The sequence below is a fragment of the Mycobacterium sp. E787 genome (assembly GCF_001668725.1).
Lineage (GTDB): Bacteria > Actinomycetota > Actinomycetes > Mycobacteriales > Mycobacteriaceae > Mycobacterium.
This window is the reverse complement of the sequence record NZ_LZKL01000033.1, coordinates 282358-332683: the sequence shown is the minus strand read 5'-3', so window position 1 is coordinate 332683 and position 50326 is coordinate 282358. Positions and strand designations below refer to the sequence as shown.

Annotated in this window: 49 protein-coding genes and 1 pseudogene (1 of these 50 cut by a window edge); 25 read left to right on the top strand and 25 right to left on the bottom strand. The window is 71.0% G+C overall.

Going from position 1 to position 50326, the window contains the following annotated elements:
- The 4 genes from A5705_RS07245 to rimP all read right to left on the bottom strand — a co-directional run.
- Positions 1-345 (bottom strand): translation initiation factor IF-2 N-terminal domain-containing protein (locus A5705_RS07245; RefSeq protein ID WP_197521241.1); only part of this gene is annotated, 345 nt, incomplete at its 3' end.
- 94 nt (positions 346-439) lie between these two features.
- Positions 440-772 (bottom strand): YlxR family protein, encoded by a 333-nt coding sequence (locus A5705_RS27010; protein WP_197516986.1) that lies wholly within the window; start codon positions 770-772, stop codon positions 440-442.
- Positions 773-836: 64 nt separating this feature from the next.
- A complete protein-coding gene (gene nusA / locus A5705_RS07240) occupies positions 837-1880 on the bottom strand; it encodes a transcription termination factor NusA (protein WP_067880554.1) in 1044 nt (347 codons plus the stop codon).
- The gene (gene rimP / locus A5705_RS07235) at positions 1877-2416 is read right to left on the bottom strand and encodes a ribosome maturation factor RimP (protein WP_067880552.1); all 540 of its coding nucleotides are present in this window, start codon (positions 2414-2416) and stop codon (positions 1877-1879) included. Before rimP ends, nusA begins: the two co-directional genes overlap by 4 nt.
- A 194-nt stretch (positions 2417-2610) precedes the next feature.
- Here rimP and A5705_RS07230 point away from each other — a divergent pair, with 194 nt between their 5' ends.
- Positions 2611-3144, top strand: a complete 534-nt coding sequence (locus A5705_RS07230; protein ID WP_068276461.1) for a hypothetical protein — start codon at positions 2611-2613, stop codon at positions 3142-3144.
- 13 nt (positions 3145-3157) lie between these two features.
- On the top strand, positions 3158-3604 hold the full coding sequence (locus A5705_RS07225) for a ferritin-like domain-containing protein (protein ID WP_067880546.1): 447 nt from the start codon (positions 3158-3160) through the stop codon (positions 3602-3604).
- Between the two features lie 5 nt (positions 3605-3609).
- Here A5705_RS07225 and A5705_RS07220 read toward each other — a convergent pair whose 3' ends face one another.
- The 8 genes from A5705_RS07220 to mqo all read right to left on the bottom strand — a co-directional run bounded on the left by A5705_RS07220 (position 3610) and on the right by mqo (position 14279).
- Positions 3610-5358, bottom strand: coding sequence for a proline--tRNA ligase (locus tag A5705_RS07220; RefSeq protein ID WP_067880543.1), 1749 nt, complete (start codon positions 5356-5358; stop codon positions 3610-3612).
- Positions 5359-5481: 123 nt separating this feature from the next.
- On the bottom strand, positions 5482-7074 hold the full coding sequence (locus tag A5705_RS07215; protein WP_067880540.1) for an MFS transporter: 1593 nt from the start codon (positions 7072-7074) through the stop codon (positions 5482-5484).
- 22 nt (positions 7075-7096) lie between these two features.
- Positions 7097-8323, bottom strand: coding sequence for a uroporphyrinogen-III C-methyltransferase (cobA, locus tag A5705_RS07210; RefSeq protein WP_067880537.1), 1227 nt, complete (start codon positions 8321-8323; stop codon positions 7097-7099).
- Positions 8324-8404: 81 nt separating this feature from the next.
- On the bottom strand, positions 8405-9775 hold the full coding sequence (locus A5705_RS07205; RefSeq protein ID WP_068276459.1) for a cobyrinate a,c-diamide synthase: 1371 nt from the start codon (positions 9773-9775) through the stop codon (positions 8405-8407).
- The gene (cobO, locus tag A5705_RS07200; RefSeq protein WP_067880531.1) at positions 9772-10386 is read right to left on the bottom strand and encodes a cob(I)yrinic acid a,c-diamide adenosyltransferase; all 615 of its coding nucleotides are present in this window, start codon (positions 10384-10386) and stop codon (positions 9772-9774) included. Before cobO ends, A5705_RS07205 begins: the two co-directional genes overlap by 4 nt.
- Positions 10387-10397: 11 nt before the next feature.
- Positions 10398-12221: a magnesium chelatase subunit D family protein gene (locus tag A5705_RS07195; RefSeq protein ID WP_068276456.1), complete on the bottom strand. Its 1824-nt coding sequence runs from the start codon at positions 12219-12221 to the stop codon at positions 10398-10400.
- A complete protein-coding gene (locus A5705_RS07190; RefSeq protein WP_067880525.1) occupies positions 12218-12742 on the bottom strand; it encodes a GNAT family N-acetyltransferase in 525 nt (174 codons plus the stop codon). Before A5705_RS07190 ends, A5705_RS07195 begins: the two co-directional genes overlap by 4 nt.
- 58 nt (positions 12743-12800) lie before the next feature.
- Positions 12801-14279, bottom strand: a complete 1479-nt coding sequence (gene mqo, locus A5705_RS07185; protein ID WP_067880626.1) for a malate dehydrogenase (quinone) — start codon at positions 14277-14279, stop codon at positions 12801-12803.
- 90 nt (positions 14280-14369) lie between these two features.
- Here mqo and A5705_RS07180 point away from each other — a divergent pair, with 90 nt between their 5' ends.
- Both A5705_RS07180 and mtr read left to right on the top strand, forming a co-directional pair.
- Positions 14370-15419, top strand: a complete 1050-nt coding sequence (locus tag A5705_RS07180) for an alpha/beta hydrolase (protein WP_231964341.1) — start codon at positions 14370-14372, stop codon at positions 15417-15419.
- A 10-nt stretch (positions 15420-15429) separates the two neighbouring features.
- Positions 15430-16809, top strand: a complete 1380-nt coding sequence (gene mtr / locus A5705_RS07175; RefSeq protein WP_067880519.1) for a mycothione reductase — start codon at positions 15430-15432, stop codon at positions 16807-16809.
- Positions 16810-16914: 105 nt separating this feature from the next.
- Here mtr and A5705_RS07170 read toward each other — a convergent pair whose 3' ends face one another.
- Positions 16915-17325 carry a Fur family transcriptional regulator gene (locus tag A5705_RS07170; protein ID WP_067880623.1) on the bottom strand — a complete coding sequence of 137 codons (411 nt, stop codon included), beginning with the start codon at positions 17323-17325 and terminating at the stop codon, positions 16915-16917.
- Between the two features lie 161 nt (positions 17326-17486).
- Between A5705_RS07170 and A5705_RS07165 the strand changes: the two genes are divergently transcribed.
- From A5705_RS07165 to A5705_RS07065, 21 genes and pseudogenes are all read left to right on the top strand, one after another.
- The gene (locus A5705_RS07165) at positions 17487-18572 is read left to right on the top strand and encodes a HoxN/HupN/NixA family nickel/cobalt transporter (RefSeq protein WP_067880515.1); all 1086 of its coding nucleotides are present in this window, start codon (positions 17487-17489) and stop codon (positions 18570-18572) included.
- A gap of 43 nt (positions 18573-18615) precedes the next feature.
- Positions 18616-18951, top strand: coding sequence for a hydrogenase maturation nickel metallochaperone HypA (locus tag A5705_RS07160; RefSeq protein ID WP_068276449.1), 336 nt, complete (start codon positions 18616-18618; stop codon positions 18949-18951).
- A 164-nt stretch (positions 18952-19115) separates the two neighbouring features.
- Positions 19116-19886: a hydrogenase nickel incorporation protein HypB gene (gene hypB, locus A5705_RS07155; RefSeq protein WP_068276443.1), complete on the top strand. Its 771-nt coding sequence runs from the start codon at positions 19116-19118 to the stop codon at positions 19884-19886.
- 310 nt (positions 19887-20196) lie between these two features.
- Positions 20197-21252, top strand: coding sequence for a hydrogenase expression protein HypE (locus A5705_RS07150; RefSeq protein ID WP_067880507.1), 1056 nt, complete (start codon positions 20197-20199; stop codon positions 21250-21252).
- Positions 21253-21307: 55 nt separating this feature from the next.
- Complete coding sequence (locus A5705_RS07145; protein WP_067880504.1) at positions 21308-23107, top strand: nickel-dependent hydrogenase large subunit; 1800 nt, start codon at positions 21308-21310, stop codon at positions 23105-23107.
- A gap of 113 nt (positions 23108-23220) precedes the next feature.
- On the top strand, positions 23221-24099 hold the full coding sequence (locus tag A5705_RS07140; RefSeq protein ID WP_067880501.1) for a NifU family protein: 879 nt from the start codon (positions 23221-23223) through the stop codon (positions 24097-24099).
- Positions 24096-24731 carry a DUF5947 family protein gene (locus A5705_RS07135; protein WP_067880498.1) on the top strand — a complete coding sequence of 212 codons (636 nt, stop codon included), beginning with the start codon at positions 24096-24098 and terminating at the stop codon, positions 24729-24731. The genes A5705_RS07140 and A5705_RS07135 overlap by 4 nt, the downstream gene beginning before the upstream one ends.
- A complete protein-coding gene (locus tag A5705_RS07130; protein WP_067880495.1) occupies positions 24728-25381 on the top strand; it encodes a DUF6084 family protein in 654 nt (217 codons plus the stop codon). The genes A5705_RS07135 and A5705_RS07130 overlap by 4 nt, the downstream gene beginning before the upstream one ends.
- Positions 25378-26722: pseudogene (locus A5705_RS07125) on the top strand (hypothetical protein); the annotation flags it as partial. The gene A5705_RS07130 and the pseudogene A5705_RS07125, both read left to right, overlap by 4 nt.
- 126 nt (positions 26723-26848) lie before the next feature.
- Complete coding sequence (locus tag A5705_RS07120; protein WP_067880487.1) at positions 26849-27334, top strand: hydrogenase maturation protease; 486 nt, start codon at positions 26849-26851, stop codon at positions 27332-27334.
- The gene (locus A5705_RS07115; RefSeq protein ID WP_067880484.1) at positions 27334-27600 is read left to right on the top strand and encodes a HypC/HybG/HupF family hydrogenase formation chaperone; all 267 of its coding nucleotides are present in this window, start codon (positions 27334-27336) and stop codon (positions 27598-27600) included. The genes A5705_RS07120 and A5705_RS07115 overlap by 1 nt, the downstream gene beginning before the upstream one ends.
- Position 27601: 1 nt before the next feature.
- The gene (locus A5705_RS07110) at positions 27602-30016 is read left to right on the top strand and encodes a carbamoyltransferase HypF (protein ID WP_067880481.1); all 2415 of its coding nucleotides are present in this window, start codon (positions 27602-27604) and stop codon (positions 30014-30016) included.
- Positions 30013-30726 carry a HypC/HybG/HupF family hydrogenase formation chaperone gene (locus A5705_RS07105; protein WP_067880478.1) on the top strand — a complete coding sequence of 238 codons (714 nt, stop codon included), beginning with the start codon at positions 30013-30015 and terminating at the stop codon, positions 30724-30726. Before A5705_RS07110 ends, A5705_RS07105 begins: the two co-directional genes overlap by 4 nt.
- Complete coding sequence (locus A5705_RS07100) at positions 30726-31394, top strand: SIS domain-containing protein (protein ID WP_067880474.1); 669 nt, start codon at positions 30726-30728, stop codon at positions 31392-31394. Before A5705_RS07105 ends, A5705_RS07100 begins: the two co-directional genes overlap by 1 nt.
- Positions 31391-32503, top strand: coding sequence for a hydrogenase expression/formation protein HypE (gene hypE / locus A5705_RS07095; protein WP_082956333.1), 1113 nt, complete (start codon positions 31391-31393; stop codon positions 32501-32503). Before A5705_RS07100 ends, hypE begins: the two co-directional genes overlap by 4 nt.
- Positions 32504-32519: 16 nt before the next feature.
- Positions 32520-32792, top strand: a complete 273-nt coding sequence (locus tag A5705_RS07090; protein WP_067880471.1) for a HypC/HybG/HupF family hydrogenase formation chaperone — start codon at positions 32520-32522, stop codon at positions 32790-32792.
- Between the two features lie 12 nt (positions 32793-32804).
- Positions 32805-33935: a hydrogenase formation protein HypD gene (gene hypD / locus A5705_RS07085; protein WP_067880468.1), complete on the top strand. Its 1131-nt coding sequence runs from the start codon at positions 32805-32807 to the stop codon at positions 33933-33935.
- On the top strand, positions 33932-34666 hold the full coding sequence (locus tag A5705_RS07080; RefSeq protein ID WP_255400240.1) for a DUF6390 family protein: 735 nt from the start codon (positions 33932-33934) through the stop codon (positions 34664-34666). The genes hypD and A5705_RS07080 overlap by 4 nt, the downstream gene beginning before the upstream one ends.
- A gap of 10 nt (positions 34667-34676) precedes the next feature.
- Entirely contained in the window at positions 34677-35789 is a 1113-nt protein-coding gene (locus A5705_RS07075) for an alkaline phosphatase family protein (protein WP_068276437.1), read from the top strand.
- A 615-nt stretch (positions 35790-36404) separates the two neighbouring features.
- Positions 36405-36800: a hypothetical protein gene (locus A5705_RS07070; RefSeq protein ID WP_068276434.1), complete on the top strand. Its 396-nt coding sequence runs from the start codon at positions 36405-36407 to the stop codon at positions 36798-36800.
- 72 nt (positions 36801-36872) lie between these two features.
- Positions 36873-37727 (top strand): PPE family protein, encoded by an 855-nt coding sequence (locus A5705_RS07065; RefSeq protein WP_068276430.1) that lies wholly within the window; start codon positions 36873-36875, stop codon positions 37725-37727.
- On the opposite strand, the gene A5705_RS07060 is transcribed toward A5705_RS07065, so the two are convergent.
- From A5705_RS07060 to A5705_RS07005, 12 genes are all read right to left on the bottom strand, one after another.
- A complete protein-coding gene (locus tag A5705_RS07060) occupies positions 37728-38504 on the bottom strand; it encodes a 3-oxoacyl-ACP reductase (RefSeq protein WP_156763053.1) in 777 nt (258 codons plus the stop codon).
- Positions 38505-39869 carry an aldehyde dehydrogenase gene (locus A5705_RS07055; protein ID WP_068276428.1) on the bottom strand — a complete coding sequence of 455 codons (1365 nt, stop codon included), beginning with the start codon at positions 39867-39869 and terminating at the stop codon, positions 38505-38507.
- On the bottom strand, positions 39866-40690 hold the full coding sequence (locus A5705_RS07050) for a gamma-glutamyl-gamma-aminobutyrate hydrolase family protein (RefSeq protein WP_156763052.1): 825 nt from the start codon (positions 40688-40690) through the stop codon (positions 39866-39868). Before A5705_RS07050 ends, A5705_RS07055 begins: the two co-directional genes overlap by 4 nt.
- Complete coding sequence (locus tag A5705_RS07045; RefSeq protein WP_068276506.1) at positions 40641-41993, bottom strand: glutamine synthetase family protein; 1353 nt, start codon at positions 41991-41993, stop codon at positions 40641-40643. The genes A5705_RS07050 and A5705_RS07045 overlap by 50 nt, the downstream gene beginning before the upstream one ends.
- Before the next feature lie 35 nt (positions 41994-42028).
- Positions 42029-42580 carry an alpha/beta hydrolase gene (locus A5705_RS07040; protein ID WP_067880450.1) on the bottom strand — a complete coding sequence of 184 codons (552 nt, stop codon included), beginning with the start codon at positions 42578-42580 and terminating at the stop codon, positions 42029-42031.
- A 49-nt stretch (positions 42581-42629) separates the two neighbouring features.
- On the bottom strand, positions 42630-44129 hold the full coding sequence (locus tag A5705_RS07035) for a cobyric acid synthase (RefSeq protein WP_068276504.1): 1500 nt from the start codon (positions 44127-44129) through the stop codon (positions 42630-42632).
- 70 nt (positions 44130-44199) lie between these two features.
- A complete protein-coding gene (map, locus tag A5705_RS07030) occupies positions 44200-45057 on the bottom strand; it encodes a type I methionyl aminopeptidase (RefSeq protein ID WP_067880447.1) in 858 nt (285 codons plus the stop codon).
- 9 nt (positions 45058-45066) lie between these two features.
- On the bottom strand, positions 45067-45660 hold the full coding sequence (locus A5705_RS07025; RefSeq protein ID WP_067880444.1) for a DUF1707 domain-containing protein: 594 nt from the start codon (positions 45658-45660) through the stop codon (positions 45067-45069).
- Positions 45661-45694: 34 nt separating this feature from the next.
- Positions 45695-47512, bottom strand: coding sequence for a penicillin-binding transpeptidase domain-containing protein (locus tag A5705_RS07020; protein WP_067880441.1), 1818 nt, complete (start codon positions 47510-47512; stop codon positions 45695-45697).
- 124 nt (positions 47513-47636) lie between these two features.
- A complete protein-coding gene (locus A5705_RS07015; protein WP_068276422.1) occupies positions 47637-48491 on the bottom strand; it encodes a GNAT family N-acetyltransferase in 855 nt (284 codons plus the stop codon).
- 56 nt (positions 48492-48547) lie between these two features.
- Positions 48548-49717: a flavodoxin-dependent (E)-4-hydroxy-3-methylbut-2-enyl-diphosphate synthase gene (gene ispG, locus A5705_RS07010; RefSeq protein ID WP_156763051.1), complete on the bottom strand. Its 1170-nt coding sequence runs from the start codon at positions 49715-49717 to the stop codon at positions 48548-48550.
- Positions 49714-50326 carry the 3' portion of an RIP metalloprotease gene (locus A5705_RS07005; RefSeq protein WP_067880433.1) on the bottom strand. The gene runs 605 nt beyond the window's last position, so only the last 613 of its 1218 coding nucleotides appear in the window; its start codon lies beyond the right edge, outside the window; it ends in the stop codon at positions 49714-49716. The genes ispG and A5705_RS07005 overlap by 4 nt, the downstream gene beginning before the upstream one ends.

Genomic DNA, 50326 nt, shown 5'->3' with positions numbered 1-50326 from the left:
GGAGGTTTCCGGGGCCGTCCGGGCGGCGGCGGCGGCGGCCACGCCACCGGCGGCGGGCTTGGCCGGCGCGGCGGCCGGGGACGCGGCCGCGCCGTTGCCGGCGGGCTTGCTGATCGCCTTGTCGAGCGCCCTGTCCAGGGCTTTGTCCGGGGCCTTGGCGGCCGCCTTGGCGGGGGCCGGCTTGCCGCCCCCGAAGGACTCGCGTAGCCGGCGAGCCACCGGCGCCTCTACCGTCGACGATGCGGATTTGACGAATTCGCCCTGTTCGTTCAGTCGGGCGAGGACTTCCTTGCTGGTGACACCGAGTTCCTTGGCCAACTCGTGTACGCGGGCCTTACCTGCCACTACATCTCCTGTCTATGAGGCGACAGCGGCCGGCCGCGCCTCGGGTATTAGCTATGACGCATTGTCATCGGGACTTCACGGTGTGCTCATGTTCTTAGCTACCTGTTCTGTTGCCGGGCGAGCCGTGCACTCCCAAGTGCTCGGCCACCGCGGATGTGTCCAGTGGACCGGCGATGCGCAACGCTCGCGCGAAAGCCCGCCGCCGGATCGCCTGTTGCGCGCACTGCGGTGTGGGATGCAGCCAGGCACCCCGCCCCGGCAGGCTACTGCCCGTGTCAACGAGCACGGCATACTCGCCGTTCCCCGTCGACCCAGCCACCACTCGAAGCAGTTCGGCGGCCAGCTCTCGCTTCCGGCACCCCACACACGTCCGCACGGGTCCATCAGTGCTTCTGTGCGCCGGGGCCGAAAGTTCGCGCTGGATCACGGCTCAGTCTAGCGTCCGTTTTCCAGAGGTCAGAACCGCCCGAGGATGAGCCGCGGGAGGTCCGCTAGCGGTCGTGCGCCACCGGATGGCCGGCGCCGTGTTCGGACTGCGCCTCGCTTTGCCCGGGCGAATCGCCGCGGATGTCGATCCGCCACCCGGTGAGCCGTGCGGCCAACCGGGCGTTCTGGCCCTCCTTGCCGATGGCCAGCGACAACTGGAAGTCGGGTACCACCACGCGGGCGGCCCGGGCCGTCTGGTCGATGACCGACACGGAGACCACCTTGGCCGGCGACAGCGCGTTGGCGACGAAGCGGGCAGGATCCTCGTCGTAGTCGATGATGTCGATCTTCTCCCCGGAGAGCTCGCTCATCACGTTGCGGACCCGCTGCCCCATCGGGCCGATGCAGGCGCCCTTGGCGTTCAGGCCGGGAACGTTCGACCGCACGGCGATCTTGGAGCGGTGGCCGGCCTCGCGGGCCACCGCCACGATCTCCACCGACCCGTCGGCGATCTCGGGGACCTCGAGCGAGAACAGCTTTCGCACCAGGTTGGGATGGGTCCGCGAGAGCGTGATCAGCGGCTCGCGACTCCCGCGCGTCACACCGACGACATAGCAGCGGATCCGGTTGCCGTGCTCGTAGCTCTCACCGGGGACCTGCTCGGCGGCCGGGATCACGCCCTCGGACGCCTTGGTCTCGGTGCCCATCCGCACGACGACGAGCCCACGCGCGTTGGCCCGGCTGTCGCGCTGGATGACGCCCGCGACGATCTCGCCCTCACGGGTGGAGAACTCGCCGTACGTCCGCTCGTTCTCGGCGTCCCGGAACCGCTGCAGCATCACCTGGCGCGCGGTGGTGGCCGCGATGCGCCCGAAACCCTCGGGGGTGTCATCCCATTCGCTGATGACGTTGCCGTCCTCGTCGGTTTCGCAGGCGATCACGCGCACGACGCCGGTCTTGCGGTCGATCTCGATGCGGGCGTCCATCTGGTGGCCCTGGGTGTGCCGGTAGGCGGTCAGCAGCGCGGATTTGATGGTCTCGAGCAGTTCGGTGACCGAGATGCCCCGGTCCACCTCGATCGCGTGCAGAGCGCCCATGTCGATGTTCATGCTTCGGCCTCCGTCCTGTCCGGCCGACCCCGCACCGCCCCCGCCAGTTCGAGCTCCTCCGGTGCCGGTGGCGAAAACTCAACCTGCACAATGGCTTTCACGATTTCGTGGAGCGGGATGTGGCGTATGCTCCAGTCCCGGCCCGCGCGGAGCACCAGCGCGACCGTGTCGTCGCGGGTCTCGCCGAGCCGGCCGGTCAGCTGCGACCCGTCCGACAGCGCGATCTCGACCTTGCGGCCGCGGGCGCGGCGGAAGTGCTTCGCACTGGTCAGCGGGCGCTCCACGCCCGGGGAACTGACCTCGAGCACGTAACCGTCCGGGGCGCCGTCCAGGCCGTCCAGCAAAGCCGAGGCCGAACGCGACAGGCCGGCGACCGTGTCGAGGTCGAGGGGTTCGTCACCGTCGGCGATCACCGTGATCCGCGGCGGGCGCGCCCGGGCGTCGATGACCACGTCTTCGATTTCGTAACCGGCGCGCGCGAACTCTCCGCCGAGTAACTCGATCACCTGCGTCTGCGAAGGTAGCCCGGTGGTCACGGCGAGCTCCTCATCTTGAGTTGTCCGGTCGTCCGCCGGATGTCGCCACCCGGGCGGCTTCCGGGCGGCTCCGGTCTGCAGTCAGCTATCCACGATACGCCAGGAATCGCCGATGACGGCGTGATCGCGGCGCGGTCGCGGTCCCCGGACCTGCCCTCCGTCGTGACCGGGCCCGCCGATGGCAGGATGTTGCTGTGCCTAGCGCAGTACCCGTCACCAACAGGCGGGGTGTGCTCGCCGGTGCCGCGGCCCTTGCCGCGTTCGGGGTGGTCGCGTCCGCCTGCGGCGAGTCCCCGCCCAAGCCGCCCGCCGTCGAAAACCTGCTGGGGCCGTTGGACCAGGCCCGCAAGGACAGCGCTCTCGCCGGCGCCGCCGCCGCGGCCATCGGCGTCGCGCCGCAGATCGCGGCCGCGCTGACCGTGGTCGCCACCCAACGCGCCGCGCATGCCCGCGCCCTGTCCACGGAGATCTCCCGGGCCGCCGGCAAGCTCGCCACCTCGGCGAGCGAGACGACCAGCCCCAGCCCCAGCGCCGCCGAGCCGTCCGGCCCGCCGCCGCCGCCACCGCCGGTGTCCGACGTGATCAACTCGCTGCGGGCGTCGGCCGAGAGCGCCGGCCGCCTGGTGACCACCGAGTCGGGCTACCGCTCGGGCCTGCTGGCGTCCATCGCGGCTTCGTGCACGGCGTCCTACCAGGTGGCGCTGGTGCCCGGGGGGCCGTCCATATGACGTCCGGCCCGGTATGACGTCCGGGAAAGACGCCGACAACGCCGCGCTGTGCGACGCGCTGGCCGTCGAGCACTCGACGATCTACGGCTACGGCATCGTGTCGGCGCTCACGCCCCCCAGCGTCAACGGCATGGTGGTGGAGGCCCTGGGTCAGCACCGGCAGCGCCGCGACGACGTCATCGCGATGCTGGCCGCGCGCAAGGTCAACGCCCCGGTCGCCGCCCCCGGCTATCAGTTGCCGATGGTGGTGGGCAGCGCGGCCGACGCGGCGCGGCTGGCGGCGCGGATGGAGAACGACGGCGCGACGGCCTGGCGCGCGGTCATCGAGCGCGCGGAGACGGCCGACGACCGGGCGTTCGCGTCGACGGCCCTGACGCAGAGCGCCGTCATGGCCGCCCGCTGGAACCGGGTGCTGGGCGCCTGGCCCATCACGACGAGCTTCCCCGGCGGCAACGAGTAGTCCGGCTAGCGGTTCAGGGCGGCCACGACGTCGGCGGCCAGCGACTCGCCGACGGCGAGCTCGCGGGTCTGACCCGAGAAGCGGTCCCGCAGCTCGACCACCCCGTTTCCCCAGCCCCGGCCCACCACGACGATCCACGGCACGCCCAGGAGCTCGGCGTCCTTGAACTTGACGCCCGGCGACGCCTGGCGGTCGTCGAGCAGCACCTCGACCCCCAGCGCGTCCAGCTCGGCTGCCAGCGCGGTCGCCCCGGCGCGGGCCTCGGCGTCCTTGTTGGCGATCACCAGGTGCACGTCGAACGGCGCGACGGCCGGCGGCCAGCGCAGGCCCAGCTCGTCGTGGTGCTGCTCGGCGATCACGGCCACCATCCGCGACACCCCGAGGCCGTAGGAACCCATGGTCAGGCGCACCGGCTTGCCGTCCTCGCCGAGGACGTCGACGGTGAAGGCGTCGGTGTACTTGCGGCCGAGTGAGAAGATGTGGCCGATCTCGATGCCGCGCGCCGACACCAGCGGGCCGGCCCCGTCCGGCGACGGGTCGCCGTCGCGCACCTCGGCGGCCTCGATGGTGCCGTCGGCGGTGAAGTCCCGGCCGGCCACCAGCCCGACGACGTGCCGGCCGGACTCGTCGGCCCCGGTGATCCAGCTCGTGCCGTCGACCACGCGCGGGTCGACGAGGTAGCGAACCCCGTTGTCGCGCAAAGCTTTCGGGCCGATGTAGCCCTTCACCAGGAAGGGGTGGCGGGCGAAGTCGGCGTCGTCGAGCAACGCGTAGTCGGCGGGCTCGAGCGCCGCGCTCAGCCTCTTCTCGTCGACCTCGCGGTCGCCGGGCACCCCGATCGCCAGCAGCTCCCACTCGCCACCGGGCGGGCGCACCTTGAGCAGGACGTTCTTCAACGTGTCGGCGGCGGTGACGGTGCGGCCGAGGCCGGCCGTGTTGGCCCATGCGACCAGCGTGGCGATGGTCGGGGTGTCCCCCGTGTCGTGGACCACCGCCGCGGGCAGCCCCTCGATCGGGCGCGCCTCGGGGCGGGCGGTGACGACCGCCTCGACGTTGGCCGCGTAGCCGGACTCCAGACACCGCACGAAGGTGTCCTCGCCGACGGGGCTTTCGGCCAGGAACTCCTCGGACGCGCTGCCACCCATCGCCCCCGACACCGCGGAGACGATGACGTAGCGCACCTGCATGCGGGCGAAGATGCGCTGATAGGCCTCGCGATGCGCGTGGTAGGCGGCCTTGAGCCCGGCGTCGTCGACGTCGAACGAGTAGGAGTCCTTCATCAGGAACTCCCGGACGCGCAGGATGCCGGCCCGCGGCCGCGCCTCGTCGCGGTACTTGTTCTGGATCTGGAACAGCAGCAGCGGGAAGTCCTTGTAGGAGCTGTACTCGCCCTTGACGGTCAGCGCGAACAGCTCCTCGTGGGTCGGCCCCAGCAGGTAGTCGTTGCCACGGCGGTCCTGCAGGCGGAACACCCCGTCGCCGTACTCGGTCCACCGGTTGGTCGCCTCGTACGGCGCGCGCGGCAGCAGGGCGGGGAACAGGATCTCCTGGCCGCCGATCGCGTTCATCTCGTCACGGACGATCCGTTCGATCTTGCGCAGCACCCGCAATCCCAGGGGCAGCCAGCTGTACAGCCCGGGCGCGACGGGCCGGACGTAGCCGGCCCGGATGAGCAGCTTGTGGCTGGGCACCTCGGCGTCGGCGGGGTCGTCGCGCAGGGTGCGCAGGAACAGCTCGGACATCCGGGTGATCACAGCGGGCCAGCCTAACGTGCGGCAGGTGGTGGGACGGCAGCCGCCCGACGGCCGAAAGTGCAACCAGCGACGCGTTTCCCGGGTGGGACCGCCGGCAGCGGCACTCTCGAGACGGACGGCGAGCTACAGCTCGCCGGCGTCGATCGCTTCCTTGACCTCTTGCGCGTGGGCGACCTGCTCGGGGGTGTAGCCGATCAGCAGCGCCGCGGCGCCGACGATCACGGCCACGCCCGCGACCCACAGCAGGCCGTAGGTGTAACCGTGGTCCAGCGCGTGCAGTTGCAGGTCGTTCATGAACTTCACCGGGCCGTTGGTGCCGCCCAGGTACAGCGTGCGGGAGGTGATCACGGCCTGGATGACGGCCAGCACCAGCGGCCCGCCCAGGCTCTGCAGCATCAGCGCGATGGCCGATACCGGGCCGATCTGGTCGAAGCCGACGCCGGCGATCGCCGAGAGGGTCAGCGGGACCACGCAGATGCCGATCCCGATCCCGCCGACGACGATGGGCGCCACCAGGTTGGGGAAGTAGGGCACGCCGCGGTGCATGAAGAACGAGCCGTAGATCATCGCCCAGAACAGGAGAAGTCCGCCGCCGATCGTCAGTACCCGCGGTGAGAACCGCGACACCAGCTGCGAGGAGATGCCCAGCCCGATCCCCATCGCGATGACGAACGGGATGAAGCCGACGCCCGCGCGCAGCGCGCTGTAGCCCAGGACGTCCTGCACGTACAGGCCGATGCACACCGTCAGGCTGAACATCAGTCCGCCGGCCAGCAAAATCGCGGCGAACGTGACCAGCCGGTTGTGGTCGCGGAACAGCTTGAACGGCACGACGGGGTTCTCGGCGGTGCGCTCCACCACGATGAAGGCCAGCGCGGCCGCCGCCGCCACCGCGCCCGAGCCGATGGTGGTGACCGAGACCCAGCCCTTTTCCGGACCCATCGAGAAGGCGAAGACGGCGGCGGTGCAGGCCAGCGTGGCCAGCATGGCCCCGGCGGCGTCGAGCTTCATCCGCTCGCGGTTGGTCTCCCGCAGCGAGGTGCGGGCCAGGTAGATCATCACCAGCCCGATCGGCACGTTCACCAGGAACGCCATCCGCCAGGACACCTCGGTCAGCGCACCGCCGACCACCAGGCCCATCACCGAGCCGACCGCGGTCATCGCGGCGAACACGGCCGTCGCGGCGTTGCGCGCCGGGCCCTTCGGGAACGTGGTCGCCACCAGCGCCAGGCCCGTCGGCGACGCGATGGCCGATCCGATGCCCTGCAGCAGCCGGGCGATGACCAGGGTCGCCTCGTCCCAGGCGACCGCGCACAGCACGGAGGAGATGGTGAACAGCGCGACGCCGACGATGAAGGTCCGCTTGCGCCCGATGGTGTCGCCGAGCCGCCCGCCGAGCAGCATCAGGCCGCCGAACGTGAGCACGTAGGCGGTGATGACCCAGCTGCGGCCCGCGTCGGACAGGCTCAGCTCGTTCTGGATCCTGGGCAGCGCGACGATGGCGACGGTGCTGTCCATGGTCGCCAGCAGCTGCATGCCGCCGATCGCGATCACGGCCGCGATGAAGCGGCGCGAAGGCAGCCAGGTGGGGTAATACCTGCCGATCCGTGTTGAGGCGGTCTCCGCCGGGCGCGTGGCGCGCGCCGGGGCCGGACGATCGGGGCGCGCGGATGCCCAGTTCTGGGCCGCGCGCTCTGAGTCGTTGAGAGCCGTCATAACGGGTTACCTTACAGTAATCTTAAGAATCGTTTAAACGCCGAGCGTCGCCAAGGCTCACCACAGCCCCGATTACCACGATCGCGGGAGGTCGAATCCCGTCGGCGCGGATCCGCTCCGGCGTGTCGGCCAGCGTGGCCCGCAACGTGTGCTGGGCCGCCGTCGTCCCGTGCTGGACCACCAGCACCGGCGTATCCGCAGGTCGGCCGCCTTTGAGCAGGGCATCGACGAACAATTCGATGCGTTCGACCGCCATCAGCAAAACGATGGTGCCGCGCATGGCTGCCAATGCATCCCAATTCACTAACGATTCGGGGTGCCCCGGCGCAACGTGGCCGCTGACCACCACGAACTCGTGATTTATCGCCCGATGCGTGACCGGGACGCCGGCCAGCGCGGGAACGCCTATGGCACTCGTCACACCCGGCACCACGGACACCGGGATGCCGGCCTCGGCGCACGCCAGCACCTCCTCATACCCGCGCGCGAACACGAAGGGGTCCCCGCCCTTGAGGCGGACGACGAAGCTGCCGGCTCGGGCCCGCTCGATCATGACGTCGTTGATCGCGTCCTGGGCCATGGCCCGCCCGTAGGGGATCTTGGCGGCGTCGATGACCTCCACGTGCGGCGCCAACTCGGCGAGCAGTTCGGGCGGCGCGAGCCGGTCGGCGACCACGACGTCGGCCTGGGCGAGCAGGCGGCGGCCGCGCACCGTGATCAGTTCGGGGTCGCCGGGACCGCCACCGACGAGCGCCACCCCGCCGCGGACGGCCTCGGAACTCGCCGGGCCTTCCGGGGTGATGAGCCCCCGCTGCAGGGCCTCCCGGATCGCGGACCGGATCGCGGCCGAGCGGCGGTGTTCGCCGCCGGCCAGCACCCCCACGGACAACCCCGAGTAGCTGAACGTCGCCGGGGTCACCGCGGTCCCCTCGACGGCGACGTCGGCCCGCACGCAGAAGATCTGGCGGCGTTCGGCCTCGGCGACGACGGCGGCGTTGACCCGCGCGTCGTCGGTGGCGGCGATCGCATACCAGGCCCCGTCCAGGTCGCCGTCGCGGTATTCGCGTAGCGACAGCGCGATTCCCTCCATCGCCTCGACGGCGCGGGTGGCGCTGCGGGAGATGACGTGCACGTCCGCGCCGCTGGCGATCAGCAGCGGCAAGCGGCGCTGAGCGACGGTCCCCCCACCGACCACGACGACCTTCTTGCCGGCCAGCCGCAGTCCGGCCAGGTAGGCGTTCTCGGTCACCGGGCAAGCCTAGTGGTTGGCCGTGCGGGCGCCGCGAGCGTAACTGCACTGCGAATTGGCGCGCCGTTCTTGGCAGCGCGGTTACGTTCGCGCCTTGGCGGCGTGGGCGACGAAGCGCGCCACCGCCCCCGGCGTCGCGGCCGGGTGGGTGTGCAGGTAAGACGCGTGCACCCCGCCGCGCACCACGCCGTCCCGGACGGCGGCTTTCTCGTTCGCGTCGTCACCCCGGTACACCCAGGCCGGCTGGTAGGTGTCGGCGAAAGTGATTGCGGTGCGGTGGAATTCGTGTCCGGCCACCCGCTGGCCGGCGGAATACAGCGACGAATCGGCCACGGCGACGGCGTCGCGGTAGGCCAGCGTGAGGCGCGGTGTGAACCGCGCCGAGCCGGCCAGCACCCCGCACATCGGGTGGCCGTCGAGTTCGGAGGCCAGATAGATCAGCCCGGCGCATTCGGCGTGCACGGGGGCGCCGGCAGCGGCCAGGTCGCTGATCTGCCGCCGCACAACGTGATTGGCGGACAGCTCGGCGGTGAACTGCTCCGGGAAGCCGCCGGGCAGCAACACCGCGTCCGTGCCGTCGGGCAGCCCGTCGGAGAGCGGATCGAACTCGGCCACGTCGGCGCCGGCCGCGCGCAGCAGCTCCGCGTGCTCGGCATAGCCGAAGCTGAACGCCTTGCCGCTCGCCATGGCGACGGTGGCGCGCCCGCGCGGTGCCTGGCCCACCTCCGCGGCGGGGTCCCAGGGCCGGCCGGCCTGCCGGCACCGGGCGGACGCGACCACGGCGGCCAGATCGACGTGGCGGGCGACCAGCGCGGTCATCGCCTCCACCGCCTCGCGCGCGCGACGCCCGTACTCGACGGCGGTCACGAGCCCCAGATACCTTGTCGGCAGCTCCAATTCGGCGGTGCGCGGAATCGCGCCAAACACCGGGACGCCGGCCTGCTCGCAGGCCCGGCGCAGCACCTGCTCGTGCCTGGGCGAGCCGACGCGGTTGAGGATCACCGCGCCGACCCTGGTCGCGGGGTCGAAGGTGGAAAAGCCGTGCAGCAGGGCGGCGATGCTGTGGCTCTGGCCGCGCGCGTCGACCACCAGGATCACCGGGGCGCCCAGCAGGCCGGCGACGTGGGCGGTGGAGCCCGCCGCGGGGGCTGCCGTTCCGATCCGCCCGTCGAACAGTCCCATCACGCCCTCGACCACCGCCATGTCCGCCCCGCCGGCGCCGTGGGCGTAGAGCGGGCCGATGAGCCGCTCCCCCACCAGGACCGGATCGAGGTTGCGACCGGGACGGCCCGCGGCCAGGCCGTGGTAGCCGGGGTCGATGAAGTCGGGGCCGACCTTGAACGGCGCGACGGTGTGGCCCGCCCGGCGCAGCGCTCCGATCAAACCCGTTGCCACAGTGGTCTTTCCGCTGCCCGACGCGGGTGCGGCGATCACCACCGCCGGGACGCTCACCACTCGATGCCCTTCTGCCCCTTGCGCCCGGCGTCCATCGGGTGCTTGACCTTGGTCATCTCGGTCACCAGGTCGGCGGCCTCGACCAGCCGCGGCGGGGCGTCGCGCCCGGTGATCACCACGTGCTGGTGGCCGGGCCGGGCCCGCAGGGTGTCCACCACCTCGTCGACGTCGACCCAGCCCCACTTCAGCGGATAGGTGAATTCGTCGAGCACGTAGAAGTCGTGGCGGTGGGTGGCCAGCCGGCGGGAGATCTCGGCCCAGCCGTCGGCCGCGGCCGCCGCGTGATCGACGTCGCTGCCCGCCTTGCGCGACCAGGACCACCCGGCGCCCATCTTGTGCCACTCGACCTCTCCGCCGGCCCCGTCCCGGTCGTGGACCTCGCCGAGCCGGGCAAAGGCCGCCTCCTCGCCCACCTTCCACTTCGCGCTCTTGACGAACTGGAACACCGCCACGCGCAGCCCGGCGTTCCAGGCCCGCAACGCCATTCCGAACGCCGCCGTCGACTTGCCCTTGCCCGCGCCGGTATGCACCGCGAGCACGGGCGTGTTGCGCCGCGCCCGGGTGGTGAGGCCGTCGTCGGGCACTTCGAGTGGTTGTCCTTGTGGCATCGATGCTTACCTCAGGCCACGCTGCGCACGGCGTGCGTCAGGTGGTCGGCGCGCAACTGCTCCAGCCGCACCGCCGGCGCGCCGAGTTGCTCGGCGAGCCGGCCGGCCAAACCCAGCCGCACATACGACGTCTCGCAGTCGATGACCACCGCGGCGGCGCCCTCGGCGAGCAGGCGCGCCGCGGCGATCCGGCTGCGCCCCAACGGGTCCGGTCCGGCGGTGGCCCGGCCGTCGGTGAGCACGACGACCAGCGGGCGTCGCGCCGGGTCGCGGGCCCGCTCCCGGACGATCAGCTCACGCGCGGCCAGCAGGCCCTCGGCCAGCGGGGTCTTGCCGCCGGTGTCGAAGCGGGCCAGCCGGCGACCGGCGATGTGCGCCGACGACGTCGGCGGCAGCAGCAGCCGCGCGCCGCGCTGACGGAACGTGATCACGGCGACCTTGTCGCGGCGCTGATAGGCGTCGCGCAGCAGCGACAGGGTGGCGCCGCCGACCGCGGCCATCCGGTCCCGGGCGGCCATCGACCCCGACGCGTCGACCACGAAGATCACCAGGTTGCCCTCGCGCCCTTCGCGGATGGCCCGGCGGACGTCCGCCGGTTCCGGCCGCAGCGGCCCCGCCCCGGCGCGCTCGGCGGCCGACAGCAGCGTGGCGAACAGGTGCAGCCCGTGTCCGGTGGCGCCGGCGTCGGTGCCGTCTGTGGCCGCCACCACGCTGCCCGAGGCGTTGCGGGCCCGCGACCGCCGGCCCGGCGCGCCCTCGCCGACGCCCGGGACGGTCAGCGCCCGGGTGCGAAACGTCGCCGACGGCGGGGCGCTGGGTTTCGACGTGCTCGCGGGCGGGTGCGAATTTTGTTGTGGCGCAGGGTCATCAGCGGCCTGTCCGCCGCCGGGCGGCTCCGGATCGGGCTCGGGGTCTTCGGCGCCGGCCCGCCTCAGGGCCTCGTCCAGCTGGTCGCGGTCGATGCCGGGGTCGTCGAACGGGTCGCGGCGGCGCCGGTGCGGCAACGCCAGTTCGGCCGCCACCCGGACGTCTTGCTCCTCGACGGTGCCGGCCCCGCGCCACGCGGCGTGCGCGACGGCGGTGCGGGCCACCACCAGATCGGCCCGCATGCCGTCGACGTCGAACGCCGCGCACAGCGCCGCGATGCGCCGCAACTCCGCGTCCGGCAACGCCACGTCGTCGACGAGCGCGCGGGCCGTGCCGATCCGGCGGGCCAGTTCGGCGTCGGCGTCGGCGTAGCGCTCCGCGAACGCGTCCGGGTCGGCCTCGTAGGCCATGCGCTGCCGGACGACCTCCATGCGGACGTCGACGTCGCGCGACGCGTGCACGTCGACGGTCAGGCCGAACCGGTCCAGCAGCTGTGGGCGCAGCTCGCCCTCCTCCGGGTTCATAGTGCCGATCAGGACGAAACGCGCCTCGTGCGAATGCGAGATGCCGTCGCGCTCGACGTGCACCCGGCCCATCGCCGCGGCGTCGAGCAACACGTCGACCAGGTGGTCGTGCAGCAGGTTGACCTCGTCGACGTACAGCACGCCGCCGTGCGCGCGGGCCAGCAGGCCCGGGGCAAACGCGTGCTCGCCGTCGCGCAGCACCCGCTGCAGGTCCAGCGAGCCGATCACCCGGTCTTCGGTTGCGCCCAAAGGCATTTCGACGAGATCGCCCTCCCCGGTCGCCGCCGACAGCAACGCCGCCAGCCCGCGCACGGCGGTCGACTTCGCCGTGCCCTTCTCACCGCGGATCAGCGCCCCGCCGATCTCGGGCCGCACGGCGCACAACAGCAGGGCGAGCCGCAGTCGGTCGTGCCCGACGATCGCGCTGAACGGATACGGCTTCACGGCTGCTGCGCCGATCCCGAACCGGGCCCGCCCGCCGACGATGCAGGCCGGCCGTCGGCCTGAGGAGGCGGGCGCGAGGGCTTGAGCATGGGGACGTGCGGGATTCCGTCGTCGACGAAATCCTCGCCGTCGCGGACGAATCCGTGCTGGGCGTACATGTCGGCCAGGTAGGTCTGGGCGTCGATCCGGCACGGGTAGTCGCCGACCTCGGCCAGCGCGGCGCGCAGCAGCCGGGTGGTGTGGCCCTGGCCGCGCGCGCTGCGCTTGGTGCACAGCCGGCCGATGCGGAAGGCCTTCTCGCCCCCGGCGTGCTCCTCCATCAGCCGCAGCGTGCAGATCACCTCGCCGTCGGGCGTCTCGAGCCAGAAGTGGCGGGTCTCGGCGAGCAGGTCGCGCCCGTCGAGCTCGGGATACGGGCAGGCCTGCTCGACCACGAACACCTCCACCCGGAGCTTGAGCAGCTCGTAAAGCGTTGGGACGTCGAGGTCTTTGGACCACACGCGACGCAGCGCTTCGCTCATGCGCGCCACTCTCCCCCGCAAGCGGGTGGTGCCCCCACTGCATCGCCGCCGGCGCGACTCACGACGCCTCCAGCCGCAGCGCCTCGGTCCCCCAGGACCACACCTCCTCGAACAACCGTGGCTCGCGCGACAGCTGCACGCCCAGCGACGGCACCATCTCCTTGAGCGCGGGCAGCCACGAGTCGTAGCGGTCGGCGAAGCACCGCCGCAACACGTCGAGCATGGCCGGCACGGCGGTCGAGGCCCCCGGGGAGCCGCCCAGCAGCCCGGCGATGCTGCCGTCGGCGGCGCTGAGCACGGTGGTGTTGAAGTCGAGCACCCCGCCCTTGCGCCTGTCGCGGCGGATCACCTGGACCCGCTGGCCGGCCACCGTCGGCTCCCAATCGGAATCGCTTGCGCTGGGCGCGAATTCGCGCAGCGCGCGCACGCGGTCCGGTTCGGAGAGCCGCAGCTGGCCGATCAGGTAGTTGACCAGTGCCAGCTGGGTGGCCCCGACGCCGAGCATCGACAGCACGTTGTCGGGCTTGATCGAGCGGGGCAAATCGGTGAAGTGGCCGTGTTTCAAGAACTTCGGCGACCAGCCGGCGTACGGCCCGAACACCAGCCAGGACTTGCCGTTGACGAGCCGGAGGTCGAGGTGCAGCGCGCCGAGCGGCGGGGCCCCCGGCGCCGGTGCGCCGTACACCTTGGCGCGGTGCGCGGCGGTGAGCGCCGGGTTGTCGGCGCGCAGGAACCGCCCGCCGATCGGGAAGCCGGCGAAGCCCCTGACCTCCTTGATGCCCGACCGTTGCAGCAGCGGCAGCGCGTCCCCGCCGGCGCCGACGAAGACGAATTTGGCGTTCAGGCGGCGCTTTTCGCCGGTGCGGCGGTTGCGGACCAGCAGCGTCCAGCCGCCGTCGGATCGGCGGGCCAGGTCGCGCACCTCGTGGCCGAACAGCACCGTGGCGCCGCCCCGCACGCAGAAGCCGATCAGTTGCCGCGCCAGCGCCCCGAAGTCGACGTCGGTGCCGTCGGCCGCCCAGTTCAGCGCGACGGGTTCGGAGAAGTCGCGCCCGGCGGCCATGAACGGCAGCCGGCGCGCGAACTCGTCGGCGTCGTCGATAAACTCGGTGCGCGCGAACAGCGGGTTGCCCGCCAGCGCGCGCTGCCGCCGCCGCAGGTAGTCGACGCGCTGCGCCCCGCGCATGAAGCTGACGTGCGGGATCGTGTTGACGAAGCCGCGGTCGGTCAGGATGCCGTTCTCGACGGCGTACGCCCAGAACTGGCGGGTCACCTGGAACTGCTCGTTGATGCGAACCGCTTTGGTGATGTCGATCGAGCCGTCGGGGTTCTGCGGGGTGTAGTTCAGCTCGCACAGCGCGGAGTGCCCGGTGCCGGCGTTGTTCCAGGGGCTGCTGCTCTCGGCGGCGGCGGCGTCCAGGCGCTCGACGAAGGTGATCGACCAGTCGGGCTCCAGCCGACGCAGCAACGCGCCCAGCGTTGCGCTCATGATGCCCGCGCCCACCAGCACGACATCCGTGCGTGCGATTCCGGCCAGCCCTGACACCGTCCCAGGTTATCCCGACCCCCTCCGGGGACTGACGACGTGCGGCCCACCGGTGACCAGCAAAACCTCTAAGCTGGCCTGGTGACTGGCGGGGCGACTGGCTGGGTGCCCGACGTGCTGCCCGGCTATTGGCAGCGCACCATCCCGCTCGGGTCGGATCCCGCCGGCGAGGGCGACATCGTGGCGACGCTGATCCGGCGCGGCGAGCCCACCGGCGCCGATGAGCACGCGGTCCTGGCCGTGCACGGCTACACCGACTACTTCTTCCACACCGAGTTGGCCGATCATTTCGCCGACCGCGGCTTCGCCTTCTATGCGCTGGACCTCCAGAAATGCGGCCGGTCCCGGCGCGACGGCCAGACCCCGCACTTCATCACCGACCTGGCCCACTACGACGGCGAACTCGGCCACGCCCTGTCGGTCATCCGCGAGCCGGCCACCGGCGGTGCGGCACAGACCAAGGTGCTGGTGTACGGCCATTCCTCCGGCGGGCTGATCGTCTCGCTATGGCTGGACCGGCTGCGGCGGCGGGATCCCGCCGCGCACTCCGGCGTCCGCGGCCTGGTGCTCAACAGCCCGTTCCTGGATCTGCACGGCCCGGCGCTGCTGCGCCTTTCGCTGACGTCGGCGCTGATCGCCGGCCTGGCGCGGGTGCGGTCCAGGGGCGTGGTCCGGACGCCGACCGAGGGTGGCTACGGCACCACCCTGCACCGCGACTACCACGGCGAATTCGACTACGACCTGCAATGGAAGCCGGTGGGCGGCTTCCCGATCACGTTCGGCTGGCTGCACGCCATCCGCCGCGGGCACACCAGGCTGCAACGCGGGCTCGAGGTCGGCGTGCCGAACCTGATCCTGCGGTCGGACCACAGCGTGGCCGAATCCGACGACCCGGAGTCCATGCACCGCGGCGACGCGGTTCTCGACGTCACCCAGATCGCCAGGTGGGCCGGCTGCATCGGGAATCGCACCACCGTCGTGCCGGTGGCCGACGCCAAGCACGACGTGTTCCTGTCGTTGCCGGAGCCGCGGCGGATGGCCTATCGCCACCTCGACGTGTGGCTGGACGACTACCTGCGCGGCGAGAATAGCGACGACAGCCCGGCGTCGGCTTCCCCGGGGAAGGGGTGAGGGCCCGGGGATGGAAACCTACGACCTCGCGATCATCGGAACCGGTTCGGGCAACACCATTCCCGACGAGCGCTATGCCGGCAAACGCGTGGCGCTCGCTGAACACGGCACGTTCGGCGGCACCTGCCTCAACGTCGGGTGCATCCCGACGAAGATGTTCGTCTACGCCGCCGAGGTCGCGGCGACCGTCCGGGACGCGGCGCGCTACGGCGTCGACGCGCGCATCGACCGGGTGCGCTGGGACGACATCGTCTCGCGCATCTTCGGGCGCATCGACCCCATCTCGATGAGCGGCGAGGAGTACCGGCGCTCGTTGCCCAACGTCGACCTGTACGAACGGCACACCCGGTTCGGGCCGGTTCAGCCCGACGGGCGCTACCTGCTGCGCACCGACGCGGGCGAAGAGTTCGCCGCCGACCAGGTGGTGATCGCGGCGGGGTCCCGCCCGGTGATCCCGTCCACGATCCTGGCGTCCGACGTGCATTACCACACCAGCGACACCATCATGCGCATCCCCGAGCTGCCCGAGCACCTGGTGATCATCGGAAGCGGCTTTGTGGCAACGGAATTCGCGCACGTCTTCTCCGCGCTCGGCGTGCGGGTCACGCTGATCGTCCGGGGCTCCACGCTGCTGCGCCACTTCGACGACACGATCTGCAAACGGTTCACCCGGATCGCCTCGCGCAAATGGGAGTTGCGCACGCACCGGATGGTCGCGCGCGCCGCCAACCGGGGCTCCGGCGTCGCCCTGGAACTCGACGACGGGTCCACCCTCAACGCCGACGTGTTGCTGGTGGCGACCGGCCGGTTGCCCAACGGCGACCTGCTGGGCGCCGAGCAGGCCGGCATCGACGTGCAGGACGGCCGGGTGGTGGTCGACGAATACCAACGCACGTCGGCGCGCGGCGTTTTCGCGCTCGGCGACGTCTCGTCGCCCTATCAGCTCAAGCACGTCGCCAACCACGAGGCCCGGGTGGTGCAGCACAACCTGCTGTGCGACTGGGACGACACCGCGTCGATGGCCGTCACCGACCACCGGTTCGTGCCGTCGGCGGTGTTCACCGACCCCCAGCTGGCGACCGTCGGGCTGACCGAAAATCAGGCCATCGCACGCGGATTCGACATCTCGGTCGCGGTGCAGGATTACGCCGACGTCGCCTACGGCTGGGCGATGGAAGACACCACCGGATTGGTCAAACTCATCGCCGAGCGCACCAGCGGACGCCTGTTGGGCGCCCACATCCTGGGCCACCAGGCGTCGTCGATCATCCAGCCGCTGATCCAGGCGATGAGCTTCGGGCTGACCGCCAGGGAGATGGCGCGCGGCCAGTACTGGATCCATCCGGCGCTGCCCGAGGTGGTCGAGAACGCCCTACTGGGCCTGGGTTAGACGGCGATCGCAAGCGCGGCGTAGCCGGGCGCGGCGGGTCGCCGCCATCGACCCAGCGGCGATCGCAAGCGCGGCGTAGCCGGGCGCGGCGGGTCGCCGCCATTGTCAGCCGCGCTGGCACTTTGGGCACAGACCGCGCAGCGTCAGGCCGGCCGCCTCCGACAGCGCGAACGAACTGCCCGCCATCGCGTGCTCGAGCGCCGAGCTCAGCTGCCGGGCCGGCACCTCGATGATCGAGCCGCACCGGGTGCACACCGCGTGGTGATGGGGCGCGGTTGCCAGCCCGTAGGTGGCGACGCCGCCGTCGAGGGTCAACGCGTGCAACACCCCCTGATCGACCAGGGTGGTCACCGTGCGGTAGATGGTCGCGACGTCGGGCGGCTGGGCGCCGGGCGGCAGGCAGGCGCGCACCCGCTGGTGGATCTCCGCCACCGGCAGGTGCCCCCTGACCGGCTCGAGGACCGCCAGCACCTGGATCCGCGACGCCATCCGGCGCAGCCCGTGGGCCCGAAGCATGTCACCGATGCGTTCGGTGACGGCCGGGTCCAGCACGGGGCCCTGTTGCACGGCCTTGGGCGTCACCCGTTCAGTGTCGCGCCCGCTCCGCGGGATCGCCAGTTTTCGGCCCGCGACTCCTGCAATCGACTTGCAATTGGCTCGCGGCCGCTCCTAATGTCGTGCGGGTGACCAGGCTTCGGGGCGCGCTTGCGCCGGCCGAGTGGTGGAGGCTGGGATCGATGGTGGCGGTGATCGCCGCACTGCACCTCGTCGGCTGGACCACCCTGGTGGTGATCGTCGACCCGGAGCGGCTGAGCCTGGGCGGCAAGGCATTTGGCATCGGCGTCGGGCTGACCGCCTACACCCTGGGGATGCGGCACGCCTTCGATGCCGACCACATCGCAGCCATCGACAACACCACCCGCAAGCTGATGAGCGACGGGCAGCGCCCGCTGGCCGTCGGGTTCTTCTTCTCGCTGGGCCACTCCTCGGTGGTGTTCGCGCTGGCGCTGCTGTTGGCGGCCGGGGTGAGGTCCGTCGTCGCACCGGTCGAGGACGACTCCTCGGCGCTGCATCACTACACCGGGCTGATCGGCACCGGCGTCTCCGGCGTGTTCCTGTACCTGATCGCCCTGCTCAACGTCATCGTGCTGGTCGGCATCCTGCGCGTGTTCGTGCGACTGCGCCGCGGCGAGTACGACGACAACGAACTCGAACGGCAGTTGCAGAACCGCGGGCTCATCAACCGATTCCTCGGGCGGTTCACCCGCTCGGTCACCAAGTCCTGGCACCTGTACCCGGTCGGGCTGTTGTTCGGGCTCGGGTTCGACACGGCCACCGAGGTCGCGCTGCTGGTGCTGGCGGGGACCAGCGCCGCGGCCGGCCTGCCGTGGTACGCGATCCTGTGTCTGCCGGTGCTGTTCACCGCCGGCATGTGCCTGCTGGACACCATCGACGGCTCGTTCATGAACTTCGCCTACGGCTGGGCCTTCGCCAGCCCGGTCCGCAAGATCTACTACAACATCACGATCACCGGGCTCTCGGTCGCGGTCGCCCTGCTGATCGGCAGCGTCGAACTCCTCGACCTGTTCGCCGACCAGCTGGGGTGGCGCGGCCCGTTTTGGCGATGGCTGGGCGGCCTCGACCTCAACACCGTCGGCTTCGCCGTCGTCGGCCTCTTCGTGGTGACCTGGGCGATCGCCCTGCTGGTCTGGCGCTTCGGGCGTATCGAGGAGAAGTGGAGCACCGCCGAAACCGCGGGCTGACCGCCGTGCGGGTGTAGACCTCTTGAAGGTGTAGAACAGTGCCATGCACGAGCTGTCGTTGTGCGAGGCCATCGCCGGCCTGGTCAAGACGCACGCCGACGGGCGGCACGTCGACGTGGTGCGGGTGCGGATCGGGGCCCTGCGGCAGGTGGTTCCCGAATCGCTGTCGTTCTGCTGGACGCTGGTGCGCGACTCCGAGGAGATGCCGGACGCCGAGCTGGAACTCGAGTGCGTCGCCGCCGAGGTGCGCTGCCGGTCGTGCGGCCGCGAGTCGGAGATCACCTCGGCCTGGTCGATCTGGTGCCCGGAGTGCGACAGCCCCGACGTCGAGGTGCTGCGCGGCAACGAGTTCCTGGTGACGTCGTTGGACGTCTCGTAGGGCCGGTAGCCAAACCGCAGGACGCTCAGGCGCTTTGCCGCCCCGGCGCCGAACGTGAAATTCACGACGTGACACGCCGGTGACGTGTCGCGGATTTCACGCTCGGGCGGCCGGGTTGCGCCGCGCATTAGGATTCGGCCATAGGCACGCGAACGGATTCGATCATGGGCAGATTTCATCGGCACGATGACGGCACCGTGCACGCCCACGATCACGACCAGCCCGACCACGAACACGGCGACCACAGCTCCTACCGGACGGGCAGGCAGCGCGTCGACGTGCTGGAGGCGATTTTCGCCGAGAACGACGTTCTCGCCGACGCCAACCGGGCGGCCTTCGAGAGCAACGGGATCCGCACGCTGAACCTGATGAGTTCGCCCGGGTCCGGGAAGACGACCATCCTGCAGGCGACGCTCGACGAGCTCACCGGGGAATTCGCGATTGGCGTGATCGAGGGCGACATCGCCACCGACCTGGACGCGGCCAAGCTCAGCGGTCGCGGCGCCCAGGTTTCGCTGCTGAACACGAGCAATGGGTTTGGCGGCGAATGCCATCTCGACGCGCCGATGGTCAATCGGGCGCTGCCCGGCCTCGACCTGCCCGGCCTGGACCTGGTGATCATCGAGAACGTCGGCAACCTGGTCTGCCCGGCCGAGTTCGACGTCGGCGAGCACGCCAAGGCGATGGTCTACTCGGTGACCGAGGGCGAGGACAAGCCGCTGAAGTATCCGGTGATGTTCCGGTCGGTGGATGTGGTGCTGCTCAACAAGATTGATCTGGTGCCGCACCTCGACGTCGATGTCGACTCGTACATCGCGCACGTGCGCGAGGTCAACGCGGAGGCCGAGATCCTGCCGGTCAGTGCCCGCACCGGGGCCGGCATGGGGGCCTGGTTCGGATGGCTGCGGCGGTTCGCCGCGGACTCCGCGGGCTGACCGGCCGGCGCAATTCATTCGGCCCCGGAAATCCTGCGAATGGATCGCATGACGCCTTTTTCGTTCGCCTCCCTCATTAGGCTGGCTCACGGGTTGGTGACGCCGCGCCGGGGCGCCGTACTTCCTTGCCGGGCAACGGCAATGGCCGGCCCGTGGGCCTTGTGAGGCATATGTGCATTTGCCGGCAAACCAAGGACCGTTGACAACGGTGTGCGGCGGGAGTAGACCCAAAATCAACGCTGCGCAAGTGGGCCGACGGTCGACTCCGGCAGCGTAGGAGCATCCCAGCCCAGCTCCGGAAAGCTGCGTCATGCCAACAGAAGCGGCAGTCAAAGCAGAAGAGACATTGATCCACGTCCTATGGATCAATGCGGGGCTCAGTTGTGACGGCGATTCGGTGGCGTTGACTGCTGCCACCCAGCCCAGCGTCGAGGAAATAGCACTCGGTGCGCTTCCGGGCTTGCCCAAGGTTGCCGTGCACTGGCCCCTGATCGACTTCGAATGCGGACCCAACGGGGGGGCGGACGACTTCCTCGAGTGGTTCTTCCGAGCCGATCGCGGCGAGCTCGAGCCCTTCGTGCTCGTCGTCGAGGGATCCATCCCCAACGAGAAGATCAAGGACGAGGGTTACTGGTGCGGGTTCGGCAACGACCCGGCCACCGGCCAGCCGATGACCACCAGCGAGTGGCTCGACCGGCTGGCGCCCAAGGCGACCGCGATCGTCGCCGTCGGGACTTGCGCCACCTACGGCGGCATCCACGCGATGGCCGGCAACCCGACGGGGGCGATGGGGGTTCCCGACTACCTCGGCTGGAATTGGAAGAGCAAGGCCGGCATCCCGATCGTCTGCGTCCCCGGCTGCCCGATCCATCCGGACAACCTGTCGGAGACCCTGACCTACCTGCTCTACATGGCGACCGGTCAGGCACCGATGATCCCGCTCGACGACGCGCTGCGGCCCAAGTGGTTGTTCGGCAACACCGTGCACGAGGGGTGCGACCGCGCCGGCTACTACGAGCAGGGCGATTTCGCCACCGAGTACGGATCGCCCAAATGCATTGTGAAGCTTGGCTGTTGGGGTCCCGTCGTGAAATGCAACGTGCCCAAGCGCGGATGGATCAACGGCGTCGGCGGCTGCCCGAACGTCGGCGGCATCTGCATCGGCTGCACCATGCCGGGCTTCCCGGACAAGTTCATGCCGTTCATGGACGAGCCGCCGGGCGGCAAGTTGTCCAGCACGGCGGTCGGGTTGTACGGCAGTGTGATCCGCAGCCTCCGCGGCGTCACGGGCCGCACCGTCGACAAGGAGCCGCGCTGGCGCCACAACGGCGACCAACTCACCACAGGAGCCCGCCGCACCTGGTAGATCCCCTCTACCAGGGCCGGCGCGCTTCATCCCCACTGCACAGGGAGACATTTCGATGACAACAATCGTCCCCGAGCCGACCACCGCCAAGCGGGAACCCGGCCAGCTCGTCGACATGGCATGGGACCCGATCACCAGGATCGTGGGCAGCCTCGGCATCTACACCAAGATCGATTTCGAGAACCGGGAAGTCGTCGAGTGCCACAGCACCTCGTCGATCTTCCGCGGCTACTCGATCTTCATGAAGGGCAAGGACCCCCGCGACGCCCACTTCATCACCAGCCGGATCTGCGGCATCTGCGGCGACAACCACGCCACCTGTTCGTGTTACGCGCAGAACATGGCGTACGGGGTCAAGCCGCCGCACCTCGGCGAGTGGATCGTCAACCTCGGCGAGGCCGCGGAATACATGTTCGACCACAACATCTTCCAGGAAAACCTGGTGGGCGTCGACTTCTGCGAAAAGATGGTCAGCGAGACCAACCCGAGCGTGCTGGCCCTGGCGGAGAAGACCGCGGCGCCGCAGGCCGGCGCGCACGGCTACCGGACCATCGCCGACATCATGCGCTCGCTGAACCCGTTCAGCGGCGAGTTCTACCGCGAGGCGCTGGCGGTCAGCCGCTGGACCCGAGAGATGTTCTGCCTCATGGAGGGTCGCCACGTGCACCCGTCCACGCTGTACCCCGGCGGGGTCGGCACCGTCGCGACGATCCAGCTGATGACGGACTACATGACCCGGCTGATGCGCTACGTCGAGTTCATGAAGAAGGTCGTGCCGATGCACGACGACCTGTTCGACTTCTTCTACACCGCACTGCCCGGCTACGAGAAGGTCGGGCTGCGCCGCACCCTGCTGGGCTGCTGGGGCTCCTTCCAGGACCCCGAGGTGTGCAACTTCGCCTACAAGGACATGGAGCGCTGGGGTAACGCGATGTTCGTCACCCCGGGCGTGGTGGTCGACGGCAAGCTGGTCACCCACTCGCTGGTGGACATCAACCTCGGCATCCGGATCCTGTTGGGCAGTTCGTATTACGACGACTGGACCGATCAGGAGATGTTCGTCAAGACCGATCCGCTCGGCAACCCGGTGGACCGCCGGCATCCGTGGAACCAGCACACCAACCCGCACCCGCAGAAGCGCGACATGGAAGGCGGCAAGTACAGCTGGGTGATGTCGCCGCGCTGGTTCGACGGCAAGGATCACCTGGCGCTGGACACCGGTGGCGGCCCGCTGGCGCGGCTGTGGGCGACCGCGCTGGCCGGGCTGGTCGACATCGGCTACGTCAAGGCCACCGGCAACAGCGTCAAGATCAACCTGCCCAAGACCGCGCTGAAGGGCCCGGTGGAGTTCGAGTGGAAGGTGCCCAAGTACGGCAGCAACACGATCGAACGCGACCGGGCGCGCACCTACTTCCAGGCCTACGCGGCGGCGTGCGGGTTGTACTTCGCAGAGAAGGCGCTCGAGGAGATCCGCGCCGGGCGCACCAAGACGTGGGAAAAGTTCGAGGTGCCCGACGAGGCCATCGGCTGCGGCTTCACCGAGGCCGTGCGCGGCGTGCTCAGCCACCACCTGGTGATCCGGGACGGCAAGATCGCCAACTACCACCCGTACCCGCCCACCCCGTGGAACGCCAACCCGCGCGACAGCTACGGGACGCCGGGGCCCTACGAGGACGCGGTGCAGGGGCAGCCGATCTTCGAGGAGAACGGCCGGGAGAACTTCAAGGGCATCGACGTCATGCGCACGGTGCGCAGCTTCGACCCGTGCCTACCGTGCGGCGTGCACATGTACCTGGGTAAGGGCAAGACCCTGGACAGACTGCACACGCCCACGCAGTCACCCGTCGGGGAGTGACGATCGCAAGCGCGGCGGAGCCGGGCGCAGCGGGTCGTCACCGTGGTGAAGCAGTGACGATCGCAAGCGCGGCGGAGCCGGGCGCAGCGGGTCGTCACCGTATTGGAGGTGGCATGGCGGATCGCCCGGAGCTCCTCGACGACGCGCAATGGCGCATGGCGGGCGATCGGATCCAGACGCTGCTGGATTCCTGCGCGGCGGGTGGGGCCGCCGCGCACGAGCGCGCCCAACAGCTGGTAAGCGAGGTGGTCGGGCTCTACGGGGCCGCGCTGGAACGGATCATGCGGGCCGGTGACGCCGGTTTGGCCGAGCGGCTGGCCACCGACGACCTGGTGGCCAGCCTGCTCCTCGTCCACGGGCTGCACCCGCACGACGCGCACCGGCGGGTGTCGGACGCGCTGGACCGGGTGCGACCGTACCTCGGCTCGCACGGCGGCGACGTCGACCTGCTCGAGATCGACGGCGACACCGTGCGGCTGGCGTTCCGGGGAAGCTGCAAGACCTGCCCCTCGTCGGCGGTGACGCTGGAGCTGGCGGTCGAGGACGCGGTCCGTGCGGCGGCGCCGGAGATCACGTCGATCGAAGTGGCCACCGCCTCGACGGAGGAAGCCGCCACCGTGATTCCGGCCGAATCGCTGATGGCGCACGTGAAGTCGAACGGGCACAGCGCCGGCTGGCATCCGGTGCCGGAGGTGGGCGATCTCGCTCCCGGCGAGGTGGCGGGGTTCCTGGTGTCGGGCACGCCGCTGCTGGTATGCCGGGTCGGCGACCTGCCGCTGGCCTACCGCGACCATTGCCCGGTGTGCGACGACACGCTGGCGGGCGCGCAGCTGAGCGACGCGCTGCTGGGCTGCCCGCGCTGCGGCACGCAGTTCGACATCGTGCACGCGGGCGCCGGCCCCGACGGAACTCACCTCGAGCCGCTGCCCCTGCTGCTTCGCGAGGGGATGCCGTCGGTGGCGCTCGGCGAACCCATGGGGGCCCGGCCGTGAGCACCCCGTTCGAGGTGCTGAGCCGGATCCGAAGCAACCGGGCGGCCCCCGAGCCGGCCGGGGAACGCTGTGAGATGTGCGCCGAGGCGATCGCCGACGAGCACCAGCACGTGGTCAACGTGGGCGCCCGGCAGCTGATGTGCGTCTGCCGCGCCTGCTACCTGTTGTTCACCGATTCGGCGGCCGAGCTGCGCTATCGGGCGGTGCCGGACCGGTACCTGGCGTTTCCGGGCTTCGCGCTGGACCGCCGCGCGTGGGAGGCGCTGCAGATCCCGGTCGGCGTCGCCTTCTTCTTCACCAACTCCGAGCTCGGGCGCACGGTGGCCTTCTACCCGGGCCCGGCCGGCGCGTGCGAATCCGAACTCGATCTGGACGCCTGGCGCTCGGTCGGCGGCGCCGACCCGCGGGCGGGGCTGGTGGCCGACGACGTCGAGGCGCTGCTGGTCCGGGTGCCCGACGACGACGAAAACGCCGAGCCGCAAACCTATTTGGTTCCCATCGACGCCTGCTACGAGTTCGTCGGGCGGCTGCGGATGATGTGGCGGGGATTCGACGGTGGCCAGGAGGCCCGCGCGTTCATCGACGGCTTCTTCGCCGACATCAAGGCCCGCGCGGTAGAGACACCGCCATGACCGCAGAACACATGGACGTGAACTTCGCGGTGCTCGACGTGGCGCCCGAACCGTACTCGGTGAGCCCGGTGTTGACGGCGCGGGTCAGCGTCGCCACCGGCGGTGACGATCCGGTGCACGCGATCTCGCTGCGCTGCCAGGTCAGGATCGAACCGCTGCGGCGTTCCTACTCCGAGGAGGAGGCGGCCGGGCTGCTCGACCTGTTCGGGCCGCGCGAACGCTGGGCCACCACCCAGCGCACCTTCCTCTGGCAACACGCCACCGCGATGGTGCCCGGCTTCGCCGGGAACACGACGGTCGCGCTCCCGCTGGACTGCACGTACGACTTCGAGGTTGCCGCCGCCAAGTACCTGCATGCCCTGCGCGACGGCGCGCTGCCGCTCCAATTCCTTTTCAGCGGAACCATTTTCGTGAAGTCCGAACGCGGGTTCTCGGTCCAGCAGGTGCCGTGGGACTGCGAATATCGCTACGACATGCCGGTCACGGTCTGGCGGGACCTGATCGCACAGCACTACCCCAACGCCGGCTGGGTGCGCCTGAGCCACGAAACCATCGCGGCGCTGGCCGCCTACAAGTCGGCGCAAGGCCTGCTCGACCTCGACCACGCGGTCACCTCGCTGCTGGACACCGACCGCGAGGAGGCCCGATGACCTCCGGCTGGGACCGGGCCCGCGCCGTCGCCGACGCGGTGCTGTACGAGGGCTACCTGCTCTACCCGTACCGGGGGACGTCGACCAAGAATCAGTCGCGTTGGCAGTTCGGCGTTCTGGGCCCGCCCGGCGCCGCGGACGCGGGCCTGGGCGAGGACGACAGCCTCGCCGCGGACTTCCTGGTCGACGGGGCCGCCCAAGCCCTGACGCTGGTGGTGCGGTTCCTGCAGTTGCAGCACCGGCGTGCCGAGCGAGAGTTCGCCCACGGGGAATTCGAACCGGTCGACGAGCTGCGGACCGCGGCCGGGTCGTGGCTGACCTGGGACGAGGCGGTGGAATGCGAACGATCGTTCGGCCCGCTCGCCTTCGAGGACGGGCCGCGCGAACTGCCCTTCGCGGCGGACGCGGCGACCGACGTCGAATACGTCGACGGCGGGCGCCTGGTGCGCCGGCGGCAGGAGGTGCGGGGCCTGCTGACGGTCGCCAGCGAGCCCGACGGTGACCTGCGCCGGGTCTCCGTGCGGGTCGGCAACGTCGGGGAGGCCGTCGGCGACAAAGCCGACGCGATCGCCCGGTCCATGATCGGCACCCACGTCATCGCCGAAGTCGTTGGCGGTGAGTTCGTTTCGCTGCTCGAGCCGCCACCGGGCGCCGCCGAGGCGGTGTCGCGGTGCGGCCGGCACCGGTGCTTCCCGGTGCTGGCGGGACCCGTCGGCACCCGGGACATCCTGCTGATCTCGCCGATCATCCTCTACGACCACCCGGAGGTCGCCGAGCAGAGCGGCACCGCACTGTACGACTGCACGGAGATCGACGAGATCCTCACGTTGCGCGTGATGACGATGACGGAGGAGGAGAAGGCGCAGGCCCGGGCCACCGATCCGCGGGCCGCGCACATCATCGACCAGTGTGACGCGATGTCCCCGGAGTCGATGGCGCGCCTGCACGGTGTACTGCGCGACCCGCACGCCATCTCGGGCCTCGTCCCGGAGATCCCCGAGGGGGTCGACTGGTGGGATCCGCTGGCCGACAACGCGGTTCGCCCGGAGATCGATGCGGTGCTGGTGAACGGGGTACGGGTCGCCCGCGGCAGCAGGGTCCGGTTGCGGCCGAGGCGCAACGCCGACGCCCAGGACATCTTCGTCGCCGGCAAGGCCGCCCGCGTCACGTCGGTGCACGAGGACGTGGAGGGCAACAAGCACGTCGCGGTCGTCGTCGAGGACGACCCCGCCGCCGAACTGCACGACTGGTACGGCCGCTACCTCTACTTCTCCCCCGACGAAGTGGAGCCGCTCGAAGCCTCGCAACCCGCGACGTGAAAGGAGTTCGAAATGGAAGTCTTGGGTTGGATATTCCTCGCCATCATCGCCCTGGTGGTCGCGATCGGGCTGGTGTTCGGGCTGGTGTCGATTCCCGACGCCCGCCGCTACCTGAAACTGCGGCGGATGTAGCCGCCCGGGCGAGGAGATGACAACGCGCATCCTGGTGGCCGGGATCGGCAACATCTTCCTGGGGGACGACGGGTTCGGCTCGGAAGTGGTCCGCAGCACCGAGATCCCGCAGGGCGACTCCCGCGTCCGCGTCACCGACTATGGCATCCGGGGTATGCACCTGGCCTACGACCTCCTCGAGGACTGGGACACCCTCGTCCTCGTCGACGCCGTGCCGAGCCGCGGCAACCCCGGCACACTGCACGTATTCCAGGCCGACCACGAATCCGGTTGTGGCACAGCTGGTCTCGACGGTCACAGCATGGATCCGGCCGCCGTGTTCGCCAGCCTGCGTGCCCTCGGCGGCAGCCCGCCCTACACGGTCGTCGTCGGGTGCGAGGCGGGGAGCGTCGAGGAGGGCATCGGCCTGACCGAGCCCGTGGCCAGGGCGGTCCCCCGCGCCGCACGGGCCGTCGAGGAGATCGTCGCGGCGCTGCAGGCGTCCGCGCGGGTGGACCGCTGATGTGCCTCGGGATACCGGGCCAGGTGATCCGGATGCTGGACGGCTACGAGGGCCAGCTCGCGCTGGTCGACGTCGCCGGTGAGCAGCGCAGGGTCAACGTCGGCATGCTGCCGGAGGAGACGTTCTCCCCCGGCGACTGGATAATCATCCACATGGGGTTCGCCGTCGAAAAGACCGACCGCGCCGGCGCCGAGCAGGCGATGGCCGGCCTCGAGCTGATGGGCAGGGGCCGCGCCGACCCCACGATCGGCCCGGAGGCCGGTTGAGATGACCGAATCCCCCCTGCTGCTGCGGGCCCACGATGTCCGGCGGCGCTTCACCGTGACCGGTGTCGTCCAGGGGGTCGGCTTTCGGCCTTTCGTGCACCGCATCGCCAGCGAGCTGGGCCTGGCCGGGTTCGTCGGCAACGACTCCGGCGCCGTCTTCCTCGAGGTGCAGGGCGACCGCGCCCGCATCGACGAATTCGCCCGCCGGCTGCGCGCGGACGCGCCGCCGCTGGCCCGGATCAGCGCCATCACCGCAACCGAGATCGCCGCCGGTGACGGCGGCAGCGGGTTCCGCATCGTGGCAAGCCGGACGATCACCGGTGCGGCAACGCCGATTCCGCCCGACATCGCGGTGTGCGACGACTGCATCCGCGAGTTGTTCGACCCGCGCGACCGCCGCCACCGGCATCCGTTCGTGACGTGCACGAACTGCGGGCCGCGGTTCACCATCATCCGCGAGTTGCCCTACGACCGCCCGGCCACCACCATGTCGGCGTTCGCGATGTGCGACCGCTGCGCCGCCGAATACCACGATCCGGCCGATCGCCGGTTCCACGCGCAGCCCATCGCGTGCCCCGATTGCGGCCCGTCGCTGTGGTTTTCGTCGCCGGCGGGGCCCGTCACCGGGTCGGACGCCGCGCTGGCGGCCACCCAACGCGCGCTGGCCGCCGGCGCGCTGGTCGCCGTCAAGGGCATCGGCGGTTACCACCTGGCCTGCGCCGTCGCCGACGGCGCGGCGGTCGCGGCGCTGCGGGCACGAAAGGCGCGGGGCGCCAAGCCCTTCGCGATGCTGGTACGCGACCTCGACGTCGCGCGCCGCTACGCGCACGTCGACGCCGACGAGGCCGCGGTGCTGTCGGGTCCGGCCCGCCCGATCGTGCTGCTGCGACGCCGACCCGGCGCGCCGGTCGCCGACGCCGTCGCTCCCGGCAGCCCGCTGCTCGGCCTGATGCTGCCGTACTCCCCCATCCATCACCTGCTGCTGGCGCCCGTGCCCGGCGCCGCCGCGCCGGTGCCCGACGCCCTGGTGCTCACCAGCGCGAACCGTTCCGACGAGCCCATCTGCTTCACCGATGACGATGCCGCGCGGCGGCTTCCGGCGCTGTGCGACGCGGTCCTCGACCACAACCGGCCGATCCACGTGCCGTGCGACGACTCGGTGGTGCGGGTGGTCAACTTCGCCTCGGCGAGCAGACACAAAAGCCCCGGCACGCCCGGCGTGTCGGGGGCTTTTGCGTCTGCTCGCGCCGGGAGGCCCACGGAACTGCCCATCCGACGGTCACGCGGGTATGCGCCGTTGCCGGTCGATCTGGGCCGGGCGGGCCCGGCCGTCCTCGCCGTGGGCGGGGAGCTGAAAAACACCTTCTGCCTCACCGACGGCTCGCGCGCCTACCTGTCCGGCCACATCGGCGACATGGCGACGTGGGAGACGCTGCGGGCCTTCGAGCGCGCGGTGGATCAGCTCACCGGGATACGCGGCGCGCCGGCGCGGTTGGCCGCCGACCTGCACCCCGGCTACCACACCCGCGACTGGGCCGAGCGGCACGCGGGCGATCGGCCGCTGGACCTCGTCCAGCACCACCACGCGCACGTCGTCGCGCTGCTCGCCGAGCACGGGCGCATCGGCGAACCTGTCATCGGGGTCTCGTTCGACGGAACCGGCTATGGCCGCGACCACACGATCTGGGGCGGCGAAATCCTCGCCCTGGGCACCGAGAGCCACCGGTTCGTTCGCGTCGGCCACCTGCTGCCGGTCCCGCTGCCCGGCGGCGACGCCGCGGTGCGCAACCCGTGGCGGATGGCGCTGTCGCAACTGTGGACGGCGGGTGTCGACTGGACCGGGGACCTCGCGCCGGTCGCGGCCGCGACCCCGGACGAATTGCGCCTCACCCGTTCGCAATTGGAGAGCGGCGCCGGATGCGTTCCGTGCTCGAGCATGGGCCGGCTGTTCGACGCCGTCGCCTCGCTGCTCGGGGTGCGGCACCGGATCGACTACGAGGGCCAGGCCGCCATCGAGCTGGAGGCGCTGGCGGAGTCGGCGCTTGACGCCCCCGGCCCGGCGCTGCCGCTGACGGTGCGGGCCGACGGGGTGATCGACCCCACCACGACGGTGCGGGCGGCGGTGGCGGCGCTGCGTGACGGCGCCCGGCCGGCGGCCCTGGCCGCCGCATTCCACGAGGCCGTCGCCGACGCCGTCGCCAAGGCGGTCGCCCAGGCGGCCGGCGAGACCCGGCTCGTCGGCCTCACCGGCGGGGTCTTCCAGAACGTGCTGTTGCTGCGCGCCTGCCATGAGCGGCTGCGCCGCAGGGGGTTCGAGGTGCTGACCCACCACACCGTCCCGCCGAACGACGGCGGGCTGGCGCTGGGTCAGGCCGCGGTCTCCATGCTGAGGGGGATGGAGGACGCGCAATCATGACCACTTCCGCCATCGATCGCGGTCTCGGCGCCGGACTGGCCGAGGATTTGGCCGCCACCGCGTTCACGCTGGCCAAGCGGTTCGCCGCGGGGGCGACGATGTGGTCCATCGCGCCGTCGTGGGAACCGCACGCGCAGCACATCGCGGTGGAGTTCGTGCACCCGGTGATCATGGGCAAGCGGGCGCTGCCCGCGGTGGCGCTCACCGGACCCGACCTGGTGGACCTGGTGCGGGTGTCGGTGCGGCCCGGCGACATCGTGATCGCGGTCTCCGGCGCGGACGACCCGCAGGTGCGCTCCGTGATGCGCCGCGGCCCCGCCTGGGGCGCCACCACGATCTGGATCGGCAGCGGCCGGCGCCCGGCGGCCGGGATGGCCGACCACGTGCTGTGGCTCGACGACCCCGACCCGCGGGTGCCCGCGACGGGCGGGTTCGTGCTGTTCTATCACCTGCTGTGGGAGCTGACCCACGTGTGCTTCGAACATGCGGGGCTGCTGAAAGACGAATGCTCCGAAACTGTTTGCGTGACGTGCAGCGACGAGGGGCGCCTGGGCGAGGTGGTGACGGCGTCGGCCGACGGGCAGGCAACCGTGCGCACCGCGCGGGGCGTCGAGGACGTGGTCACCACGCTCGTCGACCCAGTCGCCGCCGGCGACCTGGTCCTGGTCCACGCGGGCACGGCGATCAGCAGGCTGGACGAGGAGGGCTGATGAGCCAGGACGAACCCACCAACTTCCTGTACCCGTTCATCGACGCACAGGAGGACGACCCCCGCTCGCTGCTGGCCGACCTCGCCGCCTCGGCGCAGGCCAAGGCCGCCGAGAGCCTCGCGCTGCGCCGCTCCACCCTCGATGCCAACGCCGACCGACTGGAGACGGCCGCCACCGCGATGGCGGCCCGCTTCGCGGCCGGCGGGCGGTTGTTCACCTTCGGAAACGGCGGCAGCTGCACCGATTCCACCACCCTGGCGCGGCTGTTCGCCCGGCCGCCGCTCGGCAAGCCGCTGCCCGCGTGGCCGTTGACCGCAGATCAGGCGGTGATGACCGCGCTGGGCAACGACGTCGGGTTCGAGCTGGTGTTCGCCCGCCAGCTGATCGCCAGGTCGAAGGCCGGCGACATCGCCATCGCCATGTCGACCAGCGGCGGTTCGCCCAACCTGCTCGCGGCGCTCGCCGAGGCACGCCGGCGCGGCCTGTACACCGTCGGCTTCGCCGGCTACGACGGCGGCGCCTTCGCCGACAACCCGAACGTGGACGCCTGCTTCGTCGTTCGGTCGCAGAGCGTGCACCGCATCCAGGAGTCACAGGCCCTGTTGGGCTATCGGCTGTGGCTGAGCGTGCACCAGCGTTTGGGCGATGAAGATTTGGGGGCGGCATGAGCAAGCCGGCGGGCGAATACCTTTCGTCGGGGCCGCGGTTCGCCGAGGGCGAGGTGATCGAGCGCATCGAGTCGTTCCGCAGGCGCCGCCCCCGGCTGCTCGACGACCACGTCACCCTGGCCCACGGGGCCGGCGGCAAGGCGTCGGCGGCGCTGGTGGACGCGGTGTTCCTGGAGGCCTTCCGCAACCCGCTGCTGGAATCCCTGGGCGACGGCGCGGTGTTGGCACTGCCCGGCGGCGAGCGCCTGGCGATGTCGACCGACTCGTTTGTGGTGCAGCCCAGGCGTTTTCCCGGCGGGTCGATCGGCGAACTCGCCGTCCACGGCACCTGCAACGACCTCGCGATGGCCGGCGCCGTGCCGTCGTGGATCTCGGCGGCGTTCGTCATCGAGGAAGGTTTCGGAATCGCCGAGTTGAAGGAGATCGTCGCCGACATGGCGGCCGCCGCCGTCGCCGCCGGGGTGCAGATCGTCACCGGCGACACCAAGGTGGTGCCCAAGGGCGCGGCCGACGGGCTTTTCGTCACCACCACCGGGGCCGGTGTCATCCCGGCCGGGCGCACGCTGTCGGCCGGGTCGGTGCGCACCGGTGACAGGGTGCTGCTGTCGGGCTCGATGGGCGACCACGGCATGGCCGTCATGTTGGCCCGCGGCGACCTGGCCATCGAGGCCGACATCGTCTCCGACACCGCGTGCCTCAGCCCCGTGGTGGAGCTGCTGATGGCGGCGGCCCCGTCCACCCGGTGGATGCGCGACGCGACCCGCGGCGGGGTCGGCACCGTCTGCAACGAACTGGCCCAGGCCTGCGGCCTCGGCGTGCTGCTGGACGAGGAGCGACTGCCCGTGCGGCCCATGGTGAACGGCGCCTGCGAGCTGCTCGGCATCGACCCGCTCTACGTGGCCAACGAGGGCAAGTTCGTCGCCGTCGTCGCGCCGGAGGAGGCCGAGGCCGGGCTGGCGGCGCTGCGCTCGCACCCGCTGGGCGCCGAGGCCGCCGAGGTCGGGGAAATCGTTTCCGAACCGGCCGAAAGCGTGGTGCTGCGAACAGGATTCGGTGGGACCCGGATCGTCGACATGCTGGTCGGCGACCCGCTGCCGCGGATCTGCTGAGAGGAGATGAACTGAGATGTGTCTTGGGATTCCGGGCCGGATCGTCGAAATCACCGACCGCGCAAACTATCTGGCGAAGATCGACGTCAGCGGCGTCCAGCGCACGATCAGCGTGCGGCTGCTGGAAGACGACATGCCCGAGCCCGACGACTGGGTCCTGGTGCACGTCGGGTTCGCCATGGCCAAGATCGACGAGACGGAGGCGCTGCTCACCCTGGCCGCCATCAAGAAACTCGGTGAGGCCTACGCCACCGAGATGGAAGCCTTCGACTCGTCGGCCATCGTTTAGGGAAGGCGCGCAATGAAATTCGTCGACGAGTTCCGCGATCCGGCCGCGGCCCGCAAGCTGCTGGGCGCCATAAAGCGCCTGGCCGGTGATGGCGGCGAAGAGTTCAAGTTCATGGAGGTGTGCGGCGGGCACACCCACACCATCTACCGGCACGGCATCGAACACCTGCTGCCCGACAACGTGGAGCTGGTGCACGGGCCCGGCTGCCCGGTCTGCGTGATCCCGATGGGCCGCATCGACGACGCGATGTGGCTGGCCGGCCAGCCCGACGTGATCTTCACCTGTTTCGGCGACATGATGCGGGTACCCGGGTCGGCCGGCAGCCTGCTGGACGCCAAGGCGCGCGGCGCCGACGTGCGGTTCGTCTACTCGCCGCTGGACGCGCTGAAGATCGCGGTCGACAACCCCGACAAGCACGTGGTGTTCTTCGCCATCGGCTTCGAGACCACCGCGCCCTCGACGGCGGTGACGCTGGTGCGCGCCCGCGACCTCGGCCTGCCCAACTTCAGCGTCTTCTGCAACCACGTCACGATCGTGCCGCCGATCAAGGCCATCCTGGAGTCACCTGATTTGCGGCTGTCGGGTTTCATCGGCCCCGGGCACGTGTCGACGGTGGTGGGCAACCGCCCCTACCGGTTCGTGCCGGAGGTGTACCGAAAGCCGTTGGTGGTGGCCGGTTTCGAGCCGCTGGACATCCTGGCGGCGGTCGCGATGCTGCTGACCCAGATCCGTGAGGGCCGCTGCGAGGTGGAGAACCAGTACAAGCGCGTGGTCCCCGAGCACGGGAACCCCGCCGCGCTGGCGCTGATGGGCAAGGTGTTCGCGCTGCGCCCGCACTTCGAATGGCGCGGGCTGGGATTCATCTCGCAGAGCGCGCTGCGCCTGCACGACGACTTCGCGGAGTTCGACGCCGAGCTACGGTTCGCCATGCCGGGCGTGCGGGTCGCCGATCCCAAGGCCTGCCAGTGCGGCGAGGTGCTCAAGGGCGTGCTCAAGCCCTGGGAGTGCAAGGTTTTCGGCACCGCGTGCACCCCCGAGACACCGATCGGCACCTGCATGGTGTCGCCCGAGGGGGCGTGCGCGGCCTACTACAACTTCGGACGCATGCACCGAGACGCGGTCAAGCTGGTGGGGCGCGCTTGACCGACAGCCGCGGTGTCGAGATGTTCGCGCGTTACGCCTACGCCCCCAACGCGCTCGGCTACTGCGGTCCCCCACTGGGGGCCACCCTGCGAGACGGCTCGGTCGACGAGGTGCGCGCTGCGGCGACGAGGTTTTCCGGTGCCTGGCCCTACCTGCAAGTCCTGTCCAGGCTGACCGGCATCGCCGACCCGCTGGACTACCGGCTCGTCGAATCCTATTGGCTCGGCGGCGGTGTGGGCGCCGGCCTGGACCCGCACGATTTCTTCGACACGCTGCTGGCGATCATCGGCCCGCAGGCCGGCCGCTACTGGTCACACCTCACGGCCGCCCTGGCGGGCGAGGCCGCCGCCAACCACTGCTTTCACGTGTTCGGCGTATACCCGTGGACCCGGTTCTTGGGGCGGGGCATGGACGAGCATCCGTTGAGCGTGCTCGACAACTGCCGAATCGGCTGGGGCACAGTGGTTTCCCGTGACAACGACAACGTCGCGGTCAGGTGTCGGCGGCTCCTCTGGGACGGCCGGGCACTGACACTGGCCGACCCCGCGGCGCGAACGCTCGACGTCTGGGCCGACGGGTACAGCGCCGTGCCCGACGTGGCCGTCGGCGACGAGGTCGCGGTGCACTGGGGCCGGCTGTGCGGCCGGTTGTCCCCGCAGCAGGTACGCGCGCTCGCCGACAGCACCGAGCGGCAGCTGCGGGTGACCAGCCAACGGCTGGCGCCGGTCTAGTCTTGCTCCCGTGCCCGGTTCCATCTGCGACGTGCTGCCCGCCGCGGCCGCGTTGCTCGGGGCGCCGGGCGCGGTCGACCGCCTCGGCCTCGTGGAGTCGGTCGGCGCGAAAGACCGCGTCGCGGTCGTCCTGGTGGACGGGCTGGGCCGGCACCTGCTACCCGAGTTGGCCGGGACCGCGCCGATGCTGGCCTCGGTGCTCGCCGGCGAGGTGGGGCGGCTCACCGAACTCGCCTGTACCTTCCCGTCGACCACGCCGAGCAGCCTGGTGTCGCTCGGCACCGGGGCGCGGCCCGGCGAGCACGGCATCCTGGGTTTCACGCTCAACGTGCCGGGCACGGATCGGGTGCTCACCCACATCGTGTGGCGGGACGACCCGCCGCACGCCGAATGGCAACCGCTGCCAACCTGGTTCGCGCGGCTGGAGCGGGCCGGCATCGCGGCCCGCGCGGTGCTGCCGGCGCCGTTCATCGGCAGCGGGCTGACCGACGCCGCTTACGGCGGGGCCAGGTTTCGCCCGACGCGGCCGAGCGACGACTACGCCGCCGTGCTGGCCGGTGAACTGATCGCCGCGCCGGGGCTGGTCTACGGCTATACCGCCGACCTGGACACCGCGGCCCACCTGTTCGGCATCGGTTCGCAGCGGTGGCACGAGGCCGCGGCCCGCGTCGACGCCCTGCTGACCCGGCTGGTCGAGGCGCTGCCCCCGGACGCGGCGTTGCTGGTCACCGCCGACCACGGCGGGCTGAACGTCCCCGCGGACGCCCGCGTCGACCTCGACGCCGACCCGCGGCTGGGTGCCGGGGTCCGGGTGGTCGCCGGCGAGCCGCGGGTGCGCTACCTGCACACCGAGCCGGGGGCGGCGGCGGATGTGCGGGCCGCCTGGAGCGAGGCGCTCGACGGTCGCGCACACGTCTACAGCCGCCAGCAGGCGGTGGCCACCGGCATGTTCGGCCCGGTCAGCCCGGCCCACCTGCCGCGAATCGGCGACGTCGTGGTCGTCTGCACCGGCGACACCGCCGTGCTGGCGACCGCGCACGAGCCGCCGGAAACCGCTCGGCTCATCGGTTTTCACGGCGGCCCAACCCCCGCCGAGATGGCCATCCCGCTGATCGTTTTCTGAGCCGCCGAGCTACCCGGCCCGTTACCACCAGGCCACGCGGAACCGGGCTACGTCCCTCAGCCGGGCGAGGGCCTGTCGCGCCCGCATCCGAATAGCCGCGGGGACCAGCGGCCTGCCGTCGTGGCGCCGCCGGCGGCCTCGGCCACGCCGAGGTGAGGCTCCCTGCGGGGCGGAGTCGGTGCCCACGCCCGCCAGCCACCGGGGTGCGCCCGCCAATTGAAAAGGCATGGGTTCGTGCAACATCCGGGGCCGGCTCCCGCTGCCCGACTTGCGGCAACAGAAGCCGTTGGGATCACTTTCCACGGACCCATCGCCGGGGATCCACACTCCCGACGGGTGCTGGACAATTTGCCTGCCACAGTGGCGGCAGGTGGCCGCGTACAACGTTCGCCCCTTGTGATATTCGCTGACAGTTCCGCGGCGCCCCGACCGCATCGCGGTTATGTCAACCCTACGCCACAAATGAACGCGCATGTTTTCAATACCGCGGCGCGGTGTCGAGCGCGGCGGACAAAGACCGGCACGTCGGCGCCGCGAACCAGACACCCGACTTTGCGGGTTTTCACAGCTCGCTCCGATCGTTCTTCCGGTTCCGCGTTGTAGATTCGGGCCACTGTGACATCCCGAGGCGCCCGCGAAGCCCGACGATGGCGGTCGGCCATCGCGATCGTCGCCGCGCTCGGCGTCTTCGTCGCCCTCGTCGCGGGTTCGGCGTTGCGGCCACAATTCGCCGCGGCGGCGCCGCCGGAGCCGGCCGCCTGGTCTCAGGCGATACCGGACGCTGGCGCGCACGCTTCGCACGACGCCGCGCCCACGCACAAGAAGCCGTTCCACGCGACCTGGATGACGAAGGACCGGCCCCCGGCATGGAGCCCCGTGTCGCCGCCGTTGGTCGCGCAAGTCTCGTTCGCCGCGTTCGGTTTTCAGCCCCGCGGGGCGCGGCCGTGCGCGCCCGCGGCCATCCGGGCCGGCCCCGACATCTTGACCCGGTTCTGCGTCGCGCGCCGCTGATCGATCAGCGAACCAACCGTGTAACCCCTGCGTCTATCTCAGGGGAGAGTCCATGTCAAAACCGAGGTGGTAATGGATTTCGCGACGCTGGCACCGGAAATCAACTCCGGGCTGATGTATTCCGGTCCCGGCGCGGGACCGATGACCCTGGCCGCCGCGGCCTGGGACGGGCTGGCCGTTCGGCTGAGCACCGCGGCCGCCGACTACCGCGCCGTCACGGCAAAAATGGCACGACACGACACGACGCCGTACACCGACTGGCTGGACATCGCCGCCGCCCAAGCCCACCAGGCGGCGACGCGGCTCGCGGCGGCGGCCGACGCCCATCGCTCGGCATGCGAGGCGATGGTGCCGCCGCTGGAGATCACCGCCAACCGTGCGCGGCGGCGGTCACTGGCCGGCGAAAACTGCCTGGGGCAGGCCAGCGCGGCGATCGCGGACGCCGACGCGGAGTACGAGCGGATGTGGGCCCGCGACGCCGCCACGATGTACGCCTACGCCGCCGCCTCGGCGGAGGCGACATCGCTGACGCCGTTCGCTTCGCCGCCGGGCGACCACGGCGCGGGCACCTGGGCCCTGAAATCGGCCCCGGACGTGGTATCGGCCGGCGCCCGGGTGATGTCGACGATTCCCGAAGCGTTGCAGGCGCTTTCGGCGTCGCCGCTGACGTCGTTGGACGCCCAGCTCGCGCCGGCCACAGCCGCACTGTCCAGGCTGAGTTCGCTGTCGGCGCCGTCGGACTCCGCGATCAAGCACCTGAATGCCCGCAACAAACGCGCGGCGTTGTGCGCCCTGCTCACCAAGCCGGGCCGCCCGGCTTCCGGCCCACGGCTCGGTCGCGGGACGCCGGTCGGGACGCTGTCTGCGCCGCCGGCCTGGGCGACGGCCTCGGCGCCCGTCGCCGTGTACCGCGGCACCGTCGCCTAGTCAGAGCGGGGTGACGTAGGCCGAGCTGATGCCGCCGTCGACCAGGAACGTCGAGGCGGTGATGAACGACGCGTCGTCGCTGGCCAGAAAGGCCACCGCGGCGGCGATTTCGTCGGGCTCGGCGAAGCGGCCCAACGGAACGTGCACCAGGCGGCGGGCGGCGCGCTCGGGGTCCGTGGCGAACAGCTCCTGCAGCAGCGGGGTGTTGACCGGCCCCGGGCACAGCGCGTTGACGCGGATGCCCTGCCTCGCGTACTGCACGCCCAGTTCCCGCGACATCGCCAGCACACCGCCCTTGGAGGCGGTGTAGGAGATCTGCGACGTCGCCGATCCCAGCACCGCGACGAACGACGCCGTGTTGATGATCGAGCCCTTCTGCGCGGGCACCATGTGGCGCAGCGCGGCCCGGCAGCACAGGTACACCGATTTCAGGTTGACGTCCTGAACCCGTTGCCACGCAGCAAGTTCCGTGGTCTCGATGACATCGTCGTCGGGCGGAGAGATGCCGGCGTTGTTGAACGCGATGTCGACCCGGCCGTAGGCCTGCGCCGCCGCGTCGAACAGCGCGTTGACCGCGCCCTCGTCGGAAACATCGGTCGGCACGAACAAACCGGACAGCTCCTCGGCGGCCGCGGCGCCCGCGTCGCGGTCGACGTCGCCGACCACGATGGTCGCGCCTTCGGCGTGCATCCGCCGCGCGGCGGCCAGGCCGATGCCGCCGCCACCGCCGGTGACCACCGCGACGCGGCCCGCCAGCCGTTGGGTCAGGTCGATCACTTAAGGCTCCTCGATCGCGATGAAGACGTTCTTGGTCTCGGTGAATTGCAGCGGCGCGTCCGGGCCGAGCTCGCGGCCCAACCCCGACTGCTTGAAACCCCCGAAGGGGGTGTTGTAGCGGACCGACGAGTGCGAGTTCACCGACAGGTTGCCGGACTCGATCGCCCGCGACACCCGCAGGGCGCGGGACAGGTCGTCGGTCCAGATCGACCCCGACAGGCCGTAGGCGGTGTCGTTGGCCACCGCGATGGCGTCGTGCTCGTCGTCGAACGGCAGCACGGTGACGACCGGGCCGAAGATCTCCTCGGTGACGCTGCGGTCGGTGCGCCGCGGCGTGAGTACCGTTGGCGGGAACCAGAACCCGGGGCCCGACGGCGCGGTGCCGCGAAAGGCGACGGGGGCGTCGTCGGGCACGTAGGAGGCCACCCTGTCGCGGTGCGCCGCCGATACCAGCGGGCCCATCTCGGTGTCCCTTGAGGCGGGGTTCCCGACGGCGACGGCCCGCACCGCGGGCTCGAGCAGTTCCATGAACCGGTCATACACGTTGCGCTGCACCAGGATCCGGCTACGGGCGCAGCAGTCCTGCCCGGCGTTGTCGAACACCCCGGCGGGGGCGGTCGCGGCCGCGCGCTCCAGGTCGCAGTCGGCGAACACGATGTTGGCGCTCTTGCCGCCCAGTTCCAGGGTCACCCGCTTGACGTGGGCCGCCGCGCCGGCCATCACCCGCTTGCCCACCTCGGTTGAGCCGGTGAACACGACCTTGCGCACGCCCGGGTGGGTGACGAGCCGCTCCCCCACCACCGCGCCCGTGCCGGGCAGCACCTGCAGCAGGTCCGGATCGAGCCCGGCCTGCGCCGCCAGCTCGCCGAGCCGGAGCGTGGTCAGCGGCGTCCATTCGGCGGGTTTGACCAACACGGCGTTGCCGGCGGCCAGCGCGGGCGCGATGCCCCAGGAGGCGATCATCATCGGGAAGTTCCACGGCGTGATCACGCCGACCACGCCCAGCGGTTCGTTGAACGTCACGTCGAGCCCGCCGGCGACCGGAATCTGCCTGCCGGACAGGCGTTCCGGGCTGCCCGCGTAGAACGTCAGCACGTCGCGGACGTGGCCGGCCTCCCATTCGGCCGACGCGATCGGGTGCCCGGCGTTGGCCACCTCCAGCGCGGCCAGCTCGTCGGCGTGCGCGTCGACCGCGGCGGCGAACGCCCGGAGGCCCTCGGCGCGTTGCGCCGGGGCCAGCCGCGCCCAGCGCCGCTGGGCCGCCGCGGCGCGCGCCACGGCGTCGTCGACCGCGGCCGCGTCACACAGGTCGACCGACGTCAGCACCTCCTCGGTCGCGGGGTTGACCAATTGCGTTGCGGTCATCGGCTTTCCGCGGACGATCGCGCGGCCTGCACCAACGCCTTGAACAGCCGCGGGTCGTCGAGCGACTTCTCCGGGTGCCACTGCACCGCGAGCACAAACGGCTCGCCGGGCAGCTCGACGGCCTCGACCACGCCGTCGGCGTCGATCGCGCTGACCACCAGGCCGTCACCCACCTTGTCGATGGCCTGATGGTGATAGCAGGGCGCGTCGGCGGATTCGCCGAGCAGCGCGGCGAGCCGGGTGCCCGCGACCGTGCGCACCGGCAGCCGGGTGAACACCCCGTTGCCCGCCCGGTGCCCGCCGTGACCCAGCACGTCGGGCAGGTGCTGGTGCAGCGTGCCGCCGAACGCCACGTTGAGCACCTGGGCGCCGCGGCAGATGCCCAGCACCGGCAGGCCGCGGTCCAGGGCGCCGCGCAGCAGCGCGAATTCCAGGTCGTCGCGATCGGTGCGGGGCGCGTCGGTGGCCGGGTGCGGATCCTGGCCGTAATGGGCGGGGTCGAGGTCGTAGCCCCCCGTGATCACCAGCGCGTCCAGGCTGTCCAGCAGCGCACCGGCCGCCTCGGCGTCCATCGGCTGCGGCGGCACCAGTGTCGCGATGCCGCCGGCCATGACGACGCCCTCGAAGTAATCGGCGGGTAGATATCCGGCGGCGATGTCCCACACCCCGGTACGGATCTGCTCGAGATAAGCCGTCAGGCCGACGACGGGCCGGCTACGTGGCGATCGCAAGCGCGGCGTAGCCGGGCGACGCGGGTCGCCACCGTCCGACTCAGAGCCGCTCAAACCCACGCATCCTCTCCCAGTCCGTGACCGCCGCATTGAAGGCCGCCAACTCCACGCGCGCGTTGTTCAGGTAATGCGCGACGACGTCGTCGCCGAACGCCTCCCGCGCGAGCGCCGACGCCCCGAACACCGCGGCCGCGTCGGCCAACGTGGTGGGCAGCCGCTCGAGTCCCGTTGCCTCGTAGGCGTTCCCGACGTACGGCGCCGGTGGTTGCAGGCCCTGATCGATACCGTGCAGCCCCCCGGCGATGAGCGCCGCCACCGCGAGGTAGGGGTTGACGTCGCCGCCGGGCACCCGGCATTCGACGCGGATGTTGCGGCCGTGGCCCACCACCCGCAGCGCGCAGGTGCGGTTGTCCAGCCCCCAGGCCACCGCCGTGGGCGCGAAGCTGCCGTCGGCAAACCGCTTGTAGGAGTTGATGTTCGGCGCGTAGAACAACGTCAGTTCGCGCACGGTGGCCAGCAGGCCTGCGAGGAAACTGCCGAACGTCGCGGACATGCCGTGCGGGCGGTCGCCGTCGTCGAACACCGCGACGCCGTCCCCATCGCGCAGCGACAGATGGATGTGGCAGCTGTTGCCTTCGGCCCCATCGTATTTCGCCATGAACGTCAGGCTCTTGCCGTGCTGGTCGGCGATCTCCTTGGCGCCGTTCTTGTAGATCACGTGGTTGTCGCAGGTGACCAGCGCCTCGTCGTAGCGGAAGCCGATCTCCTGCTGGCCCCTGTTGCACTCGCCCTTGACGGCCTCGAACCGCAGGCCCGCCCCCGCCATGCCGTGCCGGATGTCGCGCAGCAGCGGCTCCATGCGCGACGACGCCAGCATCGCGTAGTCGATGTTGTAGTCGCTGGCGGGCGTCAGCCCGCGGTAGCCGCCGGCCCAGGCCTGCCGGTACGACTCGTCGAACACCATGAACTCGAGCTCGGTGGCGACGTCGGCGGTCAGCCCGCGGGCGCCCAGCCGGTCGAGCTGGCGGCGCAGGACCGCCCGGGGCGCGACGGCGACCTCACCGCCGCCGGCCCAGCCGAGGTCGGCGATCACCAGCGCGGTGCCGTGCAGCCACGGGGTGAGGCGCAGGGTGGACAGGTCCGGGGTCATCACCATGTCGCCGTAGCCGGTCTGCCAGCTCGACATCGCATACCCGGACACGGTGTTCATGTCGACGTCGACGGCCAGCAGATAGCTGCAGCACTCGGCGCCGTGCGCGGCGACCTCGTCGACGAACAGCCCGGCGGCCATGCGCTTGCCGACCAGCCTGCCCTGCATGTCGGCGAACGCCACGATGACGGTGTCCACCACGCCGCGTTGCACCAGCTGTTCCAGCGCGGCCAGCGACAACATCGCCGAGTCCGAACCGCCCGCAGAACTCACCGCGGCTACCAGGTGCTGGTGCGCAAGACGATCTCGGCGGCCAGCTGCGCCGTCGACTCCTGCACGGTGCGCCGGCCCAGGTCCACGACGCGGTATTCGGCGTAGACGTACCGCTGGCTGGCGTCGGCCGCAGCCTTGGCGGCCGCGGAGCTGACCAGCACCGTGGTGCCGATTTCCACCGGCGGGCAGTGCTCGTCGCGGACCACCCCGCCGGGGTCGGGCACCCGCGGATGCCCGCGGTCGATGACGATCAGACCCACGAACCGGCCCAGCCGCGTGGCCGCCAGTTCCCAGGCCAGCTCACCGCCGGCGCGGTCGCCGAAGACCACGGCCCAGCGGATGCCCAGCGCATCGAGGATGCCGACAACCGATTTGGCCGTCAGCCGTTGGTCCAGTCCGATGACGACGGTCCGCAACGAGGCGGTGTGCAGGCGCTCGCACACCGCGTCATACGCGACGGGGGCACGCTCCTGGTCGCCGAGGATGACGACGACGACGCCCTTTTCCGGGCCGGCGACGGACACCGGGACGGGAAACCCGTCGAGCGTGTTCATCATCGAGTGCACTCACGCACGCTACAGCCAATGGGCCAGCTCGCGCGAGGTTTCACGGCTGCAGCCGGCTCGCGAGACACGGCCGCCGCGGCGGCGGCCCGTCCAAAAGGCCCAGGACGGCGTCGACGTCGAGATGGGCGGCCAGCAGGTCGGCGATCGCGTCCAGTTGGCCATCGCGCCGCGCGGTGACGTCGGTGTCGGCGAACACGAACCCGCTGCGCCCCGCCGCGGCGGCGACCCGGGTGAGCCACGCGCGGCGGAAGTCGTCGTTGTCGAGCAGGCCGTGCCAGTGGGTCCCGTAGACGGCGCCCCTTACGATGCCGTGCGGTTGCGACCCGACGGTGAACCACGGGTCCTCGGCGCACCGGGCCAGCCGCCCTTGGTGGATCTCGTAGCCGGCCAGGGGCCGCTCCCAGCGGCGCAGCACCTTGGTCGGCTCGAAGGCGATGTCGGCGTCCAGCAGGCCCAGGCCGGCGACCTCGCCGGCACCGGATTCCACCGTGTCCTCGATGCGCTCGCACAGCATCTGGAACCCGCCGCAGATGCCCAGCACCGGCTTCCCGGCCCGGGCGTGGCCGGCGATCGCGCCGGCCAGGCCGCGCTCGCGCAGCCAGGACAGGTCGGCGACGGTGGCCTTGCTGCCCGGCAGCACGATCAGGTCGGCGTCGGCCAGGTCGGCGGGGTCGGCGGCCCAGCGCACCAGCAGCCCGGGCTCGCACGCCAGCGCCTCGACGTCCGTGGAGTTGGAAATCCGGGGCAGCCGGACCGCGGCCACCCGCAGCCACTCGTCGCCGCGCGGCGGCGCCGGCGTTCCCACGACGCGGTGCGCGACCACCGACAGCGAGTCCTCGGCGTCCAGCCACAGCTCGTCGGCGTAGGGCAGCACGCCGTAGGTCGGGCGGCCGGTCAGGGCGTGCAGCCGGCGCAGCCCGGGTTCCAGCAGCGCCGGATCCCCGCGGAACTTGTTGACGACGAAGCCGGCGATCAGCGCCTGGTCGTCGGGCTCGAGCACCGCGACCGTCCCGAACAGGTGGGCCAGCAGTCCGCCGCGGTCGATGTCGCCCACCAGGATCACCGGCAGGTTCGCGGCGCGGGCCAGCCCCATGTTCGCCAAATCCGTGTCCCGCAGGTTGATCTCGGCGGGCGACCCGGCACCCTCGCAGATCACCGCGTCGAATTCGTCACGCAGGCAAGACAACTCGTCCGCGACGATGCCCGCGAGCCGGTCGCGGTGCCGCACATAGCCGGCCGCGGTCACCGACTCGGCCACCTGACCCCGGATCACCAGCTGCGACGTCCGGTCACCGCCCGGCTTGAGCAGGATCGGGTTGAATCGCACGCTGGGGGCGAGCCCCGCCGCCCGCGCCTGCAGCGCCTGGGCGCGCCCGATCTCGCCGCCCTCGACGGTGACCACGGAGTTGTTGGACATGTTCTGCGCCTTGAACGGCGCCACCTTGACGCCGCGCCGCGCCAGCAACCGGCACAACCCCGCCACCACCACCGATTTCCCGGCGTCGGAGCTGGTGCCGGCCACCAGCAGCGCCCCGCTCACCGCCATGTGGCGAACAGACGCAAAAGCCCCCAATTTCGGGTCGAAACAGGGGCTTTTGTGTCTGCTCGCGCTAGAGACAAGTCAGGATCTCGGCGCCGGTGTCGGTGACCAGCAGGGTGTGCTCGAACTGGGCGGTCCACTTGCGGTCCTTGGTGACCACGGTCCAGCCGTCGCCCCAGATCTCGTAGTCCAGCGCGCCGAGGTTGATCATCGGCTCGATGGTGAACGTCATGCCGGGCTGGATCATCGTCGCCACGGAGGGCTGCTCGTAGTGCAGGACGACCAGCCCGTTGTGAAACGTGGTGCCGATTCCGTGGCCGGTGAAGTCGCGAACCACGTTGTACCCGAACCGGTTAGCGTACGACTCGATGACGCGGCCGACGACCGAGAGCGCGCGGCCCGGTTTGACGGCGTTGATCGCGCGCATCGTGGCCTCGCGCGTCCGCTCCACCAGCAGCCGGTGCTCCTCGGAGACGTCGCCGGCCAGGAACGTCGCGTTGGTGTCGCCGTGCACGCCGTCGATGTAGGCGGTGACGTCGATGTTGACGATGTCGCCGTCCTCGATCACCGTCGAGTCCGGGATGCCGTGGCAGATCACCTCGTTGAGGGACGTGCAGCACGACTTCGGGAAGCCCTTGTAGCCCAGCGTCGACGGGTAGGCCCCGTTGTCGATCATGTACTCGTGGGCGATCCGGTCCAGCTCGTCGGTCGTCACGCCGGGAGCGACCGCCTTGCCCGCCTCGGCCAGGGCGCCGGCCGCGATCCGGCCGGCCACGCGCATCTTCTCGATGACCTCCGGCGTCTGCACCCACGGCTCGCTGCCCTCCTGGGCGGTCGGCTTGCCGACGTATTCCGGGCGCGGGATGCGGCCCGGCACGGGCAGAGTCGGCGAGATCACTCCCGGGGAAAGGGCGGTGCGAGCAGGCATGGGGCCAGCTTAATCACGCCTCGCGCCGCGGCGCAGAAGAGAGCGCCGCGGCCCCCGGACGGTCACCGACCCACACACCACCCGGCCCGTCAGCACGACGTGCGGCCTGCCCTCGCCCGGCGCGTCCTTGCGGCGGTCGCTGGCGCTGCCGACGTACACCTCGACGTCGTCGATCGAGGCGCTGGCGCCGTCGGGCAGCCGGACCTCCACCGAACCGAACCTGATGTCCAGTTCGATGACCACCACCGGGCCCGCGAAACGGGCCCGGGTCAGGTCGAGATCGACCGAACCCAGCCGGCGCACCAGGGCCAGCCGGGTGGGCACGGTCCATTCGCCGTGACGCTTCAGCGAGCCCGCCCAGCCGCGCAGTTCGACCCGGTCGGCCGCGGACGTGACGATGGCGCCGGGCCCGGGCAGGTCGCCGACCAGCCGGTCGAGCTCGCCGCGGGTGCGCGCGTAGGACACCTGCGACGAGCGCTGCTCGAACTCGTCGATGTCGATCAGCCCGAGCGCGACGGCGTTGTGCAGCCGCCGCATCGTGCCGTTCCGGTCGGCGTCGGAGACCCGCAACGCGACCATGTCCCCGCCGGGTGTTTCGCCCACCCTCGCAATTTACCGCCGCGACGGGCCGGGGGCTCTAGGCCAGATAGTCCCGCGGCAGCGACTCGAACATCACCTTGGTCATCCGCACCGCGTACTCCGAGCTGCCGCCCCCGACGATCAGCGCCGCGAACGCCAGGTCGCCGCGGTAGCCGGCGAACCAGGAATGCGATCCGCCGGGGAACTCGGCCTCACCGGTCTTCCCGTAGATCTCGCCGCAGCAGCCGGCGATCTCCTTGGCGGTGCCGTTGGTCACCACCAGCCGCATCATCGGCCGCAGCGCGTCGACCATCTTCGGCGAGATCGGGGTGTCGTCGCCCTCGACCGTCGTCGGCCGCCCCGCGATCAGCTGCGGCACCGGGGTCTTGCCGGCGTCGACGGTGGCCGCGACCAGGGCCATCCCGAAGGGGCTCGCCAGCACCTTGCCCTGGCCGAAGCCGTCCTCGGTGCGCTCGGCCAGGTCCACCGTCGGCGGCACCGACCCCGTCACCGTGGTGATGCCGTCGACGGTGTAGTCCAGCCCGATGCCGTAGCGGTTGGCCGCCTGGGTCAGCCCGCGGGGCGGCATCCTGCTGCTCAGCTCGGCGAACGTGGTGTTGCACGAACTGGCGAACGCGCGTGACATCGGCACCACGCCCAGGTCGAAGCCGCCGTAGTTCGGGATGGTGCGGTGCCCGATGTCGATGTGGCCCGGGCAGCCCAGCATCGTGTTGGGCGTGGCCATGTCGCGGTCGACGGCGGCGCCGGCGGTGACCATCTTGAACGTCGACCCCGGCGGGAACAGGCCGTTGGTGGCCGGCAGGCCGTCGGCGTCGGCGCCGTTGTTCTGCGCGATCGCCAGGATCTCCCCGGTCGACGGCTTGATCACGACGATCATCGCCTTGCCGCCGCGGGTGTCCACCGCGTGCTGCGCGGCGTTCTGCACCGCGCGGTCCAGGGTGATCGACACCGACGGCGCCGGCGACCCCTCGACCTCGTGCAGCACCTCGACGTCGACGCCGTTCTGGTTGACGGTGACCACCCGCCAGCCGGCCTGGCCGTCGAGCTGGTCCATCACGGCCTTCTTCACCTGGGCGATGACGGCCGGGGCGAAGTGCGGGTCGGTGGGCAGCATGTCAGCGATCGGCGTGACCACCACGCCGGGCAGCTTCCCGATCGCGGGGAAGACCTTGTCGTTGTCGTCCGGCTTCAGCGTGACGCCGAGGTCGATCGGCTGGGTCGCCGAGCTGGCTTGTTCGGCCAGCAGCTGCGGGTCGGCCAGCGCGTTGTTGATGGGGTGCAGGACGTCGACGACGGCGTGCGCGGTCCCGATCAGGGCGGGCCCGGCCTGGGTGGCGTCGAGCGTGTAGTGGTACAGGTAGCCCGGCGCGAGCACGTCGCTGCCGCCGAGCTCGTTCACCGAGGCGCGCCGCGGCTTGTCGGCGCGCAGCGCGAACGTCTGGTGCTCACCCAGCTTCGGGTGCAGATCGGTGGTGACCCACCGGACCTCCCAGCGCCCCTCGTTGCGGGCCATCCGCAGCTGGCCGTCATAGCTCCAGGCCCGGTTCTTGGGCAAGTGCCAGGTGAACCGGTAGTCGACCGTGCCGGTGTCCTCGGCGTACTTGGCGCTGAGCACCTGCGCGTCCAGGTGGGTGGCCTGCAGCCCGGCCCAGGCGGCGTTGAGCGCCTCCCGGGCCTCGTTCGGGTTGTCGCTGAGCTGGGCGGCGGTCGCGGTGTCGCCGATTCCCAAGGCGCGGAAGAACTTGTCGGCGGCCGGGCCGGGGCCGTCGGGCCGCGGGGTGCACCCGGACAGGGCTATCACCGCGACGAGCAGCAGGCTGGCGGTCGCTGATACCAATGGGGTTTTAGTGACCATCGGTACAGATGTTATGAACCGTGGGCCGCCGACAGGCGCCGACACACCGAGACCGAAGCGTTATGCGCGTCGGGTCGACGCCGAGTGTGCGGCCAGCCGCACACTCGCGGGGGCGGGCCGCCGATCAGTCCAGCAGGACCGTCGCGAAGGTGCCGACCTCGGTGAAGCCCACGCGGGCGTACGCGGCGCGCGCGACGGTGTTGAAGTTGTTCACGTACAGGCTGGCGATCCGGCCGCTGCCGACGATCACCGCGGCCACGGTGGCGGTGCCGGCGGTCCCGATCCCCTGGCCGCGCCACTCCGGGTGCACCCAGACCCCCTGGATCTGGCCGACCCCCGGCGACTGCGATCCCACCTCGGCCTTGAACACCACCTGACCGTGCTCGAAGCGCGCCCAGGCGCGCCCCGCCGCGATCAGGCTGGCCACCCGCCGGCGGTAGCCGCGGCCACCGTCGCCGATCCGCGGGTCGACGCCGACCTCGCCGATGAACATGTCGACGGCGGCCACCAGGTAGGCGTCCAGCTCGTCCGGCCGGACCTGGCGCACGCCGACGTCGATGTCGCAGTTGGGGTGGCGGGTCAGGGCCATCAGCGGCTGGTCGTCGCGCACGTCGCGGGCCGGGCCCCACACCGGCGCCAGCCGCTCCCACATCGGCATCACCAGCTGCGCCCTGCCGACCAGCGAAGAACAGCGCCGCGTCCCGCTCATCGCCTCGTCGGCGAAGGCGTTGAGGTCGGCCGGCGCGCCGCGCAGCGGGATGAGGTTGGCGCCCGCGAAGCACAGCGACTCGTCCGGGCCGCGACGGGTCCACAGTTCCCCGCCGATCGAGTTGGGTTCGATGCCGTGGTCGGCCACGCGGGCCGCGACCATGCACGAGCCGACCGGATCGGCGTCGAGCACCCGCCAGACGGCGGCGGCGTCACGCACCACCGACACCCGTCGCTCGCCGACAAGGCGCATGATGGGCGGAGCCGACATCTACGGAACTCTCTGTGGTGCGAAAAGACGATCAGTGCAGGGGCACAAAACCCCTATCAGCTTACGGTCACAATCGGCGAACCGCTCGATTCTGTTCCAACACCGTGATCGTCGCCCATCTCGGCGGCCAGCCGCATGGCCTCCTCGATGAGCGTCTCGACGATCTGGGCTTCCGGCACGGTCTTGATGACCTCGCCCCGAACAAAGATCTGTCCCTTGCCATTTCCCGACGCGACACCCAGGTCGGCCTCGCGGGCCTCCCCCGGGCCGTTGACGACGCAGCCCATCACGGCCACCCGCAGCGGCACGTCGAGCCCGTCCAGCCCGGCGGTGACCTCGTTGGCCAGGGTGTAGACGTCGACCTGCGCGCGGCCGCACGACGGACAGGACACGATCTCCAGCCCGCGCGGCCGCAGGTTCAGCGACTCGAGGATCTGGATGCCGACCTTGACCTCCTCGACCGGCGGCGCGGACAGTGACACCCGGATGGTGTCGCCGATGCCCTTCGACAGCAGCGCCCCGAACGCGACCGCGGACTTGATGGTGCCCTGGAACGCCGGGCCCGCCTCGGTGACCCCGAGGTGCAGTGGATAGTCGCACTGGGCCGCCAGCTGCTCGTAGGCCGCGACCATGACGACGGGGTCGTTGTGCTTGACGCTGATCTTGATGTCGCCGAAGCCGTGCTCCTCGAACAGCGAGGCCTCCCACAGCGCCGACTCGACCAGCGCCTCGGGCGTGGCCTTGCCGTACTTCTCCAGGAACCGCTTGTCCAGCGAGCCGGCGTTGACGCCGATGCGGATCGGGATGCCGGCCGCGGCGGCGGCCTTGGCGACCTCGCCGACCCGGCCGTCGAATTCCTTGATGTTGCCCGGGTTCACCCGCACCGCGGCGCAGCCGGCGTCGATGGCGGCGAAGATGTACTTCGGCTGGAAGTGGATGTCGGCGATCACCGGGATCTGGCTGTGCCGGGCGATCTCGGCCAGCGCGTCGGCGTCCTCCTGGCGCGGGCAGGCCACCCGCACGATGTCGCAGCCCGCCGCCGTCAACTCGGCGATCTGCTGCAGCGTCGTGTTGACGTCGTGGGTCTTGGTGGTGCACATCGACTGCACCGAGATCGGGTGGTCGCTGCCGACCCCGACGTCGCGGACCATCAGTTGGCGGGTCGGACGCCGGGGCGCCAGCGTGGGCGGCGGGGCGTCCGGCATGCCGAGGCCAACGCGGCTCATTGGAACAGCCTGATCGGGTTGACGAGGTCGGCGGTCACGGTCAGCAGCATGTAGCCGACCACGAACACCAGCACCACGTAGGTGGCGGGCATCAACTTGAGGTAGTTCACCGGCGCGGCCGCGACCATGCCCCGGGCCGAGCGGATCAGGTTGCGCACCCTCTCGAACAGCGCGATCGCGATGTGCCCGCCGTCGAAGGGCAGCAGCGGCACCAGGTTGATCGCGCCCAGGATGAGGTTCAGCTGGGCCAGGAAGAACCAGAACGCCACCCACAGCCCGTGGTCGACGGTGTCGCCGCCGATGATGCTGGCCCCGACCACGCTCATCGGCGTCTGCGGGTCGCGCTGGCCGCCGCCGATGGCGTGCACCAGCGCGCCCACCTTCGTCGGGATCGTGACCAGCGCCTTGCCCACCTCGACGGTCAGGTCACCGGCGAAGGCGAAGGTGGCCGGGATGGCCGACAGCACGTTGTAGTGCGTCGGCGGGGTCTTGACGGCGCCGACGCCGATGGCACCGACGGTGGCGGCCTCGGGCTTGGCGCCCTTCGCCCCCGTGGTCACGTAGCGCTGCGTGGGGGTGACGTCGACGTAGGTGGTGATGGTGGCGCCG

Coding starts and splice junctions, on each gene's coding strand:
- nusA (WP_067880554.1), bottom strand. CDS start 1,880: ATGAACATCGACATGGGCGCTCTGCACGCGATCGAGGTGGACCGGGGC.
- A5705_RS07225 (WP_067880546.1), top strand. CDS start 3,158: ATGACGTCCGGGAAAGACGCCGACAACGCCGCGCTGTGCGACGCGCTG.
- A5705_RS07215 (WP_067880540.1), bottom strand. CDS start 7,074: ATGACGGCTCTCAACGACTCAGAGCGCGCGGCCCAGAACTGGGCATCC.
- cobO (WP_067880531.1), bottom strand. CDS start 10,386: ATGCCACAAGGACAACCACTCGAAGTGCCCGACGACGGCCTCACCACC.
- A5705_RS07190 (WP_067880525.1), bottom strand. CDS start 12,742: ATGAGCGAAGCGCTGCGTCGCGTGTGGTCCAAAGACCTCGACGTCCCA.
- mtr (WP_067880519.1), top strand. CDS start 15,430: ATGGAAACCTACGACCTCGCGATCATCGGAACCGGTTCGGGCAACACC.
- A5705_RS07170 (WP_067880623.1), bottom strand. CDS start 17,325: ATGCTTCGGGCCCACGGGCTGCGCCGGATGGCGTCGCGGATCCAGGTG.
- A5705_RS07160 (WP_068276449.1), top strand. CDS start 18,616: ATGCACGAGCTGTCGTTGTGCGAGGCCATCGCCGGCCTGGTCAAGACG.
- hypB (WP_068276443.1), top strand. CDS start 19,116: ATGGGCAGATTTCATCGGCACGATGACGGCACCGTGCACGCCCACGAT.
- A5705_RS07150 (WP_067880507.1), top strand. CDS start 20,197: ATGCCAACAGAAGCGGCAGTCAAAGCAGAAGAGACATTGATCCACGTC.
- A5705_RS07145 (WP_067880504.1), top strand. CDS start 21,308: ATGACAACAATCGTCCCCGAGCCGACCACCGCCAAGCGGGAACCCGGC.
- A5705_RS07140 (WP_067880501.1), top strand. CDS start 23,221: ATGGCGGATCGCCCGGAGCTCCTCGACGACGCGCAATGGCGCATGGCG.
- A5705_RS07130 (WP_067880495.1), top strand. CDS start 24,728: ATGACCGCAGAACACATGGACGTGAACTTCGCGGTGCTCGACGTGGCG.
- A5705_RS07120 (WP_067880487.1), top strand. CDS start 26,849: ATGACAACGCGCATCCTGGTGGCCGGGATCGGCAACATCTTCCTGGGG.
- A5705_RS07115 (WP_067880484.1), top strand. CDS start 27,334: ATGTGCCTCGGGATACCGGGCCAGGTGATCCGGATGCTGGACGGCTAC.
- A5705_RS07110 (WP_067880481.1), top strand. CDS start 27,602: ATGACCGAATCCCCCCTGCTGCTGCGGGCCCACGATGTCCGGCGGCGC.
- A5705_RS07105 (WP_067880478.1), top strand. CDS start 30,013: ATGACCACTTCCGCCATCGATCGCGGTCTCGGCGCCGGACTGGCCGAG.
- A5705_RS07100 (WP_067880474.1), top strand. CDS start 30,726: ATGAGCCAGGACGAACCCACCAACTTCCTGTACCCGTTCATCGACGCA.
- hypE (WP_082956333.1), top strand. CDS start 31,391: ATGAGCAAGCCGGCGGGCGAATACCTTTCGTCGGGGCCGCGGTTCGCC.
- A5705_RS07090 (WP_067880471.1), top strand. CDS start 32,520: ATGTGTCTTGGGATTCCGGGCCGGATCGTCGAAATCACCGACCGCGCA.
- hypD (WP_067880468.1), top strand. CDS start 32,805: ATGAAATTCGTCGACGAGTTCCGCGATCCGGCCGCGGCCCGCAAGCTG.
- A5705_RS07065 (WP_068276430.1), top strand. CDS start 36,873: ATGGATTTCGCGACGCTGGCACCGGAAATCAACTCCGGGCTGATGTAT.
- A5705_RS07055 (WP_068276428.1), bottom strand. CDS start 39,869: ATGACCGCAACGCAATTGGTCAACCCCGCGACCGAGGAGGTGCTGACG.
- A5705_RS07050 (WP_156763052.1), bottom strand. CDS start 40,690: ATGCGGCGGTCACGGACTGGGAGAGGATGCGTGGGTTTGAGCGGCTCT.
- A5705_RS07045 (WP_068276506.1), bottom strand. CDS start 41,993: ATGTTGTCGCTGGCCGCGCTGGAACAGCTGGTGCAACGCGGCGTGGTG.
- A5705_RS07040 (WP_067880450.1), bottom strand. CDS start 42,580: ATGATGAACACGCTCGACGGGTTTCCCGTCCCGGTGTCCGTCGCCGGC.
- map (WP_067880447.1), bottom strand. CDS start 45,057: ATGCCTGCTCGCACCGCCCTTTCCCCGGGAGTGATCTCGCCGACTCTG.
- A5705_RS07020 (WP_067880441.1), bottom strand. CDS start 47,512: ATGGTCACTAAAACCCCATTGGTATCAGCGACCGCCAGCCTGCTGCTC.
- A5705_RS07015 (WP_068276422.1), bottom strand. CDS start 48,491: ATGTCGGCTCCGCCCATCATGCGCCTTGTCGGCGAGCGACGGGTGTCG.
- ispG (WP_156763051.1), bottom strand. CDS start 49,717: ATGAGCCGCGTTGGCCTCGGCATGCCGGACGCCCCGCCGCCCACGCTG.